The organism is Burkholderia pulmonis (genome assembly GCF_984667975.1).
The window spans coordinates 1-55,665 of record NZ_OZ480189.1; the positions used below are offsets into that span (position 1 = coordinate 1).

At 61.9% G+C, this 55,665-nt stretch carries 61 protein-coding genes (1 of these 61 only partly in view); 55 read left to right on the forward strand and 6 right to left on the reverse strand.

What is annotated here, in order from left to right; genetic code table 11:
- Positions 1–42 precede the first annotated feature (42 nt).
- The 3 genes from AC5LXK_RS37165 to AC5LXK_RS37175 all read left to right on the forward strand — a co-directional run bounded on the left by AC5LXK_RS37165 (position 43) and on the right by AC5LXK_RS37175 (position 2,202).
- Positions 43–810 carry a ParA family protein gene (locus AC5LXK_RS37165; RefSeq protein ID WP_049036311.1) on the forward strand — a complete coding sequence of 256 codons (768 nt, stop codon included), beginning with the start codon at positions 43–45 and terminating at the stop codon, positions 808–810.
- A gap of 10 nt (positions 811–820) precedes the next feature.
- Positions 821–1,819, forward strand: coding sequence for a ParB/RepB/Spo0J family partition protein (locus AC5LXK_RS37170; RefSeq protein WP_049036300.1), 999 nt, complete (start codon positions 821–823; stop codon positions 1,817–1,819).
- A 71-nt stretch (positions 1,820–1,890) separates the two neighbouring features.
- The gene (locus AC5LXK_RS37175; RefSeq protein ID WP_049036310.1) at positions 1,891–2,202 is read left to right on the forward strand and encodes a TrfB-related DNA-binding protein; all 312 of its coding nucleotides are present in this window, start codon (positions 1,891–1,893) and stop codon (positions 2,200–2,202) included.
- A gap of 404 nt (positions 2,203–2,606) precedes the next feature.
- Here the strand turns inward: AC5LXK_RS37175 and AC5LXK_RS37180 are convergent, their stop codons facing one another.
- Positions 2,607–2,933 carry a hypothetical protein gene (locus AC5LXK_RS37180; protein ID WP_049036298.1) on the reverse strand — a complete coding sequence of 109 codons (327 nt, stop codon included), beginning with the start codon at positions 2,931–2,933 and terminating at the stop codon, positions 2,607–2,609.
- A gap of 378 nt (positions 2,934–3,311) precedes the next feature.
- Here AC5LXK_RS37180 and AC5LXK_RS37185 point away from each other — a divergent pair, with 378 nt between their 5' ends.
- Positions 3,312–3,689 carry a hypothetical protein gene (locus AC5LXK_RS37185; RefSeq protein WP_487249817.1) on the forward strand — a complete coding sequence of 126 codons (378 nt, stop codon included), beginning with the start codon at positions 3,312–3,314 and terminating at the stop codon, positions 3,687–3,689.
- A gap of 49 nt (positions 3,690–3,738) precedes the next feature.
- Positions 3,739–4,689: a PAS domain S-box protein gene (locus AC5LXK_RS37190; RefSeq protein ID WP_122174104.1), complete on the forward strand. Its 951-nt coding sequence runs from the start codon at positions 3,739–3,741 to the stop codon at positions 4,687–4,689.
- A gap of 12 nt (positions 4,690–4,701) precedes the next feature.
- Here AC5LXK_RS37190 and AC5LXK_RS37195 read toward each other — a convergent pair whose 3' ends face one another.
- On the reverse strand, positions 4,702–5,208 hold the full coding sequence (locus AC5LXK_RS37195; protein WP_224755967.1) for a helix-turn-helix domain-containing protein: 507 nt from the start codon (positions 5,206–5,208) through the stop codon (positions 4,702–4,704).
- Between the two features lie 202 nt (positions 5,209–5,410).
- On the opposite strand from AC5LXK_RS37195, the gene AC5LXK_RS37200 reads away from it, so the two are divergent.
- The 46 genes from AC5LXK_RS37200 (at position 5,411) to AC5LXK_RS37425 (ending at position 51,296) form a co-directional block, all read left to right on the forward strand.
- Complete coding sequence (locus tag AC5LXK_RS37200) at positions 5,411–5,761, forward strand: hypothetical protein (RefSeq protein ID WP_137962472.1); 351 nt, start codon at positions 5,411–5,413, stop codon at positions 5,759–5,761.
- A 119-nt stretch (positions 5,762–5,880) separates the two neighbouring features.
- The gene (locus AC5LXK_RS37205; protein WP_122174110.1) at positions 5,881–6,435 is read left to right on the forward strand and encodes a lytic transglycosylase domain-containing protein; all 555 of its coding nucleotides are present in this window, start codon (positions 5,881–5,883) and stop codon (positions 6,433–6,435) included.
- A gap of 9 nt (positions 6,436–6,444) precedes the next feature.
- On the forward strand, positions 6,445–7,275 hold the full coding sequence (locus AC5LXK_RS37210) for a TcpQ domain-containing protein (protein ID WP_122174113.1): 831 nt from the start codon (positions 6,445–6,447) through the stop codon (positions 7,273–7,275).
- A complete protein-coding gene (locus AC5LXK_RS37215) occupies positions 7,259–7,837 on the forward strand; it encodes a toxin co-regulated pilus biosynthesis Q family protein (protein WP_137910196.1) in 579 nt (192 codons plus the stop codon). The genes AC5LXK_RS37210 and AC5LXK_RS37215 overlap by 17 nt, the downstream gene beginning before the upstream one ends.
- A 183-nt stretch (positions 7,838–8,020) precedes the next feature.
- On the forward strand, positions 8,021–9,487 hold the full coding sequence (locus tag AC5LXK_RS37220) for a type II secretion system protein GspD (protein ID WP_163013131.1): 1,467 nt from the start codon (positions 8,021–8,023) through the stop codon (positions 9,485–9,487).
- Between the two features lie 8 nt (positions 9,488–9,495).
- Entirely contained in the window at positions 9,496–10,098 is a 603-nt protein-coding gene (gene pilP / locus AC5LXK_RS37225; protein ID WP_122174119.1) for a type IV pilus biogenesis protein PilP, read from the forward strand.
- Positions 10,099–10,100: 2 nt separating this feature from the next.
- Positions 10,101–11,351, forward strand: coding sequence for a type 4b pilus protein PilO2 (pilO2, locus tag AC5LXK_RS37230; RefSeq protein ID WP_122174121.1), 1,251 nt, complete (start codon positions 10,101–10,103; stop codon positions 11,349–11,351).
- Entirely contained in the window at positions 11,282–13,039 is a 1,758-nt protein-coding gene (locus AC5LXK_RS37235; protein WP_137910197.1) for an ATPase, T2SS/T4P/T4SS family, read from the forward strand. Before pilO2 ends, AC5LXK_RS37235 begins: the two co-directional genes overlap by 70 nt.
- Complete coding sequence (locus AC5LXK_RS37240) at positions 13,036–14,136, forward strand: type II secretion system F family protein (RefSeq protein WP_122174125.1); 1,101 nt, start codon at positions 13,036–13,038, stop codon at positions 14,134–14,136. Before AC5LXK_RS37235 ends, AC5LXK_RS37240 begins: the two co-directional genes overlap by 4 nt.
- A 52-nt stretch (positions 14,137–14,188) precedes the next feature.
- Positions 14,189–14,683, forward strand: a complete 495-nt coding sequence (locus tag AC5LXK_RS37245; RefSeq protein ID WP_122174156.1) for a type 4 pilus major pilin — start codon at positions 14,189–14,191, stop codon at positions 14,681–14,683.
- A 70-nt stretch (positions 14,684–14,753) separates the two neighbouring features.
- Positions 14,754–15,782 carry an ATPase, T2SS/T4P/T4SS family gene (locus tag AC5LXK_RS37250; RefSeq protein ID WP_163013132.1) on the forward strand — a complete coding sequence of 343 codons (1,029 nt, stop codon included), beginning with the start codon at positions 14,754–14,756 and terminating at the stop codon, positions 15,780–15,782.
- A complete protein-coding gene (locus AC5LXK_RS37255) occupies positions 15,783–16,253 on the forward strand; it encodes a hypothetical protein (RefSeq protein ID WP_122174130.1) in 471 nt (156 codons plus the stop codon).
- Entirely contained in the window at positions 16,250–16,564 is a 315-nt protein-coding gene (locus tag AC5LXK_RS37260; protein ID WP_137910198.1) for a hypothetical protein, read from the forward strand. The genes AC5LXK_RS37255 and AC5LXK_RS37260 overlap by 4 nt, the downstream gene beginning before the upstream one ends.
- A gap of 3 nt (positions 16,565–16,567) precedes the next feature.
- Positions 16,568–17,869 (forward strand): shufflon system plasmid conjugative transfer pilus tip adhesin PilV, encoded by a 1,302-nt coding sequence (pilV, locus tag AC5LXK_RS37265; protein ID WP_122174134.1) that lies wholly within the window; start codon positions 16,568–16,570, stop codon positions 17,867–17,869.
- Between the two features lie 18 nt (positions 17,870–17,887).
- The gene (locus AC5LXK_RS37270; protein WP_137910199.1) at positions 17,888–18,712 is read left to right on the forward strand and encodes a hypothetical protein; all 825 of its coding nucleotides are present in this window, start codon (positions 17,888–17,890) and stop codon (positions 18,710–18,712) included.
- Positions 18,713–18,800: 88 nt separating this feature from the next.
- A complete protein-coding gene (locus AC5LXK_RS37275) occupies positions 18,801–19,958 on the forward strand; it encodes a CAP domain-containing protein (protein WP_122174136.1) in 1,158 nt (385 codons plus the stop codon).
- Between the two features lie 11 nt (positions 19,959–19,969).
- A complete protein-coding gene (locus AC5LXK_RS37280) occupies positions 19,970–20,278 on the forward strand; it encodes a DUF3717 domain-containing protein (protein ID WP_137910200.1) in 309 nt (102 codons plus the stop codon).
- Positions 20,275–20,901: a hypothetical protein gene (locus tag AC5LXK_RS37285; RefSeq protein WP_137910201.1), complete on the forward strand. Its 627-nt coding sequence runs from the start codon at positions 20,275–20,277 to the stop codon at positions 20,899–20,901. Before AC5LXK_RS37280 ends, AC5LXK_RS37285 begins: the two co-directional genes overlap by 4 nt.
- 2 nt (positions 20,902–20,903) lie before the next feature.
- Positions 20,904–21,611 (forward strand): lytic transglycosylase domain-containing protein, encoded by a 708-nt coding sequence (locus AC5LXK_RS37290; RefSeq protein WP_122174142.1) that lies wholly within the window; start codon positions 20,904–20,906, stop codon positions 21,609–21,611.
- Positions 21,608–21,931: a hypothetical protein gene (locus AC5LXK_RS37295; RefSeq protein WP_122174144.1), complete on the forward strand. Its 324-nt coding sequence runs from the start codon at positions 21,608–21,610 to the stop codon at positions 21,929–21,931. Before AC5LXK_RS37290 ends, AC5LXK_RS37295 begins: the two co-directional genes overlap by 4 nt.
- 6 nt (positions 21,932–21,937) lie before the next feature.
- Entirely contained in the window at positions 21,938–22,387 is a 450-nt protein-coding gene (locus tag AC5LXK_RS37300) for a VirB3 family type IV secretion system protein (protein WP_122174146.1), read from the forward strand.
- A 52-nt stretch (positions 22,388–22,439) separates the two neighbouring features.
- Positions 22,440–24,851 (forward strand): VirB4 family type IV secretion/conjugal transfer ATPase, encoded by a 2,412-nt coding sequence (locus tag AC5LXK_RS37305; RefSeq protein ID WP_226230403.1) that lies wholly within the window; start codon positions 22,440–22,442, stop codon positions 24,849–24,851.
- Positions 24,848–25,273 carry a hypothetical protein gene (locus tag AC5LXK_RS37310; RefSeq protein ID WP_137910202.1) on the forward strand — a complete coding sequence of 142 codons (426 nt, stop codon included), beginning with the start codon at positions 24,848–24,850 and terminating at the stop codon, positions 25,271–25,273. Before AC5LXK_RS37305 ends, AC5LXK_RS37310 begins: the two co-directional genes overlap by 4 nt.
- A gap of 43 nt (positions 25,274–25,316) precedes the next feature.
- Positions 25,317–25,988, forward strand: coding sequence for a TrbJ/VirB5 family protein (locus AC5LXK_RS37315; RefSeq protein ID WP_224755968.1), 672 nt, complete (start codon positions 25,317–25,319; stop codon positions 25,986–25,988).
- 29 nt (positions 25,989–26,017) lie between these two features.
- Complete coding sequence (locus AC5LXK_RS37320) at positions 26,018–26,956, forward strand: TrbL/VirB6 family protein (protein WP_122174083.1); 939 nt, start codon at positions 26,018–26,020, stop codon at positions 26,954–26,956.
- A 17-nt stretch (positions 26,957–26,973) separates the two neighbouring features.
- A complete protein-coding gene (locus tag AC5LXK_RS37325; RefSeq protein WP_122174086.1) occupies positions 26,974–27,333 on the forward strand; it encodes a hypothetical protein in 360 nt (119 codons plus the stop codon).
- Between the two features lie 153 nt (positions 27,334–27,486).
- Positions 27,487–28,395, forward strand: coding sequence for a VirB8 family type IV secretion system protein (locus AC5LXK_RS37330; protein ID WP_163013130.1), 909 nt, complete (start codon positions 27,487–27,489; stop codon positions 28,393–28,395).
- Positions 28,395–29,264: a TrbG/VirB9 family P-type conjugative transfer protein gene (locus AC5LXK_RS37335; protein ID WP_122174090.1), complete on the forward strand. Its 870-nt coding sequence runs from the start codon at positions 28,395–28,397 to the stop codon at positions 29,262–29,264. The genes AC5LXK_RS37330 and AC5LXK_RS37335 overlap by 1 nt, the downstream gene beginning before the upstream one ends.
- Positions 29,257–30,555 carry a type IV secretion system protein VirB10 gene (gene virB10, locus AC5LXK_RS37340; RefSeq protein ID WP_224755970.1) on the forward strand — a complete coding sequence of 433 codons (1,299 nt, stop codon included), beginning with the start codon at positions 29,257–29,259 and terminating at the stop codon, positions 30,553–30,555. The genes AC5LXK_RS37335 and virB10 overlap by 8 nt, the downstream gene beginning before the upstream one ends.
- A complete protein-coding gene (locus AC5LXK_RS37345) occupies positions 30,503–31,675 on the forward strand; it encodes an ATPase, T2SS/T4P/T4SS family (protein ID WP_256103088.1) in 1,173 nt (390 codons plus the stop codon). Before virB10 ends, AC5LXK_RS37345 begins: the two co-directional genes overlap by 53 nt.
- The gene (locus tag AC5LXK_RS37350) at positions 31,672–32,193 is read left to right on the forward strand and encodes a hypothetical protein (protein WP_049036540.1); all 522 of its coding nucleotides are present in this window, start codon (positions 31,672–31,674) and stop codon (positions 32,191–32,193) included. The genes AC5LXK_RS37345 and AC5LXK_RS37350 overlap by 4 nt, the downstream gene beginning before the upstream one ends.
- Positions 32,193–32,855: a hypothetical protein gene (locus tag AC5LXK_RS37355; RefSeq protein WP_049036537.1), complete on the forward strand. Its 663-nt coding sequence runs from the start codon at positions 32,193–32,195 to the stop codon at positions 32,853–32,855. The genes AC5LXK_RS37350 and AC5LXK_RS37355 overlap by 1 nt, the downstream gene beginning before the upstream one ends.
- Positions 32,855–33,265 carry a hypothetical protein gene (locus AC5LXK_RS37360; protein WP_137910203.1) on the forward strand — a complete coding sequence of 137 codons (411 nt, stop codon included), beginning with the start codon at positions 32,855–32,857 and terminating at the stop codon, positions 33,263–33,265. Before AC5LXK_RS37355 ends, AC5LXK_RS37360 begins: the two co-directional genes overlap by 1 nt.
- The gene (locus tag AC5LXK_RS37365) at positions 33,262–33,912 is read left to right on the forward strand and encodes a phospholipase D family nuclease (protein WP_063851222.1); all 651 of its coding nucleotides are present in this window, start codon (positions 33,262–33,264) and stop codon (positions 33,910–33,912) included. The genes AC5LXK_RS37360 and AC5LXK_RS37365 overlap by 4 nt, the downstream gene beginning before the upstream one ends.
- A gap of 76 nt (positions 33,913–33,988) precedes the next feature.
- Positions 33,989–36,208 carry a type IV secretory system conjugative DNA transfer family protein gene (locus AC5LXK_RS37370; protein WP_053092626.1) on the forward strand — a complete coding sequence of 740 codons (2,220 nt, stop codon included), beginning with the start codon at positions 33,989–33,991 and terminating at the stop codon, positions 36,206–36,208.
- Positions 36,201–40,844 carry a DUF5710 domain-containing protein gene (locus tag AC5LXK_RS37375; protein ID WP_049036535.1) on the forward strand — a complete coding sequence of 1,548 codons (4,644 nt, stop codon included), beginning with the start codon at positions 36,201–36,203 and terminating at the stop codon, positions 40,842–40,844. Before AC5LXK_RS37370 ends, AC5LXK_RS37375 begins: the two co-directional genes overlap by 8 nt.
- Positions 40,841–41,257, forward strand: a complete 417-nt coding sequence (locus tag AC5LXK_RS37380) for a hypothetical protein (RefSeq protein WP_049036533.1) — start codon at positions 40,841–40,843, stop codon at positions 41,255–41,257. The genes AC5LXK_RS37375 and AC5LXK_RS37380 overlap by 4 nt, the downstream gene beginning before the upstream one ends.
- 2 nt (positions 41,258–41,259) lie before the next feature.
- On the forward strand, positions 41,260–42,021 hold the full coding sequence (gene stbB, locus AC5LXK_RS37385) for a StbB family protein (protein ID WP_049036532.1): 762 nt from the start codon (positions 41,260–41,262) through the stop codon (positions 42,019–42,021).
- Positions 42,018–42,569 carry a hypothetical protein gene (locus AC5LXK_RS37390; RefSeq protein ID WP_137910205.1) on the forward strand — a complete coding sequence of 184 codons (552 nt, stop codon included), beginning with the start codon at positions 42,018–42,020 and terminating at the stop codon, positions 42,567–42,569. The genes stbB and AC5LXK_RS37390 overlap by 4 nt, the downstream gene beginning before the upstream one ends.
- Positions 42,467–43,819: a DUF1173 domain-containing protein gene (locus AC5LXK_RS37395; protein WP_176290400.1), complete on the forward strand. Its 1,353-nt coding sequence runs from the start codon at positions 42,467–42,469 to the stop codon at positions 43,817–43,819. The genes AC5LXK_RS37390 and AC5LXK_RS37395 overlap by 103 nt, the downstream gene beginning before the upstream one ends.
- Positions 43,816–44,340, forward strand: a complete 525-nt coding sequence (locus tag AC5LXK_RS37400) for a PH domain-containing protein (RefSeq protein WP_049036527.1) — start codon at positions 43,816–43,818, stop codon at positions 44,338–44,340. Before AC5LXK_RS37395 ends, AC5LXK_RS37400 begins: the two co-directional genes overlap by 4 nt.
- A gap of 87 nt (positions 44,341–44,427) precedes the next feature.
- Entirely contained in the window at positions 44,428–45,159 is a 732-nt protein-coding gene (locus AC5LXK_RS37405; protein WP_049036524.1) for a hypothetical protein, read from the forward strand.
- A 15-nt stretch (positions 45,160–45,174) separates the two neighbouring features.
- A complete protein-coding gene (locus AC5LXK_RS37410) occupies positions 45,175–45,579 on the forward strand; it encodes a plasmid mobilization protein (RefSeq protein ID WP_122174096.1) in 405 nt (134 codons plus the stop codon).
- A gap of 2 nt (positions 45,580–45,581) precedes the next feature.
- The gene (locus tag AC5LXK_RS37415; RefSeq protein WP_049036522.1) at positions 45,582–48,296 is read left to right on the forward strand and encodes an LPD7 domain-containing protein; all 2,715 of its coding nucleotides are present in this window, start codon (positions 45,582–45,584) and stop codon (positions 48,294–48,296) included.
- 694 nt (positions 48,297–48,990) lie between these two features.
- On the forward strand, positions 48,991–49,815 hold the full coding sequence (locus tag AC5LXK_RS37420; protein WP_224755978.1) for a Crp/Fnr family transcriptional regulator: 825 nt from the start codon (positions 48,991–48,993) through the stop codon (positions 49,813–49,815).
- A gap of 815 nt (positions 49,816–50,630) precedes the next feature.
- On the forward strand, positions 50,631–51,296 hold the full coding sequence (locus AC5LXK_RS37425; protein ID WP_122174098.1) for a hypothetical protein: 666 nt from the start codon (positions 50,631–50,633) through the stop codon (positions 51,294–51,296).
- A gap of 105 nt (positions 51,297–51,401) precedes the next feature.
- Here the strand turns inward: AC5LXK_RS37425 and AC5LXK_RS37430 are convergent, their stop codons facing one another.
- Positions 51,402–53,435 carry a ParB/RepB/Spo0J family partition protein gene (locus AC5LXK_RS37430; protein ID WP_049036547.1) on the reverse strand — a complete coding sequence of 678 codons (2,034 nt, stop codon included), beginning with the start codon at positions 53,433–53,435 and terminating at the stop codon, positions 51,402–51,404.
- Between the two features lie 120 nt (positions 53,436–53,555).
- On the opposite strand from AC5LXK_RS37430, the gene AC5LXK_RS37435 reads away from it, so the two are divergent.
- The 4 genes from AC5LXK_RS37435 to AC5LXK_RS37450 all read left to right on the forward strand — a co-directional run bounded on the left by AC5LXK_RS37435 (position 53,556) and on the right by AC5LXK_RS37450 (position 55,154).
- On the forward strand, positions 53,556–54,026 hold the full coding sequence (locus AC5LXK_RS37435; RefSeq protein WP_232036352.1) for an antirestriction protein: 471 nt from the start codon (positions 53,556–53,558) through the stop codon (positions 54,024–54,026).
- A 12-nt stretch (positions 54,027–54,038) separates the two neighbouring features.
- Positions 54,039–54,230 (forward strand): hypothetical protein, encoded by a 192-nt coding sequence (locus tag AC5LXK_RS37440; RefSeq protein WP_089464342.1) that lies wholly within the window; start codon positions 54,039–54,041, stop codon positions 54,228–54,230.
- Between the two features lie 55 nt (positions 54,231–54,285).
- On the forward strand, positions 54,286–54,498 hold the full coding sequence (locus AC5LXK_RS37445) for a DUF3717 domain-containing protein (RefSeq protein WP_049036517.1): 213 nt from the start codon (positions 54,286–54,288) through the stop codon (positions 54,496–54,498).
- 383 nt (positions 54,499–54,881) lie between these two features.
- Positions 54,882–55,154 carry a helix-turn-helix domain-containing protein gene (locus AC5LXK_RS37450; RefSeq protein WP_089464343.1) on the forward strand — a complete coding sequence of 91 codons (273 nt, stop codon included), beginning with the start codon at positions 54,882–54,884 and terminating at the stop codon, positions 55,152–55,154.
- A 66-nt stretch (positions 55,155–55,220) separates the two neighbouring features.
- Here the strand turns inward: AC5LXK_RS37450 and AC5LXK_RS37455 are convergent, their stop codons facing one another.
- The 3 genes in view from AC5LXK_RS37455 to AC5LXK_RS37465 are tightly spaced (at most 55 nt apart) and all read right to left on the reverse strand, a layout consistent with a single transcriptional unit that may run on beyond the window.
- Positions 55,221–55,406 (reverse strand): DUF6900 domain-containing protein, encoded by a 186-nt coding sequence (locus AC5LXK_RS37455; protein WP_049036515.1) that lies wholly within the window; start codon positions 55,404–55,406, stop codon positions 55,221–55,223.
- Entirely contained in the window at positions 55,403–55,582 is a 180-nt protein-coding gene (locus AC5LXK_RS37460; protein WP_049036514.1) for a hypothetical protein, read from the reverse strand. Before AC5LXK_RS37460 ends, AC5LXK_RS37455 begins: the two co-directional genes overlap by 4 nt.
- A gap of 55 nt (positions 55,583–55,637) precedes the next feature.
- Positions 55,638–55,665: the 3' portion of a hypothetical protein gene (locus AC5LXK_RS37465; protein WP_049036512.1), read on the reverse strand. The gene runs 479 nt beyond the window's last position; only the last 28 of its 507 coding nucleotides appear in the window; the start codon falls outside the window, past its right edge — the gene reads right to left on this strand; it ends in the stop codon at positions 55,638–55,640.

Sequence of the window (55,665 nt, forward strand, 5' to 3'; positions counted from 1 at the left end):
ATGCGAGCAAATCACGCAATCAAGAAGCTGGTGCAAGCTCTCATGCAGACCGTGACCGTTGGCAATCAGAAAGGCGGTGTCGGTAAAAGCACGTTCAGTGTCCATCTGGCATTTCGCGCGGCCGAACTTGGCTATCGCGTTCTGCTGATAGACATCGATGAGGGCGACATTTCCGAAGTGTTCGCGGAGATAGAGGAAGGTGACGACACCGACTATTTGAAAGCGAGCCATCTTTTCACTGGCGCGATCGACGGTCGCCGTCCGAGGCAAGTGCACGAGCGGATCGCTCTGATCGAGGCCGATGTTGACGTTCTGGACGTAGATGACATGCCGCTCGAAGTTATCGAGCAGCCGCGCGCATCACTCGCAAAGCTGGCCGCCGACTACGATCTGTGCATTATCGATACTCCTCCGAATTTGCAGCGCCGCATGCTTGGCGCACTTGCAGCGTCGGATGCGATCGTATCGCCGTTCAACATTTCGCCATTTTCATTCGCGCGCATGCCGAAGCTGCAAGCCACGATCGCCGGCGTAAAGGCGCAGTACAACCCGGAACTACGCCACCTCGGCTTTCTGCCAAACATGGTCAACAGCAAGTCGGTGAATGAAGTAGAGGCGTTACCGGAGCTACGCGAGGCATACGGCGATCTTATCTTTGATGAAGCGATTATTGCTCGCGCGTGCGTTGCTACTGCGCTGGCGCAGGGGCGTGCGGTATGGCATCAGGCTCGTAGCGGGAACCAACGTGCCGCGGGGAAGGAAATGCGGCAAGCATGCGACGCAGTACTGTCGCGCCTTGGATTGAATTAAGGGGAATGTCGTGAGCGCATTCGGAAACAAGATCAGTAAGTTATCAGACATTCAGAAGCAGGGCGCTGCGGCCGCTTTGCCAGGCGAGCGGATCGAAGAGGTCGATCCGGAGTTGGTCGATTGCGAGAAGCAGATCCGCAGTATGGACAATCCGGGCTTCACGGTGGAGTCGTTGACTGAACTTGGCAATGACATGAAGCGTGATGGTCAGCATGAGCCGGCGGTGCTGCGTAAGAACCCCAAGCAGGCCGGGCGCTACCTCATGGTGGCGGGTGAGCGACGTTGGCGCGGGTGCAAGATCGCAGGCATCAAGCTCAAGGCCGTCGTGCGGGACATGGATGATGAGCAGGCGCGCCGAGTGCAGCGCGCGGAGAACATCCAGCGCGAGAATCTGACCCAACTCGAAATAGCTGTTGCACTGCGAGATGATAAAGCCCGACTTGGCACGCTAGAGAAAGTTGCGGCGGAGTGGAACAAGGGGCTGAACTGGGTAGCCGAGCGCATCAAGTTTCTTGAGGTCGTGGAGGCGGGTGGGCATGCGAGCCAAGCTGTCGCAGAGGGGGTCACTGCCGACATCACCACGATCAATGACCTGCATCGCCTTGAAAAGGTCGACCCGGCAGCCGCACAAGCGGTGGTTGAACAGGCGAAAACCGATTCGGGCGCGAATGTGCGGAAAGCGATTCGAGGCAAGCTGAAAGACGCGAAGCCAAGCACGAAGGCGGGAAGCGAGGTTAATTCTCGCATGCGAGAATCCTCGAGTGCCGATGACGCGAAAGAGAAGGCGAAGAAGCCTAAAGCGGCAACAGATGCTGTTGTGATCGTGGCTGATGCGGTGTCGCAGGTGCAGGCATTGCGCGATCAAATTGGCGTGTTGGCGAAAGTATTCCAGGAGCGACGCGATGTTTTTGGCGTGATGCCCCCTGATGTCGAGAAAAGTATCTTCCAGGCGCGGGCTGAGCTTGATCGCACGCATCACGCGCTGACGAAATTGGCCGCATCCAAATAAACCTAATATCTACGATCGGCAGGTAGATCGTAGATATTGCATAAGGGATCTACATGCAACCGTTGGCCGATATGTACCGCTTACCCGAAGAGGATTTTATAAGAGTGGCGGATCAAACTCGGATGAAGGAGCGCAGCCTACAGGTCGCGCGTGAGGTTTTGGTGGAGGGCCGAGGACTGTCCGAGGTCGGAGAGCGGCACGGAATGAAGCGACAGCAAGTGCTGGCTATTCGGAACCGCTTTTTCGCCGAATATCTACAGTCGTCAATGTTTCCCCCAAAGTGGGTTAGGGCGACAGTATGTGCCCCGCAAGACTTGCTCGAGAAGTTCATGGTCGAGGTCGAGCAAGAGCGGATCAAGTATTTTTCGCAGAAAGAGGGCTAGTGTAGTCGCGAAGCGTTCGCTTCGTTTCTCGCATGCGAGAAATTGAATGGTGCGCTGTGATTGGCCGATACCTAGGAATAATTTCTACGAGACGATCCGTTACCGTCACGCAGGCAAGGCTCTGCGTTTAGGCGCTTGAGGAACAGATCCCAAAGCGGCGTGGGAACACTCGTTGGCTGACTGCGAAAACAGCGCCGCACATCGTTCACGTGTATCAGAGTAAGGCGTAATCGATGGATTTCCCACAGCAGCGTGCGGACCGCTGGTGTGGGGTTCTCATCATAGATCTGCCGTAATTCAGCAGCCGTAAGCGGCGTGCGTTCCGGGCGACTGTAGTTCTGCATGCTGGATCACGGAGAGGTAGGAAGTGCTTGAGAGCAATCGGCGTTTGTCGGCTGGCCAGTTCAGTTTGCATACCTACCGATTGCATCGTGCCGACTTTTCCAGAGCGTGCAGATTGCGTCCAGTCTGTTCTCGAAGGCGCCGATCTCGTGCGTTTCCGAATCAGTCCGAGCGTCATAGTATGACGTTATGGTCACACGCCATTTGCCGCCCATCGTCAATTCGTAGATGCCGACACATTCAACTGCGCTAGCGTCGGGCGATGCGCGATCGCACCGACGCATCAGGCGACCGGTCCTGCCGTCCTGGCCGGCGGCTGCATCGCTTTCGATGAAGTAAGTGCCGTCGTCGAGCAAGACGTCGCCGTCTTTGTGGGTCCGTGAAGTCATCGAGTAAGCCGCTCCGTTGTGCTAGTCGTTGACGGCTACCGATCGACGTTTGTCGTCGTGTGCCGGCCAAAACACCTGTATAAATATACAGTGTATGACGGCGGGCATGTGCGCGCAAATCCGCCGCCAAATTGTGCCGACAGCTGATGTGGTCCGATAAGGCCGCTCGCGGTCGGCTAAGATTGGCGTGGCTCGGCACGATGGGGCGGATTCGGCGCGTGCCAGGCGTCAACGAACGACGACTTATTCGGAGCAATGCAGCGTCCGGCCTAAAGTTCGCGTACCTTTGCGCCGTTATGCGATTTGCATGTTATGCGGCTAAGGTGTGCGGGGTGAGCGTCTTATCAAGTTTGAATAATTAATCAATAAAGGTGTTAGATGACTGGCTTCGGGGTTGAGGACTTCTTTTTGTTGCGTACGGGGACAGCGTGCCCTGTCTGGACGTTAACTGACGACAGTAACATCATTGGTCTCGGTGGTAATCCTCGTGTGACGAGTATTGCCGCAGAGCTTGATCGCGAGCAAGCTGCGCAGGTGCGCGCCTTCGGCGGTGAAGTTACGAAAACATCATGCAGGATCACGATCTCAGGGGAACCGCTGGTGTTCTACCTGGTGGGGAAGAGGATTACTGATCGAATCTGGCGAGGGGTCGCTTCTGTTGACCCGGGCCTTGTCCCGAATGGATCGATGATCTCTGCATGGGAAGAGCGAGAGGCCAGTAACGTCGTGAGGTTCCCGGTACGTCGCGCAAGCTAGGGGTGATCTCGGTCTGGCAATGTAGGTGGTGACAAGCTGTGGGTGTGCAATGAGTGAGAAGACCATATTTGCGGGGCTCAAGAATCACTTTGGGACCCCAACGCCAATTTGGCGATATTCCAATCATGATCGTGTGTTGACGCTGTCCGCGGCCGGTGACGAGTTCGGTCCGACGATCCCTATCCAGGTGATTGGTCGCGAAGCCGAGCGGATTCGCGGCTTGACGGGCGCAACCTCGATGGTGACGCTGAACGTTCAGATCTATGGTGAGCACGTCGACTTATACCTCATCGGGAAAAAAATCCACACTGGTGAATGGGCGGGGGTCGCCGCTTCGCTATGGGATCCCGAGTCGGTCGCAAATATCACGATGCGCGCAATGGCCTTTTCGGAGGGGCTGGTATCAGAGACCAATGCGATTGTGGTCGTGTTGGACAAGAGCGGCATGATTCAGCGATTTAACCGGCGGGCAGAGGAGTACACGGGGTATCGAGAGGAGGACGTGATGGGCGAGAGCGCGCACGATCTCTTCATGTCTGCGTCCGCCGCTCATGAGTCGCGGACCAACATATCCCGCTTCTTTGAGCAGGGCAGCATCCACGATGTTCGTCGAATGATCAACACGGTTGGCGGGGCGCGGCCGTTCTTGTTTCGAAATCGATTTGTTCCGTCGCTGCAAAGCGGCGAGCCGGAGTTAATTCTATGCTCGGGCGCAGAACTTATCGAAGAAACTGGGACGGACGTGGCCGGAGATGCTGGTCATGAAGCCGCAGTGGCCAACGGTGCTTACTTGCGCGCTTTAACAGCCCGGATTGTGGACTGGGCTGCTTTGACAAACGGTGCGTCAATGTTGCTGGCCTCAATGGAGGGAGGCGCAATTGATCCACGGATTGTATTGCAGGCACAGCGGCTCGCTGCTCGTGCAGTCCAAGATGCGTATGAGTTGCACGATGCGATCAGTGGCGGGTTCGCCATGGATGACCGAACGGGCTTTCGGTAATCGGAATCTACTTCAGTCGGTTTGGTCAGCGGGCGCGTCAGGGGATGGCGGCGGCAGAGGCTTAACGTGCGTGGTGCGTGATTTCCCCCCATGGATCTGGCGCGCTGCGACCAAGCCAGCAGCAAAGTGTCGTACTGCGTCAAGCTCGCGCTCATTGAGCTCGGCAAGCCAGTCGGGTATAGGGGACGTCCCTTCCATGGAGCCCTTGCCCATCGCAAGCCATACGGGGCTAACTCCGTAGAGCAACGCAAGCGCGACAGTGAAGGCCGAGCCGGTGCCCTTTGTCTCCAAGGCTCCCAGGTTGCTTTGCGAGATGCCGACACGTGCCTCGACCTGCTTCTGCGAAAAGCCCTTTCTCCGCCGTGCAGCGAGAAGGCGTTCTCCGAAGGGAGTCCGGCCCTGGCCCTGATTAGAATTATCCATCGGCGTAAGATAGCCCATCGAAATACCCCAATTATGGTTGATCAGCAACCTTTTATGAGGTATTTTTATGACTATTGTTGAGCGATCTGTAATCAAGATTGTAGATCGTTGTCGCAACTGACTTGGTGGTCGGGGTGACACATCTCAACATGCTCAAGATACAGGCGGCGCACGGAGTTTTGTTGCTTGAAGGTCGAATCGTTGTTGCTATGTCAGATGAATGCGAGTAGGATAAAAGTTATAAACTTTCCTGCAAGTTTGTATACTTTACAACGAGTGGCGATCTTCTAGCGGAGTCATGGCGATACTTTCCCTTTTACACCTCAGAAGGAAGAGGGGAAGGATGCCAGGCATATCACTGCAAGAACTGGCTTTCGCATACCGCACAGGGGAGAAATGTGAAATCTGGGTTGTTGAAATCGTTGAAGAGGGCCGGCCGCTGTGGATAGTGCAGGTCTTCCTCTTCGAGCAAGAGAAACTGTTCACCCTTCAGGGGCAACGCGGTAAGCAACGCACATGGCGTGACTTTGACCGAGTGATGGGAGTTTTAAAAGAAGCCTGTCCCAAGTTGTCCGAAATAAAGGTGAAGTTTGCAGCTGAGGCCGAATCGGCTCAGGACGGCGGACACCAGGGAGAAGAGGGGAAGTAGCGCTGGAGGCAGAGTAGTAACGGTCGGTAAGGGTGCGTCAACACCGTTACCGACCTAACCAGGTTAGTTGCGATCCAACCACGGGGCTTTGATAGAGCTTGCCGAGATGAGGAATAACCATGGCTTTCGGTATTGTACGTGATCGGTCGCGTGCTGCCATCCTTTGGGGCTGCGTGTTTGCCCTGAATTCGTTACTGATAGTAACGGCGCGCGCCGATTGTATTGACGCCGCTGCTGCTTACCAGCATCTGAACCCGCATCTTGTCAGAGCGATTGCCTCTGTCGAGTCGGGTTTCAATCCGTCCGCGCGCAACGTTAATCGCAACGGGTCCGAAGATATCGGGCTCATGCAGATCAACTCTAGTTGGCTGCCGACGCTCGCTCGCTACGGCATCGATCGTACGGCGTTGCTCGACGCGTGCACGAACGCTTACGTTGGCGCGTGGATCCTCTCGCAAAACATCTCCCGCCTCGGGCTGACCTGGAACGCTGTTGGTGCATACAACGCGGCGTCGCCGCACAAGCGCGTCCAGTACGCCCGACGCGTCTATCGCGAACTCTTCCGAATCACACCTGGCGTGACGGCAACGCAGCCGGTCGTTCCTGTTTCGATACCGGAAGCGATGGCAGCGGTCTATGAAACGAGCCGCTTGGCGGTAGCCGGGGCGGAATAGGGACATCCGATGAAATCACTCACGTCGGCCGGTCATTGTGTGTTTATTAGTATTGCTAAACACATGGGCGCGTCGCGCGATGCCACGACGCATTTGGCAGGCGCCAGCCGGCGTAATTACCGTACCTCGTGCCGCGCTATCCCGACTCCCCTCACTTTAGGGCATGGCGGCGGCTTTGCCGGACGCGGTGGTTTTGCGTCAGGCGTTTTCTACACCGCGCGCTACTTGCGCTTTCTGAAGGTTGCGATCGCCAGTCGTTACCGATATCCCGGAGATTCGATGAAACGGCCACGATTTTCGCGCATGCCGTTCGCTGGCGGTGTTGCCGCGTTCGCCATGATTGTCCTGTCCGGCTGTGCTGCTGGAGTTGATGGTTCGGCAGATTGGGCGCCGGTTGCGCGTCAGACCACCGGGCGCTATCAACGAGTGTGCACGCTTCCGCCGGCCACAACGCAGCCGCGCGCGCCGACTTCTACCGCGCTTGCTGCCGCCATCGCTCCGAACGCGCCGGGCTTCGATCTGCGCTCGGACGACAAGACGTTGTCTGTTTCGCTCGCCCGCTGGGCCAGTATGACTGGCGTGACGATGCGCTGGATGACGTCGCTGCAGGTGCCGGTGACCGCCGACAGTCATGTCGCGGGTGATCTGGCAGCCGCGATGAAGTCGATCTTGGCCGCCGTTTCCGATGCGGGCTATCCACTCACGATTTTGCAGGTGGCTGACGGCAAGACCTGGATCGTCACAGACGCGAACGATCTGAACGGCAAGCCGCTGTTCGGAGCCGCGTCGACGAATCTGGCCCAGGTGCCGAAGGGGGCGAGCGATGCACGCGCACATTAATGGCACGTTGCGAGGCATGCTCGTGATCGGTGCCGCACTCGCGACGAGTGCGACGGCGATCGCGGGTGACCAACTGGCAACGTCGAACTCGCCGGCAATACATCTCGCACCGTACCTGCCGCGCTACAACCCACCGGCACCCGCGGCGTCGGCCAGTCCCTCATTGACGGTTGCTGCGGTTCCGCCGCTGTCGTCTGGTTCGCCTGCCACGCTTATCGCGCAGAACGCGGCGAGCAATGTCGCGCCAGCCGCTTCGCTGTCGCCGTCCGAAACGGTTGTGGAGGCGCCAGTCGTCGATGCGCCGCCCAAGCCGCTCCACCACCTGACCGGCGGAGTGTCGCTCGAATCTCAACTGCGTGAGTGGGCGAAATCGGACGGGTGGTCGCTGTCCTGGAACGTGGGCCCTGACTGGATCGTGCCGAACGACGCGGATTACGCCGGTGATTTTCCGGAGGCCGCGACGAAGGTCCTCGAGGACTTGGCAGCCAATGGCGCTGACGTTCGAGGCGATGGCTATTTGGATAACCGGACATTCGTGGTCCACGAAGCGGGGAACGACTAAATGCGAGCTTCCTTCCTGCATCCCGCATTCGCCTTGGCGCCGGCACTGGCCTTGACGCTGACCGCATGCGCGATTCGCGACATTCGTAACGAACAGCAAGCAGTGACCGATCAGGCTCGTGCTCAGATCGCTCAAGCGCCGACGAGTCGCCCCGTCGTCAAGATGCATAAGCGCGCGTGGCTGATGGGTGAACAGATCGTAGCAGGAAAGCCGCAGCCGGCAATTTACGACAAGGCGGTGTCCTATACGTATCCGGCCGGTTCGCTTGCGGAGGTTGCTCAGTGGATCACGCGCACGACGGGCGTGCGCACCGAGATCGATTCGTCTGCCACCAGCTCGGCGTCGGTGCCAACGTCGTTTTCGGCGCCGACTGGCGGTGCGATGTCGTCGCCGCTGCCGCCGGGCGTGCCTGGCATCCCCGCTGGCCAACCGATCCTGCCGACAGCAGTGGGCGCGGTTAACCTCGACTCGGCGCGCGTGCTGACCTACAAGGGCACGTTCAAGGGGTTCCTCGATCAGCAGCAGGCTCGCTTCGGTGTCTGGCATCGCTATCGCGATGGCGTGATCACATTCTTCAAGCGCGAAACTCGCGTGTTCCCGTTGCCGGCACTCTCGGAAACGTCGGGAATGGAAAGCTCGATCACGACCAGCTCGAATTCGTCGAACGGCGCGAGCGGATCGAGCGGAAGCGGTAATTCGGGCGGTACGTCTGGCGGGAATTCGCAGCTCTCTACGCTGAAAGTCACGATCGCACCGTGGAAGCAATTGCAGACGACTGCCTCGGCGATCGCCGGTAGCGGCGCGACGGTGACGGCGGATCCCGACCTCGGGGTGCTGGTCGTGACGGGCACGCCCGCGCAATGCGACGCGGTCGACGGCTGGATGAAATCGCTGACCGCGATGTACAGCAAGACGATCGCGGTGGACATCCACCTGTATTCGGTTCAGACGGACCATGACGAGAACTATGGCCTGGATCTCGCGCTCGGCTACAAGAGCGCGACCGGCCACACGTCGGTCGGTATCACCGGCGCGGCGGTCCCCGCGATCAGCGGTGGCGGCTCGGGCATGAGCTTCGGCGCAAACATCCTGTCTGGCCCGTTCTCGGGCACCAAGGGGGCAGTCAAGGCGCTGTCGAGTCTCGGTAACGTCACCACGCTGCTGTCGAACGCGGGCGTCACGCAAAACGGCAAGAAGGTCACGCTGCAGGACGGCGAGCAGATCCCGTATCTGCCGCAGACGCAAAGCACGCTCGCCGCAAACGTCGGGTCATCGTCGTCCGCGACTGGCCAGTTCCAGCCGGTCGGGTTTACCGGTCAGTTTCTGCCCAAACTCGTCAACGGCACGATCGTGATGGATTTTTCGCTCACGTTGAGTCGCTTGATCGAGATGGTGTCGTTGCCGGCCGGCTGCAATTCGAACAGCACGCAGTCGTGCTTGCAGATGCCCCATCTGAAGAATTACGACCTGCAGCAGATCGTGCCGCTGAAACCCGGCGAATCGCTCGTGCTGGTTGGCATGCAGCGTTCGGACAACAGCACGCAGGACAACGGCGTGGGTTCGCCCTTCAATCCCATCCTGGGCGGCGGCGTCGACGCGCGCCAGCAGCGCACGCTGCTGGCGATCGTGATCACCGCGCGACTGCTGTGAGGCCTCGAATGAATATCCGACTGCGTACCCATCCGTCACCCGTGCGCGTGCCCGTGCTGGCGGGCTCACTGCTTGCGTTCGCGTTGCTGCTCGCAGTCCATCCGCGCGCGAACGGTGCGCCGGCGCTCCCAGTTCCCGCGGGCGCGGCACCGGCGTCGCAAGCCAGCAGCACTGTAGCTGTCGCAATTCCTGCATCGGCACCTGCAGCCGTGGCGAGCACGACCGACAGCGACGAGCTCGCTGCGCTCCAGTCGCGCCTTTCAGTGCTGCGCGTCAAAAAAGAGATCGCCGAGGTCGAGGCGGCGATCGACAAGGCGAAAAATCCGGCGTCGAGCGGCATGCCTCTCGCGCTGAACAACCCGCTACCGGCCACGGCCTCGCCCATTCCTGGTACGCCGCCGATCGGCATTCGGACGTCGGCAATCAGCGACATGACGTTGGCCGGCACGGGTTCGTATGACGGCCGCTCGATGGCGACGCTGGTGATCAGTGGTGTTGCGCGTGATGTGCGAGTCGGCGACACGCTCGATGATGGCTGGAAAGTTGCACGCATCGAGGGCAACGGCGTTCAGCTGGCGCGCGGTGGCCGTGTGCGGTGGGTGAGGTTCTGACCATGCTCACGATCGTGACGCTCCCCGAATCGACCGCGCGCTACGCGCTCGGCCTCACATGGGAGCACGAGCCTGTCAAACCGAAACCTGCCGCGCTGCGTGAACGCGCTCGACGGCTCGGCCGCTTTGGCGTCGTGCGTCACACGGCGACCGGCGTCTACCAGGCCGGCTACGGCGAACTGCCGCCAGGCACAAAGGGAGTGGGCCGCATCCGGGCACTCGCAAGCCTTGCGGCCGAGCAGTATCCGTCGCCGTGGATGGGTGTGTTCAAGCTGACCGACGACGCCTACTGGTTGATTGCCGTTCGCGACGGCGAAATCGTTCCTGGTGGCGATCATTTCGGCGATCGCGGCGATGTAATCGCCGCGCGCGATGCGCTGCGGGCGCAAGAAAGCTGGCACGAACACGATGGGACGGTCGCGCACCTCGCGGAAATCGTCGGGCTCGCGACGCCTGAGCGCGGATTACGCGACCTGCAGGCATCGGTGCCGCAGATCGTCTGGGTGCTATCTGCGGTGTTGGCAATCGCAGTGGTTGGCGTCGGGGGCGCTTTGTGGTTGGCGCATCAACAGGAGGAGCAGCGTCTCGCCGAATTGCAGCGGCAAGCAGACGCCCGACGTGCGAAGCGCGAGGCCGACGCGGCGATTCCGCCGTGGACGAAGCTGCCGGCGCCTTCGGCACTGCTGAGTGCCTGCGCGAGCGCGTGGCATGCTCAAGCACTCGCACGCGACGGGTGGACGATCGCGAACTGGCGCTGCGAGCAGCAGGGCGAGATGCTCGCGCTGACGGTGAGCTGGACGCGTGCTGGCGGTACTGCACTTGACGCGCCAGGTGTGCTGACGGATCCCGATCATTCGCAGGAGTCGCTGACGCAAGCGATGACCTGGTCGCCGTCGTCGGCGCCAGCCGTACTTGCCGATCTCGCACGCCGCACGATTCTGACGTTTTCGCAAACGCGTGCCGTCCCGCTCACGCTGGATCCGCCGCCGAAGCCCGACGCGAATGGCAACACGCGCGACGTCGATGTGCTGCCGTGGCAAACACGTGGTGTCGCTTTTACTTTCGTGGCACCGCCTTGGATGCGATACAGCGCAGATCTCGATGCGACACCCGGCTTGCGGCTTGCCGCGGTCGTGTACGACGTTATCAAGGGCGAGTGGAGTGCACAGGGCACGCTGTATGCGTGGACGAAGTTGCCGGCCGCTCCCGCAGTCGCGCGACCATTGCCGGTACCGGCGGGAGCGAAGGCATGAAGTCGCCGCGGACGCTGATCGTTTCGGATGCGATGGCGCTGGTTGCGCCTGACGCCTCTGCGTCGTCTCCAGTAAGCATGGTGCCGGTGATCGGCGCGCGCCCCGATCGAATCGACGTGCCGGAGCATCTGCAGTCGAGTGTCGTTGTTGCGATGTCGGACAACGCAGGTGATGCTGACGTCAAGGCGATGATCTACATCGACCATCGCGTCAAGAGTTCGGCGGCCGTGAGGACGTGGTTGAAGCGCCTCGATGAGCTGAAGATCGGTTACGCCGTCGACTCGGTCACGGTCGATGCACTTGAGCGGCTGCGTGGTCAGCATGCGATTGCGCGGCGCGACGATCCGATGCAGGCCACGCAGGCTAGGGCGCTGTTGCTGTTGTCACTGGCCGCAGCCGCTGGCGCCAGCGACATACATATTTTGGTGCGTCGTCGGCATACGGACGTGCAGGTGCGGATCCACGGCGATCTGCACACGTCAGACGCGTTCTCGATGCACGCTGACGAAGGTCGGCGGCTGATCGGCGCGATTTATCAGGGGCTCGCGACGAACAAGCCGCCCGAGCTGAAGCCGCTGGACTTCCAGGACGCACAGATCGATGGTGAGACGCTCGTGGGTACGGCGCTGTCGACAGTTCGGATTATTCGCGGGCCGTCCGTGCCGATTACACACGGCGGCGGATTCCTCGTGGCCCGGTTGCAACGTCGTCCGGACGCGGTGCCGAACAAGTCGCGTCGGGATGCGATCCGGGAGTTGCGGCTCAGAGCGCCGACTCGTCCCGAACAACCGGAGAACGATCCCGCGTGGAAAGGGTTCGCGCCCGCGCAGGTCGAACGGATGCGGCGCATCTCGCACCGCCCTAACGGACTGGTGGGATTGACGGGGCCGGTGGGTAGCGGCAAGACGCAGGCGATTTTCCATATGGAGCGCTATATCGCCCAGCGCTTTCCGGAACGTCGTCAGATCGCGATGGAAGATCCGCCCGAGTTCGAGAAGGAATGGGACGTTCAGTTGGTCGTTGGGGTGCACTCCTTCATGGATCTGCTGCGCGAGACGCTGCGCATGGATCCGAACATGCTGCTGGTTAGCGAGCTGCGTGCGCCGGAGGAAGCACATACGGCACTTGAGGCAGCGCTGACAGGCCGTCTTGTGCTGACCACGCTGCACGTCATCGACCCGTACTACTTCTTCGAGCGCCTCGAGGACATGGACCCGGAACGGTTGTCGCGCCGCAATACGTGCAACCCGGAGAAGGTGATCGCCGTGATCGGCATGCGGCTGCTGCCGCGGCTGTGCGAACACTGCCGCGTGCCGCTCGTCGACGCCGCGGACGATGCCGTGCCCGACGAAGTGCTGCGCGCGCTCAATACCTGGGGCGACACGCTGAACGTCCATGTGCGCGGGCCCGGTTGCGAGCACTGCGATGGACTGGGGACAGTCGGGCGGGTGGTCGCCGCTGAAATCATCGAAACGGATGTCGCGTTGATGTCGGACCTGCGGACGTTGCCGCTCGATGAGGTGAAGCGCCGGCACCGCGCTCGACCGGATACGGATTACTCGATGCTGGCGTATGCGGTCGCGAACGTGCTGGCCGGTCGCGTCGATCCGAATGCGGCGCAGTCTCAGCTTAGCGTTGATGCCCGAAACGACGAACGCCTGCCGACCTTCGAGGAGCTTGCACCGTGAACGGATTTTCGCTGCCGTTGTTCGGCTCGTTGTTCAACCGCCGCCGTCAGCGTGAAAAGGCACTGTCGTGGGCGCTGCGGCTTCGGATTTATGAGGACGCGATCCAGTTGCTGCCACAAGGACGGACGCCCACACAGGTGCTGATGTTGATTCGCCAGAGCCTTTTGCGTCGCAAGAAGCGGGCAGCGGCCCAGCAGATCCACCGCGTGTATCTGGCGCTCGAGGACGGGGCGTCGTTCGCGCAGGCGCTGGGCCATGGTTTGCCTGATATGGAGCGCAGCGTATTGGAGATCGGTGAGCGGTCGAGCGCGGGCGGCCTCCCGAAGGCCATGCAGCAAATCATCGACACGCGCGCGCGGATTCTCCGAATTCAGTCGGTCGCGTGGTCGAGCATCATCGATCCGATTGTGTACATGGTTTGTATGTACGGATTTTTCTATGTCGTCGGTGAGCAAGTGATGCCGTCGATCGAACTGATTTTGCCGCGAGAGAAGTGGACGGGATGGACGGCCTTGCTCGGCTGGTTTGGTGATCTCGGACAAGGCTACGCGCCGGTGATCGCGGCAGTGCTGGCGACGGTGTTCGCCACGGCGACCGTCCAGGCGTTGCCACGCTGGATTGCACGCATGCGTGTTTGGGTCGAGGAAGCGTACTTTGTTTTTACGGTGTACCGCGAGTTCGAGGGCACGCGGTGGTTGCTGAATTTGGTCACGCAGGTCAAGGGTGGCGTGCCGCAGGCCGATGCGATCGCGCAGCAGATTCGTCGTGCGTCGCCCTGGCTTGCATCACGGCTGCGGCCGGTGTACCGGGCGCTGGTCGAAGGGCATCCGTTGGGCGATTCCCTGCGGCGCTCGGGACTCGGCTTTCCATCCCTCGATTTGATCGAGCGGATCGCGACGCTGGACGGCGCGGAAGGTGGCGCCGACGCATTGGAGAGCCTCGCGCATACGCATGCTGAGGTCCTGGAAAAGCGCATGCGCCGGATCTCGAAGACGATCGGTGGAATTTGTTTGTTCGTGATTTTCGTGGTGATCGGCCTTGTGCAGCTCGCCAGTAACGGTTTGATCGGGAACATGGCCGGCTCGATCGGAATGTAGGCACGGCGGTCATCAATTTTGGGTATCGCAAGCGTAGCGTAGGAGAAAGGACATGGGTGACTTACTGGCAACCTGGTACGGCAAGCTGTTGGTGCTGTTGAGTATGGCGGCCGCCGCTGGCGTGATCTATGCCGCGTCGGGTGGCAACAAGGTTTCGTCGCAGGTGAGCGACATCACGTTGCTGCAAGGGGCGGCAAGGCAGCAGCTGGGCGAAACGCCCAATGGATACGCGAATTTCACTACGGGGAATGCCGCGTACCTGATTCAGAACAGCATCGTGCCGCCTGGGATGGTACGCAACGGGAACCTGGTTAACAAATGGGCCGGCGCCATCACGCTGGCACCTACGAACAACAACGGTCAAGGCGTGATCACCTTGGCAGGCATCAACAATCAGAAGGACTGCTCGCAACTGGTGACGACGTTGCGCGACTACGACACGCTCGTGATCGGCGGGACGACGTTTACACGAAATGCTTTGCCGGATGGCGTTAATGCTGCTCAGGTGTGCAGCAACAACACCACGATCCAGATCACGTTCAGCTGATGGAAGCACGGCGGCCTTGCGCGGTGCGAGCGGCGCAAGGCCTGTCGATAGATGTCATAGGAGAGTAACGATGCTGTCGAATGAATATGCGTTTGGGAAAGCTGAGCCGCGCGAGTGGACCGAAGGGGCTGGAGACGGCTCGCTCGCGGCGCTGAGTTTTTCGGACCTGTATCTCGAAGCGGGCGACAGCGCGTGGTTCAAGACCTACGCAAATGACCCGGTTCGGCATGAAATCGGCTTCGAGCAACGCGATGCGATCGCAGTGCTGAAACAGCACATCGAGACGACGGTCACGAAGAACGATTTCCGTCTGAAGTGGGACGGGCTGTCGATGCGAGGCGCGCGGTTCGAGACGATCGCAGGACCGCTGTACGTGCTGCGCCGCCATGCGCCGGCTGCACTCGCGTTCGACACGCTTGGCTACGGTGATCGAATTGAACGCGCGTTGTTGTCGCCCTCGATGCGCGGTCGTGTCGTCCTGATCTCGGGCGGTACGTCGAGTGGCAAGACGGTTGGTGCGACGTCGCTGACCGTCGAATGGATGAAACGGTACGGCGGGGTGGGCTACACGATCGAGAACCCGATCGAAGTGGAAATCGAGGGCGTGTACCGCGGTGAAGACGCAACCGGCACGCTGTATCAGAAGGAAGTGGATGAGGACACTGAGTTCGGTCCGGAAATCCGTAGGCGTCAGCGTGGCGCGCCGAACTTGATCATGGTTGGCGAGCTACGTACGGCCGATGCCGTTGTACAGGCATTGCTCGCGGCGGCGTCCGGCGTGCTGGTGATTGCGACGTATCACGCTGCCGATCAGATTACCGGGCTGCAGCGTCTCGCGAGCATGGTGCGCGACGCCGGCGCAGATGCGGGTTTGTTTGCGCAAGGGATTGGCGCGGTGATTCACCAGAGCCTGCTTTTGACGGAGCGCGACGGCGCAATGCAGCGGAAGTTGCATGTGACGCCGCTGATCGTGGCAGGGTCGCGCAACGAAAAGGGCATTCGATCGCAACTGCACGGAACGGATTTCCGTCAGCTGTCAACGGAGATTGATCGGCATACGCGCCTGTTGAATAACGCATCGCTGGATGTGGAGTTCTAAATGGGCTACGCGCTGCTCCCGCTCGTGGTGTTGATGTTGGCGTTGAGCCTGATCGCAGGCGAGCAGCGCGCGGTCGGGCGTGTTGCCGGAGCGGACGCGCGCGCGGACAGCAGGGCCGAGACGCGTGCGCTGCAGGCAGAAGTATTTGCGGCAGCGTGTGTAGCAAGCGCGCAGGCGCAGCCTGGTTTGGTGAGCGACGCGCTGGTCGTGACATGGCCGTCCGGATTGACCGCGCTGCCTGGCGCGAACTGCGTGACGCGCGCGGACGGTGCGGGGCGGTTGGTGTTCGCGGGCGTACCGACGTTGCCGGGTGCGGCGGGCGTGCTAATGGAGCGCCTCAACAATCCGGCGTTCTGGTATGCGGTGCCGGCGAGCGGTACAGCGAAGGCGCTGATCGGTGGGCAGACGATCAACGTACCGACGACGTTCGTGGCCGGCACGCTGCTCTATCAAGGGAGGGTGACGCCGTGACCGGGAATCTGGATAGGGAGTCTGCCGAACCGGTACCGACGCGGGTCGAACAGGTTGTCATGGTCATTGCGCGGCTGGTGGTTGGCGTGATCGTGATGATCTTCGTCTATCAATGGGCGTTTGAACCGGCGATAGCGGAGATTCTGAAGATGCCCGCCGATGCGGTCGGGTCGCGCATCGCCGCTGCGCTCGGCCTGGCGATGGTGGCCGTGTTTGGTGCGGTTCAGCTGTTCGAGGTGATTGGATGGCTGATCTACGGTGCATTCGAGTGCTACGCCGCGCTTCGCGCGCGCGGCGGGCAACAGGAGTAAGCGATGGGCGAAATGCTCGGCAGTCTGGCCGGTACGTTGATGTGGCTCATGATGGCTTCGGTGCTGTTCGCGTGGCTGCAGCGGTCTGCGGATTCAATTCAGGTCGCCGGCGCGGCGAACCAGGCGCAGGTCATGGGTGCGGCGCTGGGCCGCTACGTGAAGGATCACGGTGCGGACTTGGCTGCGGTCGCGACGCCGACGCAGCCGGCCAACGTGACGGTTTCCGACCTGCAGGCTGGCGGCTATCTGCCGTCCGGCATGAGCACGGCGAACGTGTTTCGACAGCAGTGGGCGGCGCAGGTGCTGCAGCCGCAACCGGGCAAGCTGCAGACGATGCTGTTCACGACGGGTGGCACGGCGATCCCGCCGCAGAAGCTGGTGCCGCTCGCGTCGCAATCGAGCGGTCGCGGCAATCTCGGTGGCTTTGTGCCGTACGCGAATCAGGCCGGCGACGCGACGATGCAGCCAACCGTTGCGATCGGCGCAGGCGGGTCATTCCGCCAGTCGCTCACGGGGTACGCGAATCCGGGCAGTGGCCATCTCGCGATGATGGTCGGAGTGGGCGATGCGCCGAGCGACAACGGCTACCTGTATCGGGTCGACATGAAGCCGGGTCGGCCGGATCTCAATGCGATGCAGACGGACCTGAGCATGACAGATACGACCGGAGCGCAGCACAGCATCAATGGTGCCGACGTCGTCAACGCAAACACATTTCGGCTCGCAAATGGCGCAGGGATGAACGGGGACCAAGGCGGTTCGCTCGAGCTGGGTGACATGAGCGGCACCCATCCAGGTCAGGTGCCCTATGTCGATTTCCATTACGGCGGTAAGGGTGCGCAGGATTTCAACATGCGCCTGATGAATGACGGCGACAACCACTTGATGGTCAGTGGCGCCAACGGTAAAGGGTCGCTGGGCGTGCAGGGCACGTTGCAGGCCGGAAATATCGCCGTCGCGTCGACAGCGTGCTCTCCGAACGGAGCGATCGCCGCGAATAGCGATGGGTCGGGGCAGATTCTCTCTTGCCAGTTCGGAACGTGGATGCCGATCGGCGGCCGCTGGCTGCGGTATGGGTATTACACGGTGTGGGATGCCACGTGGGTGCCCCAACCGACGTGTCCGAACGGCGGATCAATGCAGATTCAAGTCACCCCGCAAAACTTCAGGGTGAATGAGACCAGCGTCGTGAATGCAGGACCTGCGACGTGGACAGGCAATGGGTGGCAGGTTCACCTGACTGATGGTGTCGGAAATGGGATTCCCGGAGCGCAGGGGATTGCCGCAACGTACTGCGCGTACTGACGATCGAGGAATTGAACCATGTCACGCAACAACAGCAACGCAGCTTGCCGCGAAGTGAATCGCGGATTTGGGCGGTTCGGATGGCCGTTGCTCGCGCTGTTCACGATCTCGATCGCAGCGACGCTGTCGATTCAAAACGCTCGTGCTACGCCCGTAACCTGCTCGCCCGGCTACCAGGACAACACGTGCCTGACACCGATCTATCACGATCCGATCCCTGCGCCGCAATGTGCGCAGGGACCTGGATGGGTCACAACGGGGAGTGCGGTTTGGCAGGGTTCGCACTGGAGTCAGCCGCAGTGCAGCTATCAGGCGCCGCCGAGCTGTCCGGCTGGCATGTTGCAGACGGCAGCGCCGACCTGGACGGGGTCGCAATGGACGCAGCCCGGTTGCCAGTCTGTTCCGCCGCCTGCTGTCGATCCGATCGCCCAATGCGCGCAAGCCATCGCGCAGCGGCAAGGTGGGTACGGCATCACTGATGCGAACGCTGCGACGGACGCACCGGTGCTCGAGGCAAACAACACCCTTCGCTGGCATTACTGGACTGCCAATAACTACAGCGATTGGAAAATCACATGGAACGGCGTGTATGCGCCGCCGAAGCAAAACGGGAATCTGTTCTCGTTCACGACGAACGGACAGTTCGTCGTGGTGAAGGGGGCACGTCTCGATTATGGGCTCGACTCGGGTTCCGGTATGGAAGTGCAGAACTTTGTGGCTGCTGTCTGCGAAGCCGATCCGAATACAGGGGCTGTCATCGGCGTCCACGAGGCGATAGGTTTTGCACGGTGTGGCGGGAAAACACCCGAGAGCTGGTCCGGCCCGTGTAGTGGGGGGCATTAAGCGAATGGGAAGTGCAGCGCGCTCGACGCGTTTAAGGCAAGGCAGAGCATCTTAATCGTTGTGTAAAACATTTATCCGAGGGGCATTCATGAATACCGAAAAGAACGTCATCAAGCTGGCCGTGATCTCTGTTGCTGTAGCCATTGCGTTGTCCGCATGCGGGGGCGGTGGTGGTGACGGTGGAAGCAATGGTTCGAACGCAGGAGCCACGCAACCGTCGACGCCGGCAGTGCCGCCGACACCTGGAAGCTCGACGTCCGTGCCGCCTCAAACCAGCGTGCCTGCCCCGACGTATGCCAGCGATTCGCCCAGCGCGACGATTTTTTCGAAGTTGAACGCCTATCGTCAGGCATTGGGTGTTGGCTTGATGAAACAGGACGCGGATCTGGATAAGGCGGCGATCGCTCACGCCAACTATGGTTTGCAAAACGTTCCGAGCCGCGCGATTTCTGCGCTGGGTCACGACGAAAACGCGTCGCTTCCGGGCTATACCGGTGCGTCGCCGGTTCAGCGTGCGCAGGTGGCCGGCGCGCCGTCGACTGAATGGGTCGGCGAAGTGGCCTTCAGCGGCTATGGGCCGGTCGTGCAAACGACTGGCGCAGATTGCGCGAATACCTGGCTTAACAGCGTCTATCACCTGCAAGGCGTGACCGCAAACTCGGAAAGCATGGGTGTCGGTGTCGCTACGACGGTAACGACGCCGCCGGCCGGGCAGCAACCGGCGATGTGGTCATTTTGCGTTCTCGACATGGGGACGACGACGGGTGTTCCGGCCGCACCGAATCTCAGTGTGCCGACGCAAACGAACTCGATTCCTTCGAGCGGTGGACAGCAATTCGCGACGAACCTGATCGTTCACGCGCCGTACATTGACGAGGCCGGTGTGGCGACGGCACTGACGCTTGGGGAAGTCCCGAATCCGGCACCGGATCTGGGGGCGCCTGGCCGACCCATCATGGTCCGCGTGAACGCGGCCGCCGGGAACACGCTGACGGTTTCGAACTTCCAGCTTGTCGACAACACCGGCGCAGCAGTGTCTGCTCGCATCCTCGTTCCGCAAGGCGCGGTGGCGGGGTCGACCGCTTCTGTTACGGCTGACCCGAACAATGGACTTTCGCCCGGCGTTGCTTTTCTGCTGCCGCTTGCGCAGCTGAAGGCCAATACGAAGTACACGGTGACGTTTGCCGGCGCACGCGACGGCTCGCCGATCTCGACGTCCTGGTCGTTCACTACCGGCGCGCAATAAGGAGCGATGTGATGCCACGGCCCTCTCGATCCGATCAGGCACGAGCTCCGGCTCATGCCAAAGAAGCATCGGCCGATACCCCGATTACGCTGCTGCAAGTCGAAGCTGCGATCAATCGGCTGCGTCGACGCCCGCTCGAGGTCAGCACAGCCGGTCACGCCTTCGACCTGCATGAGCATCAGCGCAAGCAGCTCGAGGAACTGTACCGGGACATGATCTCGACTCGCCGTCATGTGGTGCCGCTCATGCAGGTGCCGGCATCGGCGCGAGGTTTCTTCCATGCATGGCCTGATGCCTCGGACGCCGGAGCGCGGACATGAAGAAATTTCGACTGAAGCGTGTGGTCCTGCTTGCTGCGATCGCGGTCGTCACGCTGGTGCCAGCGCGCGTGGCGCTCGCAGATGGCTGGGGGTGTCAGGTGTTGATTTGCCTGTCGGATCCGCGCGGGCCGGAATCGGAGAAAGAGTGCGTGCCGCCGATCGAGAAGCTGTGGGACGCACTGCGCCATGGCAACCCGTTTCCGACCTGCGACCTGGTGGCGTCACTCGCGAGCCTGCCGGCGGAACTCGTCGACGCGTTTGAACCGGGAACACTCGAAAGCTATGGCAAAGGGTCGTCGGCGTCGAATACGTGGGCAAGCGGTGGCTATTGCCGAAAGGATCTGGTGGGTTGGGGGGGCCACGAGCAGAGCGAACTCGTATGTAAGGCTTCTGGTGCGATCAACGTGATGATCAACGGCCAGCTGCATACGCGAGTGTGGTGGGGCGTAAATGGCGGTGGGCTGATCGGGAACATCCAGGGCGGCCCGCACACCATCACGGAAAACTACGTGGGCCCGACGCCGTATCCGGCGTATGACCCGACAAAGGCCGGTGCCGAGTTCCTGAAGGAATACCAGCAACGCAACGACCAGGGATTTTTTGGCGGCGGTGGGAGGCACTGACGATGATTGCGATCGATCTTCCTGTACTCGCGTCGACGTGTGCGCCAGCCGTTCACCCGGTGACGCTCTCAGCTGTCGTACGCAACGAATCCGGCGCGAATCCGTTTGCGATCGGTGTGGTTGGCGGACGTCTCGTGCGCCAGCCGCGCACGCAGGCCGAAGCCGAAGCGACGGCCGCAGCACTCGAGCGAGCTGGCTGGAATTACAGCGTCGGCCTGGCGCAGGTGAATCGCGCGAACTTTGCTCGCTATGGGCTGGTTGGCGGCGCTGCATTCGATCCATGCGCAAACCTGCGTGCAGGCAGCGAGATCCTGGCCGACTGTTACCGGCGCGCGTCGATCGCGGCAGGTCCCGGGCAACGGGCGTTGCGCCACGCGTTGTCCTGCTACTACAGCGGCAACATTCAGCGCGGATTCAAGATCGAGAAGGATGGCACGAGCTACGTGCAGCGCGTGGTCGCGCAGGCGTCGCCGCAGACGCAGCAGAGCGACGCCGGGAAGCTGACGCGGGAACCTACATCGGGTAACACGGCAACGTCGGCCGATGCGCCGGCCGCTGCGGTGCCGGCGATCGCGGTTGTACCGGACGGGGCGCCCGCGCGGCGCGTAAAGCGTGTGACGAAGGGCGATGCGGCAGCCGGCGCACCTTCGAAAGGTTCAGGTTGGGATGTATTTGGGGATTTTGGAGCGACAAAGGAGAACCGGGAATGAACTATCTGAAGAAATTGTTTGCGCCGCTCGACCAGCGGTGCGTGCGCGAAACGCTGGTTGCGATCGCTTTGACCGGCGTTGCTGTCAGCGCCCAGGCGGGTGGCCTCGACACGGGGAAGCAGGGGCTGTCGACCTTGCAGATCTGGTTGTACGCGTGCGCTGCGATCGTCGCTGCCCTCTACCTGATCAAGGAAGGGATCGCAGCGTTTAAAGCAGGCGGCGACTGGGTGCACGATTTCGGGATGTCGTGTGTCAAGGTGTTTGTCTGCGGCGGAGCCGTGGTGCTGGCTGGTTGGCTCTTCTCGGCCGGTGGGAGCTGATCGGCGATGAGCACCGAGAAGACCTTGTATCCGTCTTACGCGGGGTTGAACCGGACCGCGATGCAGTGGGGTATCCCGCTGCTGCCCGGACTGGCCGTGTTCGTCGCGAGCATGTTCTTTTCGCTCGCGGGCGCGGCCTTCATGGGGCCGGGCGGATTCGTGCTCGGTCTGCCGGGCGTGCCGATCATCATGTATTTCAAGCACGTCTGCGCGACTGATGACCAGGCACTGCGGATCACGTGGTTCGAACTCATGTGTGTGCTACGTCGCAAGAATGCGTCGCTGTTTGGCAAGACGTACACGCTCGCGCCGATGCGTTACGGGCGTTCGTACCGGCAGATCCGCGAGCAGCTAGCGCGACCGCTTTCGCTTGAGTTGCAAGAGCGATTCATCGCGCGCTTCAAGGCCGAGCTCGAGGAAGAACGTCTGGCGACGGAAGCGGAGGGTGTGCTGTGATGAAAACGTCGATGAATTGGGGCGGCTTGAGCATAAGACCAGAGGGGGAATCGTGCTGACGAGCGAACTGATGAAAAATCAGCCGGCTATCGAGGATCTGATGCCGAAGATCGGCCGGCCGATCTCGGAGATTGTCACGAGCTACGAAGACGATCGCGCGGCGATCGTCGTGCGCCTGCCGGGTATCCCGTTCGAGTCGGTGCCGACCGCCGAGATCGAATCGCATTTCGAAGCGCTGAACCGCTTTCTGGCGGCGCTGGTGATGGACAAGGGAAATCGTCTGGGCATGTGGTGCACGTTCACGCGCCGACGCGTGACGTTCGACGACGAATACGGATTCACGTCGCGCTTCATGCAGCGCCTCTCCGACAAATATCTGAAGCGATTTCAGAACGGCAACTATTTCGAGAACGCGTTCTATATCACCTTCATCCTGAAGGGCGAAGACCTGCACGAGCTGATCCCGGAAATGCACGAGATGGCCGAGACGATCGACAAGGCGTTGGCGATCTACGATCCGACCTTCCTGCGCGTGGTCGAGCGGCACGGCGTTATGTTCAGCGAACCGCTCGCGTTCTTTGCCGAACTGATGAACGGTGTCGAGGAGCCGATTCCGGTGACGGCGTCGACAGGACGCGAAATCATCCCGTCGGCGATGCACCACTTCCACTACGACGTGCTGGAGATTCGGGCCGCGCACAAGACGCGATATTGCATGTGCTACGACCTGAAGGATCTGCCGCAGATGGGATGGGGCCATCTGAACCCGATGTTGACGCTTCCGGTTGAATTCACGCTCACGATCTCGTTTATCGGGATGGGGAACTACGAAGCGCTGTCAAAAATTGCCGACCAGGCGAACAAACTCAGTTCGGTGGAGGACAAGGCAGTGCACCAGCGTGAGGAGCTGGAGCATGCGCAGGCGTTGATCGCCGGGCGCGATCTTGCGTTTGGTGAATACCATGCAGCACTCGTCGTGTATGGGGACACCGCCAAGAAGGCAATCGACAACGGCGCGTTCGCGTCCAGCAAGTCGTTGAACGAGTGTGGCCTGCGTTGGATCAAGGCGACGCTGTCGGCGCCGATTACGTTCATGAGCCAGCTGCCGGGCGCGAAGCACAAGCCGCGGCCGATGCCGAAATCGACACGCAATCTCGCATCGACGTTCAGCCTGCACAACTATTCGACGGGCAAGGCGCGCGGCAATCCGATCGGCGACGGAACGGCCGTGATTCCGCTGCAGACCGAATCGAAGGGGCTGTATAGCTTCAACTTCCACGTCACGAAAAACGACGAGAACAACACCGGCGAAAAGATCGCTGGCCACACGGTGGCAATTGGCGACACCGGGGAAGGCAAGACCACGCTGCAGGAGATGCTGGTTGGCTTCCTGGAGCGCTTCAACACGAAGATGTTTGCCCTCGACATGGATCGCAGCATGCAGATCTTTATCGAGGAGCTCGGTGGTGTTTATTTCCCGCTGCGTGCGGGCGAGCGTACTGGCCTTGCCCCGTTCGCGTTGCCGAAGACGGCACGCAACCTCGAATTCCTGTACGACCTGGTTGGCGCGTGCGGTCGCGACGAACACGGTCGGCTGAGTGTCGAGGACACCCGCGCGATCAAGCTGGGCGTCGACGCAGTCTATTCGCTCACGAACGTTCGCGATCGCCGCTTCTCGCGCCTGCTCGAAAGCATTCCGGACATGGGCGAGGGTTGTCTGCGTCGTCGGCTCGGTATCTGGTGCGAATCGGAAGGCGGGCGCTTTGCCTGGGCACTCGACAACGCGTCGGACACTGAGATCGACATGGCGCAGTTCCATCGGATCGGGTTCGACGTCACGGACTTCCTGAGGAAGGATTACGCCCCGACCGAGCCGGTGCTTGCGTTCCTGCTGTATTTGAAGAGCCTGATGCAGGTGCGCGGCGGCTTGCTTGCGACGATCATCGAGGAGTTTTGGTTGCCGCTGTCGTACCCGACGACCCAGAAGATGATCGAGCGCAGCCTGCGCGTCGGCCGGCGCGCCGACGAGTTCGTGATTCTCGTATCGCAGACGCCTGACGAAGTGCTCAAGAGCCCGATTTGCGGCGCCATCATGCAGCTCACGGCGACGAAAATCTTCCTGCCGAACCCGAGCGCGACGCGTGCGAGCTACGGTGAACTTATGACCGACCGTGAATTCACCGAATTCAAGCGTATCTGCACGAAGGGCTCGCATACCTTCCTGATCAAGCAGGGCAACCAGTCGGCGTTCGCGACGCTCGATCTGCGCGGTTTCTCCGACGAACTGTCCGTGCTGTCGGCGAACCTCGAGAACGTCGCCATCTGGGAGGAGGCGAGCCTGGAGGCTGACGGCGATCCCGAACTGCGAATGGAGCTCTTCCAAGCACGCCGGAAGGGTAAGCGTGATCGCAAACCCATGTCAGCGGATATCGGGCGAACGTCTCCGGCAGGAGTCACGGTATGAAAATCGATCGTATTCGACCCTTTCGTGCGGCTGTGTGGATGTTGCCGGTTATCGGCGCATGTTGGGTGGGCGCAGCGCACGGGAGCGGGATTGATTCGACGACTTCGTCGTCGATCATTGGGGCGACTGGTCTGAAAAGCTGTCGGCATGTTTCTGTTCCGACACTGGTGGATATCTACGCACGGCAGGTCCTTGCTGACAACCATCTGTTGAACCTTATTTCGCTGGAGCGGGAACGTGTTCGAACGTCACACGAGGTGAGATTGGCCGTGTCTTGTACGGCCGCTTCACCGACCGGCGTTGATCATCAGTCGTGTATGCAAGTCGTCGGATCGCTGCGCCGGTTGAGGTGCGAGGATGCACTTCGACGGGTTCAACAATGGATTCAACAGATCGATCGGCTGTCGATGCCGGGCTTTTGATGATGCGGGATAGGCCGACACGGGGTCGGCGAGGAGAACCAGCATGAACACGATGCGAATTACGAAGGTAGCCAGGGCGGTTGTGATGGTCGGTGCATTGCTCGGCGCTGCGCCGTCGATTGCGCTGGCGCAGACAGGGCCCGGAATTCCGACGTTTGACCTAGCGGGCGTCGCGCAGGCGATCGCCACCGTCAAACAACTGAAAATGCAGTATGACCAGGTTGTGAATCAGATCAACATGATCAAGGGCAATCGCGGCCTCGGGCTGATTTTCAACAACCCGGCGCTGCGCAACTATTTGCCTGATAACTGGAAGTCGATTTACGACCTGGCGAACGCCGGGCGGCTGAACGGCATTTCGGGCGTGGCCGACGAAATCATGCGGCAGGAAGGTATGACGGTGAACGCATCGATGGCGCCGGGCGTCTCGCGCTACATCACGACGCTTGCGACCAACAAGGCGATTACGCAGAAGGCGTACGACGCTGTGATCGAGCGCCTGCAGAACATTCAGTCCCTGATGCAGCAGTCGGATACGACGCAGGATCCCGCGGCGAAGGCCGATCTCGCGAACCGATTTGCCGCCGAGAACGCGCAGATCCAGTCCGAACAGACGCGCTTGAATCTCGTTCAGCAGCTGCAGGCTGTCGAAGAGAAGCTTGCTGCACGTCAGGCGAATCAGGCGGTCATGAGCAAGATGACCGCGGACGAATGAGCGGCGGCTAACTTCTATAGGTGGCGATCATGGCAATCGACGTTTTTACTACGATGGAGCAGGGGTTCGACGAATCCATCCTGCAAACCATCAACAGCGGCTCGTCGCAGATCATCTCGATGATCTCGCCTCTTGTCTCGGCCGGCTTTGGCATCTACGTGCTGCTTGTGATGGTTTCGTACATGCGCGGGCAGGAGGAGATGCCGATCGTCGATTTCCTCCTGAAAGCCTGCGGCTGGCTGGTCGTGCTCGTATGTGGGATGAACATCCAGTACTACAGCCAGTATGTCGTGCCGTTCTTCAATGGATTCGGGGACGATATCGCGAAGGCTATCACGCACGGTAACTCCGGCATGTCGGCACTCGACAACCTGTTGAATCTATATGTAACGGCGATACAGAACGGCTTCAAGCAGATGAATCCGGGCATCTTCGAGGTCGGGGTGTGGATCGAACTCATCTCGCTTTCGTTCGCGCTGTTGTTTGTTGGAACGATTTTCCTGGGTATCGCGTGCGCGTTCATCATTCTCGCGAAGTTTGCGCTGGGCCTGCTGCTCGCGCTTGGGCCGATGTTCATCGCGTGCGCACTGTTTCCGCCGACGCGTCGATTCTTTGATGCGTGGGTCGGGCAGTGTGTGAACTACGGCATTTTGGTTGCGTTGTTCGCTGCGGCCGGCGCCGTCGAGGTCAACTACGCGACAAGCCATCTTCCCAAGAGCTTCACCGCGAGCGATTACATGCTGACTTGGGTGACGATCGCGAAGATCTGGGCGAGCGGCATCGTGTTCATCATCGTGTCGCTGAATCTGCCGTCGCTTGCCTCGCAGCTGGCTGGGGGCGTCGGCATCTCATCGATGGTCGGGAATTTGAGTGGCGCCGCGCGCGGCGTGGCGGCTGCGGCGAAGAAATTGGGCGGCCTGGGTGGCGGTGGCCGCTCGGGTGGCTCAATCGGCGCGGCAAAAGCATAGAACAACTGGAGGGCAAGATGAAACAACACGTTTTCGGATTGGTCGTGGTGTTGGCCGCAGCGGCCGCGGTGACGGGCTGTCAGCCCCGACAGGGAGAGGAATTCGTCGGTCGGTGGAAGCAGTTGCATCCGGATGAACGATACGGCGCCGATCTCGTGATCGAACGCGGTCAAGATGGATTCATCGTCACCAGCTGCCGGTTCGACACAAAAAATCAGTGTGACTTGACTGCTGCTTCGAGTCGCGTTCCGGCGACGCTCGTGAGCGGCATGCTGCAGATCAATATGGGTATTGGCGCTATCAGTATCAGCTATGACCCGAAAACGCAGCATGTGCAATTCCGGCGTGACGAGAACGTTCGGGTGGAAGCTAAGTGATACGGAGTCGGTCATGCGTCAATGGATAGCCCGTCTGCTGATTGTCGTGTCTGCCGGCGTACTGGGTGGCTGTGCGTCGTCGCACGAGCTGCCGTCGCCAAAAGGTGCGTGGGAGCCGGTGAACTGCGTGCCGGCCGTGGAAGGAGAAAGTTAATGTTTGGATTGAAACGTTCATCGGCTGGCACCGGTGCGACACCTCGCGGACTCGCGCGAATCGTGGGTGGCGGGGTGCGCAAGCCGTCGCCGGCGCGACAGGCAACCGCGCCTGTCGGCGCGCCGGCGCGTACTAGCGAAGAAGAGGCTAAGCAGGCGCAATCCAGCTTGTCGGCCGAGGCGCGCTGGTATCTGGATCGAGCGCTGGAATTCGAGCAATCGAAACAGGAAGAACGCGCGAAGCTGACGCAGTTCGCGATTCGGGTTGCGATTGGTGGAGGTGTGCTCGGTTTGGCGGGTTTTTTAGGTGGTGCCACCTTAGTACAACTAAAGAGGCCAAGTCCACCGGCGTTGATCCGTACCAATGACACGAACGGAACGACGAACGTGATCGGAGTCGTGCGCGACGGCGAAATGCCGTTCGGGCAAATCCAGGACCGTGCGGATCTGCGCCGGTACGTGACGATGCGCGAGGGTTACGACTGGGAAACGCTTCAGGATATGTACGACACCGTCAAGTTGATGTCGGCGGACAAGGAAAAGGAGATCTACGTCGCTTTCTACGACCGCCCCGACTCACCACAGAAAGTGCTGAAGAACCAGTTTCGGATCGTCGCGAAGGTGGGGGCGATCACGTTCGTCGGGTCGACTGCTCAGGTGTTTTTCTCGAAAACGCTAATCCCGCTGGCGACCGTTCAGAACCCGAGGAACGCGTTGAACGAGCCGAAGAGCGAGTACTGGGTGGCGACGATTTCATACCGCCACGACAACTTGCCTGAATCGGGCGAGGAGCTCGAGCGGGATCCGACCGGCTTTCGCGTCACGAGCTACACGGTCGATCGGGACTGGACGCGCACGGACTCGACGCCGGCGATACCGCCGCTGCCGGGTCAGAAGGGAGGTGCATGATGAGCGGCCAAATTCTCGGCGGGAGACATGCCGCATGTCGGTCGGCGCGCAGCCCCCTGCTTGTGGTGGCGACGCTCGCGGCTGCATTCGTGAGCTCGTCGGCCTGGTCCGCCATCACGCCGGGCCCTTGTGCATCGGACGAACACGTGCGCTGCGCCGAGTACGACGCGACGACCGCGTACCGGATTCCTTACCGGATTGGTGAGGCCTTTGTGGTCCAGTTCGAGGCGGACGAGATCGTCGACGACAAGAGCGGAGGGCTCGGTTCCGGGGAATCGGAGGGGTGGTCGGTTGGCGGTAAGGCGAATTGGTTCATGTTCAAGCCGAGCAAGAAGAAGCCGAACACGAACGTGCTGATCGTAACCAACAAGCGGCGCTACGTATTCCAGTTCGATGCCGCTGCCCGCAACGAGGCGGCGATCTGGTCGTTGTCATTCGATTACCCGGACACGCGCGCGAAGGCGGAGCAGGCCGCGAAGGCAAAGGCCGATAAGGCGCTGGCGATCGAGCAGGCGGGTGCGGACACATCCGAACGGCGCAACGACGATTACGACATGAAGGGCGATGTGGCCATCGCGCCAACAGCGGTTTGGGACGACGGCCGATTTACGTATTTCCAGTACGACACGTCGCGCAGGGTGCCGGAGATCTACGAGATCCAGGCAGACGGCACGGAAGCGGCACCCAAGCGGCATGTTGATGGCGACACGATCGTGATCGAGGGTATGGCGACCGGGTTCGTGCTGCGTCTGGGCAAGACGGTGATGGCTGTCCGCAACAACGCGTATTCGCCTGATGGGTCGTTCAACCGGACAGGCACGACGGTGCCCGGCTGGGTGCGTATTACGAAGGATGGCAATCATGGTTGACGCGCACGAAGACTCTGGCATGGACCCGGATGTCAATGCGATGAGCGACGTGAGCACGTCATCGGCGCCGGAGACGGCCAGCACCCGGAAGAGGCCGGAGCCAGAAGTCGTGCCGCCGGCCGGTATGGACCCACGCGGCATTCCGGGGCTGGCACGAGGCAAGCGAAACACGAGCGTGCGCGGCGTCGGGATCATCTTCGTGATCGTTGTGATCGTGATCGTGATCGCGGTTAGCGTCGCGATTTTTGCGAAGCGCTTTGGTGACGCGTATCTAGAACACAAGCGTTCCAAGCGCGATGCCCCGGTTCAGACAGTTGTGGCCGATCCTGATTTTCAAGGCAACAAGAATCACGTCGAAGCGGCGCAAGCGGCTAGCGCGGCAGAGGCGGCGTCAGCCGCGGCCGCGGCATTGCCCGAGCCGTCAGGTGCACGCGGGACACAGAACGCTGGCAATGGCGCGACGGCAACAACCGGCACGACGACGGCCACAACGTCAACCGGCGGCCCGGTCGCTGCATCTGCGCCAGGTGACCCCCGCCTGTCGGGCGACGTGCTCGTGAAATTCGGCAAGTCGGATGATGGGCTCGCTGCATTGACGCAGGCATCGGCCGCCGCTTCAGCCGCGAACGCTCCTGTGCGCCAGTACGCGCGTGATGGCCTGGATGACAGCCTCGCGCCCTCGCGTCTCGCGCCGGTCAAGGCCAGTTTCCTGCCGAACCTCAGTTTGCTGCTCAAGCGAGGCTCAATGATCCCGTGCGGGCAGTTCACCGAGATCGTGTCCACACATCCTGGAATCGCCACCTGCCACGTGTCAGAAGACGTTTATTCGGCCGATGGGAAGACGCTGCTGCTCGAGCGCGGTAGCGAAGCGACCGGCGAGCAGCGCAAGGCGATGCTGGAGGGCCAGGGAAGCATTTTCGTGGTGTGGACCCGCATCGATACGCCATCGGGTGTGACGGTCGATCTCGATTCGCCGGCGACGAACGCGCTCGGTGCGACAGGCATTGATGCGGACGTCGATACGCACTTCTGGCTGCGTTTCCGGGGCGCACTGATGTTGTCGGTGATCGGCGACGTTGGCCAGGCGCTGTCGAATCTGGCCCAGAGCGGCAACGGTAATCGGATCCAGTTCTCGAACACGACGTCGCAGAGCCAGCAGCTGGCGGCCGACACGCTGAAAAACACGATCAACATTCCACCGACCGCAACGTCGCGCCACGGGTCGACAGTGAACATCTTTGTCGCGCGCGACGTCGATTTCGGGAGCGTCTATGAACTTGTCAAGCGTTGAGCCCTACGACAGCAGCGTCACGGTCCGCAATCTGATGGAGTCGGCGGGCATCGCCGAACTACGGGCACTGACGGGCAACACCGAGATCGCGATCAACCGGCCGGGTGAAGGCTGGACTGAGACGCGCAACGGTTGGCAACAGCACGAATTACCGGGGGCGTCGCTCGACGCGCTGATGAAGCTCGCCAATGCGCTTGCGATCTACAACAAGGTAACGCCACCGCTGTCGGTCGACGATCCGGAAAAGCCGGTGCGATTGCCGAACGGTGAGCGCGGCCAGATTGTGATCCCGCCCGCGTGCGAGCCGAACACGGTATCGATGACGATCCGGATCCCGAGCGCCACGCGTTTGTCGGTGGGCGATCTGACGCGTGGAAATTTCCTGAACGACTTCCGGATCGTCGGGACACAGGACGCATCGTTCCTGTCGGCGAATCCGAACGCGCCGTCGTTTGGCGATTTGAGCATGAACAGTTCGTCGGACGTGGTCGATTCGAGGCGTCAACTCGCGGCGCCGGCGGCCGTTGTGCTGCAGCGGTTCGAGCTGGACATGCTTGACGCGCTCGCGCAGCGCGATATGGGTCAATTCTTGACGCTGGCGATGCTGCACCGGATGAACGTCGTGCTGGTGGGTGGCGTCGGCTCGGGCAAAACCACCCTGATGAAAGCGCTGGCCGACATCGTGCCGTCCACGACGCGGGTCGCGACGATCGAAGACACGCACGAAGTGCCGTTGCCGAATCAGCCGAATCACGTGCACCTGTTCTTCAGCGAATCGCTGCCTGCGCGCCGGATCGTGAAGGCGACGCTGCGGATGAAATTCGACCGCGTGTACCTGGCCGAGTTGCGCGGCGATGAAACGTGGGACTACCTCGTGCTGCTCAACACCGGGCACCAGGGTGGTATCACGACCGTGCATGCGAACGACGCAATTTCGGCGTTGGCACGGATCGCGACGCTGGTGAAGCAAAGCCCGGTCGGCCAGACGCTGACGTGGGAATTCATCCTGCGCGAGGTCAAGAGCACGATCGACGTAGTGCTGTTCATGGAGAACAAGTGCCTGAAGGAAGTGTATTTCGATCCGGTCGGCAAGTGGAAATTACTGCGAGGTCTGGCATGAGCGAACAAGAAATCAAGTGGACGAATTTGCATCCCGTGCTGTGTGCGCCGCCGACGCAGGCCGAGCTCGATGCGGAACGCCGCCGCGCACTGAGGTGGTGGTTCAGTGCATGCGGCGTGGTCGCTGCGATCGAACTTTGCGTGCTAAGTCGCGTCCTCTGGGGCCAGACGTCGAGCGTGCTCGGTGGGTTTGTCATGTTTCTGCTGGTGGTATTCGCGATACCGATTCTGAGCGATGCCTCTCCGTGGTCCACCAACACCGCGTGGTCGCCGATGGCGGCCGACGACCTGCCGGTTCTGAGAGATGTGTTTGCGCGCGACGCATTGGATGCCGAATCGGTTGAGCAATACCGCCAGCAAGTCGCAGCGCTTGGCCGACCGCTGGTGCGGCGCGATCTACGTCTCATTGCCGAGCATCGCCAGGCGGTACGCACTTGGATCGCGCAAGAAGCGAGCGCGAGAGATCTCGCGGCGTTCAGCGAACCAGGTGAGATGTCTCGTGAAGCTGGAGGTGCGTAATGAGGAAGAACATTCTGAAATGGTGGTCCGGTCTGCAGCAGAACCAGTCACGACAGGCCGCCCGCGATGCATGGCGCGCATCGTTCAACGTGACCGACGAAACGCAGTGGGCCGTCTACATGAACGGTGTGCGTGCGGGGCATGTCACCGAACAGATGATTCGGCGTATCGAGCACCTGCTGCAGGACGACAAACGGTTGCGCTACTGGCATCTCGGTCGCGTCGGTGAAGGGCTGTCCACCGTGCTCAACGTGATGAGCGAGCTGGTTCGCTTCCTGGCCGTCGGATTCGCAACGGTGTCCGGTCTCGTCGTGTTTGCTGCGCTGTGTTCGTCGACGGAAGTCGCCCGATGGCTGCAGCTGGCGGCCGCGCAGCCGGCCGACACCGCCAGGACACTGAGTACTGCGGCCACCGGTATCAGCCTCGTGATGATGGCAGCGACGATCGCCTACTTGATGGGACGCATCAATGAGGCGTCTCCCGACCCTGACCCATATCGCGATGCCTGGATTGACCGGGTGAGGATCGCCGCTCAGATCGTGACGCTCGGCGCTCTCTCGTGCGAGCTGCCGGTGGCGAATGGCCGTTTGATCCGCCTACCGCACGGCGGGGTCTTTCTGCGTCGTGGAAACGAGGTGTTGCATGGAATGGGAGACGCGTGATGCCGAATATCTCTCGACTTCGGCATAACGAAGAAGCGGCGCTAGCCGAAGTGATAGCGGCTCAACGTCGTTTGGCGCGTCGCTCGCCCGGCGTCACGCTCGATACGCTGCGGCAGGCGAAAGCTCGACTCGACGCGATCCAGGAGGATCTGGTGTTGGCGGGCGAGCTGCCGGGGCTGTTTCTGCGCCGCTACTTCTACCTGATCGATCGGGCGACGGTTGAACGATCGCCAGCCGGGGTGTGTGTTGCGTTCCCGGTGATTCCCGCAGTGGCGGATTTCCGCGATGGGCCGCTCGATGATCGGTTCCTGTTCGACGTCGAGCGCTCGCTCGACGCCGTGTGCGCGGCTGGAGGTGCCGAGCGTCTGAAGACGATGCAGGCGGCGGAACCCGCGGAGGATCGCTCATGAAAGGCGCAATCGTGACCGGTGCGGCCGCCGTGCTGTTGCTCAATGGCCTGCCGGCGTCTGCGCACGTCGTTAGCCTTGAATCGACGGGGTTGTTGAGCGCGGTGTCGAACTCTGTTTCGCACTTTTTCGCGCTGGCCAACACGCGTAGTCCGCAGCCCACTGGGACTTGCGTGGCCGAGGCCGGGTTCTCGCCGGAAGGAACCGGTGCGGCACTGGTGCTGAAAACGATCGCGAGTGCGAAGCGAACCATTCGCGTGTCGGCATACGTGTTTACCTCTCGTGAGGTTGCGCGGGCACTGGCCCAGGCGAAGGCGCGCGGCGTGGATGTCGCGGTGGCTGTCGATGCGCGCGAAAACCTGTCTGGCCCCGCGCGCGGCGCCAGTGCTGTTGCGCTAAGCATGCTGCTGCGCGTCGGCATTCCGGTGCGGACGATCGACGCATTCGCGATTCATCACGACAAGACCGTCACGGTCGACGGTGAAACAGTACAGACCGGCAGTTTCAACTTCAGCGCGGCTGCCGCTCGCAAGAACAGCGAGGACGTGCTGGTGCTGTGGAATTGCCCGGCAATCGCGCAGGCCTATACCGCCCACTGGCAAAGCCGGTGGGTACAGGGCACGCCGTATCGCGCGCGGGGAGAATCCTGATGAGCGGAGCGCACGTGAGGTTGCGAATCGTGGGTGATGTTGGTGTGCGTTGCCAGAGCCTGGCAGGGAGCTTCGTATGAAATCCCTCGTCGGCTGGTTGCTCGTAGTGTTCGGCGGCTTGGCCATGTTAGCCGCCCTCGTTGTTGCCGGTCAGTACGCCGGCGCGAAGCTGTTTGTGCAACTGCAGGATCTGCCGGCGTCGATCGTCGGCGTGTGGACTTTGCTCGATTACTGGGAGGCTTACGGGCACATCGGCAAGGTGCGGCTTGCACTTTTGCCTGCATCGTTTGTGGCTGCGCTCGTTCCGTTGCTGCCGCTTGTCGTCGTGGCTCTGTCGTTCGCGATCAAGCGACCCAAGCGGGAACTGCACGGTAGTGCACGTTTTGCCAAGCGCAATGAGATTCGCAAGGCTGGGCTGCTGGACGAAGCCGAGGGGCGGGTCAAAAAGGGGCGTCGCCACTATCCGTCGATTATCGTCGGCCGGCTGCCGAGCGGCAAACCGGGTAGACCAGACTACAGCCCGCGTTATCTGACGTTCATCGGTCAGCAGTTCGTGATGCTGGCGGCACCGACGCGCAGTGGTAAGGGCGTTGCCGTTGTGATCCCGAATTTGCTCACCTATCCGGACTCGATCATCGTGCTCGACATCAAGGGCGAGAACTACGACGTGACGTCCCAGTATCGCAAGAACTGCGGACAGGCTGTTTATCGGTGGGCGCCGTTCGATGAGAGCGGTTTTACGCACGCGTGGAACCCGCTTGTGAAGATTGCGAAACTTCCTCCGCATATCCGAATCGGCCGCCTGCAGATGATCGCGGCGCGTCTGTACCACTCGCCAGATGCACGCAACAAATTCTTCTACGACAGCGCGGCTGATCTGTTTTTGGGCGTCGCACTGTACCTGATGGAGACCAAGAAAGAGGAAGCCTGGACGTTCGGCGAGGTCTTGCGCGAAGCGGTACCGATTCGCCCGGACGTGACGCTGCGCGCGCACGTGATCGACATGATGGAGCGCGATCGAGATGGCGAGCCGCTGTCGGGGGATTGCCTGGGTGCGCTTGCGCGCCTGTTATCGGCCCCGGACGAGACGATGGGCAATATCTCGAAGACCTTCATGGCGGGCCTGACACTGTTCGCGAACCCGATCGTTGATGCGGCGACGAGCCGATGCGATTTTGATGTTGCCGACGTGCGACGCGTGCCGATGTCGATTTACCTGGTGCTGCCGGCCGCGAAGTTGTCGATCGCTGGTCTGCTCGCCAACTTGTTTTTCACGCAGTGGATCGAGGACAACCTCGACGAATTGCCAGAAGCGAACCCGGAGCTGAAGTATCAGTGTCTGGGCATTCTCGACGAGGCCCCGGCGGTCGGCAAGATCGAGATACTCGACAAGGCGAACGCCTTCATCGCGGGCTACAGCATCCGTCTGCTGACGATCCTGCAATCGAAGTCACAGGGCGAAGCGCCTGACGCATACGGTGTACATGGGATGCGGACGCTGGTGACCAACCATGCGCTGAAAGTTATCTACCCGCCTCGCGATACGCATGATTCTAAGGAAATGTCCGAGACGCTTGGCTACCTGACCGAGAAAGCGAAGTCGACGAGCCGAACGCGTGGGCGCAGCTCCTCATCGGGCGAGAACACATCGGACCAGAAGCGCAACCTGATGTACGCCCAGGAGCTTGAAATCATGCCGCAGTCCGAGGAAATGATTCTCGGTGTGGGGCTGCCGATTCATTGTGAGAAGGCGTTCTATTACGAAGACCGTCTGTTCATCGACCGTCTGCGCTCGGTGTGTTCGTTGCTGGGCGAAGTGGGTGACAAGAAGCTGCCGACCGAGGCCGAGTTGACCGAGGCTCGGGTATCGGGGCAGCTGCGCTACCAGGGCATCGAAATTATCAAGATCGCTGAGATCCACGCCAAGCGTTCGGCGCGGATCGCCGCGGCAGTGCGCGCGTCGCGCCAAGCGGGCGCATCGCCCATCACCGCGAAGGAACGGCTCGCGCTCGACCAGGCGGTGCCGTCCGGGTTTTCGTTGCAGAAGGTGCGCGAACAGATGCTCGACAGTCTGTTCGCGATCGGTGAGCCGATCGATGACGATCTGCGGCGAATGTTTGCGGATGCCATCGCAGGGAACACCGGCATTGCACTCGGCATGGGGTTGGTCGGACCGGATTCCACCGCGAGCGAAGCTCCGGCGGGTCACGCAGCGGATTCAGGACGGCAGGGCAACGTAACGGAACACGCGCCGGCAGGCGCACCGACGACGACGGAGGCGTATCACCATGAGTAACGAATGGCAAGGTAACAAGCGCGATGCCATCTTGCGCGAATTCGAGGCCGCCACACGCGAGCACGGCTTGATCCTGAATGGCCCGGCGGAGGCGGACGGAGAGTTTCATCGCGTGTCTGTCGAGGGCGACAAGCCCGGCAAGCAAAGTGGTTCGTACAGGCTCTTTCTCGACGGCGCTCCGCGCGGGTTTATCCAGAACTACCGCGAAGGTGGTGGGCTGAATTGGCGGCCGAGCGATGCAGCCAAGTTTACGTTGACGGCCGAAGAGCGATCGGCCGACGCGCAACGCCAGCGCGACCGTGCGGCCGAGCGTGCGGCGAAGCACGACGAGCGTGCGGCATGGGTGGCGGAAGAATGGCGCAGATTGCCTATCGCCTCAGATGATCATGCGTATCTGGCTCGCAAGGGCGTGGTCAATCATGGGTTGAAGCACGATCGGCATGGCAATCTCGTGATGCCGCTTGTCGATATCGACGGCAGGCTCTGGAGCGTGCAGCGCATCAGTCCCGATGGCAACAAGCTTTTTACCAAGGACGGCCGCACGCTCGCGTGCTTCAGTCCAGTGGGAGCGGACGATCCGCAGAAGCCGATCGTGATTGCCGAAGGGTACGCGACGTCGGCAAGCCTGTACGAGATTACGGGTCTGCCGGTGGTCTGCGCGCTGAACGCCGGGAACCTGCAGCCGGTGGCGGAGGCTTTCCGCCAGAAATATCCCGACCGGCCGATCCTGATCGCGGGCGATAACGACCATCTGAAAGAATCGTCCGGCAAGCCGAACGTCGGTAAGGACGCGTCGTTTGCGACGGCTGAGGTTGTTGGTGGCCACGTGCTGCTGCCGGCATTTGCGCCGGATGATGGCGGTACCGACTGGAACGATCTGGCAGCCTCGCGCGGGCGCGACGCGGTGCGCGAGCAGGTCGAGGCGCTGCTGACGACGCTGTCGATTGCGATGCCGGCAGCGCCGGATCTGTCGGTGCGCCCCTCCCCGTTCGAGCCGGCCGGGGCCGCGGCGTCGCGCGTGCCGGATGGTCGCACGTACCTTGTCGTCCCTTACAAGGAACGTGAAGATGCGAATGCATTGGGTGCGAAGTGGGATCGCGCGCGCAAGCAGTGGTATGTGCCGCGCGATGTTGACCTTGCGGCATTTGATCGGTGGCCACGCGCAGATGTGACCGTTCCCGCCGGCGAGCCAAACCAGGCACCGGTGACGTCGGCAGTAGCGGTGCCGCAGGCCAGCGAACCGAGCGTGACCGCCGAACCAGCATCAACGGCGCCGGCGCAACGGGTTCAGCCAAATCAGCCGCAGCCGCCGCGAGATGAGCAACTGGGCCGAGCATTTCGGGCCGCGCTGCAGTCCATCGCCGCCTCAACGAACGTGCGCGGTGACGAAGTCACGCGCACGATCGCGCTGGATACGAAGGTCGAGGCGGTGTATCACGACGCCTGGCGGCGCACCGGTTCGGCCGGCGCGGGCGATCGCGCGGTGGGCGAGATGATTCGCACGAGGCAGGGTTTTGCCGCCGAGCCGATGCCGGCACAGGCGGCCGCCGCATTCGAGAAGATCCGCACCGAGTTCGGATTGGCGGTGCCGGCACCTGAGCCGGGCACGGAGCCGGCCGCGCAAGTAACTCCTGCGTCTACGCCGGCATCCAGCGAAGCGGCGATCGAGGATCAGCCTGCAGCGCCAGAGTCGACATATGTCATGCCGGATTGGGCGGCCGAGCAGATGCAGTTCTGGCGAAATTTGTCGGATAGTCGTGGTTTGACGGAGCGCATCGAGCGGGAATTCGCTGTCGGAAAAACGCTCCGCGAGGTCGAACGTGCGTTGGGCGACGACATCGTGTTCGTGTCGGCCGAAGAGCGTGGCGTCATGTTGAGCAATGTGCGCTTGTCGCTAGGCATTCCGTCCCGTATGTCCGAAGAGGGGGCGCAGGAATTTATTGCGTGGAAGCAGGCGTACGACGCACGGCAGGCGGAACGCCAGGGCGTGCCGAACAATGTCGATTCGGTTCGCGAGCCGTCGACGGGTGATGCCCAGAACAGCGACGCGACGATGTGGGACGTGGCCGACGATACCGCCGCTGTCATTGGATCGAACACCGGGCCGCGTCAGGAACATGACGAGCAAGCAGTGTCGACCGTACTCGTCGCCCCGGCGATCGGTCAGCCGATCGGGCAAACACGGCTGGATCATGTGCGTCGCGAACAGGCGGCCGCCGACAATGATCTGCCGCTGTCGATGGAAGAGCCTGTGCACCATAACGACATCCGTGTAGGCACTACGGAACTGTTCGACCGGCTTGGCATACAGCACGATCCGCGCCTGCCGCTTGCGATGGCGGTATCTGATGTGCAGTGGCGCATCCGTAATGCGTTGACCGGCCGCGAAGCGCCGCTCGATAGCGAAACACGTGCGCAGACGGTTGAGTGGCTGAAGTGGCTGGGCGAGAACCGTGATCCGGGCGTGCGCAATAGCGCATTGCGTGTCGCGCTCGCGCTCGGCCGGCATGACGATCTGTTCGGCGATGCGGCGCAACCCAATCCGTTTGAAAGCACGAACCTCGCGAGTGCCTACCACATGGGGCGCGCGCGCGAAGTGCTCGGGGCGGAGCGTGCGACTCCGGATCTCGCCGCGAATCGGCAGCGCTTCGAGCCAATGTTCGAGATGCTGAATGTGAACGGTGAGCCGGGTCGGTCGCTCGTCGACGTGCTGGAACAGATCCAGCGACGCGTGGAGGTCGGCGCGGAGCGCTGGCCACTCGATGAGATCGCCCGCGAGCAACTCAGTGCCTGGGTCACGTGGGCGCACCGCACGGCCCGCGACCCAGCGGTGCTCGATGCAGCACTGTTGGTCGCGCACACGATGGGGCAATACGACAACGCCAAATTCGTGAACGACGTGCCGTTCCGGGATGCGGCGCTGCTGGATGCGTACTGGAATGGCTGGGAAAGCGTCAAGTGGACGAAGGACGGGGGCTGGACGACGGACCCTGCGAGTAGGGGTGAACAACGGCCGATGCCGGCCCTGAGCGAACGACCGGAGCCGCGTTGGAGCGGTCCCGACGTGACGGCGAGCAATGGTCTGGCGGTTGCCGATTCGCAGCGCGCTCCGGTGCAGACGGTCGGCGATACACAGGTCGCAGGCGACACGGTGTCGCCGAAACCGTCTGCGAACGAACCCAGCGCTAAGAATCCCGCGAACCAACCAACCAAACCGGTCGGTGAGCGTGTCGCTCCGGCAGATCTCGAACGCGTGCGCCAGGTTCGCAGTGCTGAAGGGGATGCGGCACGCGCAACGCTCGATGAGGCGCGTGTGCAGCAGCGGTCGGTCGCGGATGAGGCGGCTCGCAAGACAGAAGAACTGACGAGCCGCCTGAAAGCGAAGCCGTTCGGCACGCCGGCCGGGGCGGCAGACGCACCGCAAACCCGTCCTGCACGCAATCGCGAACCGAACGAAATTGAGATCGGTGAGGGGGTTGAGCGAAAACCGATATTGACGTCGACCGGCTACGACGTGCCGTCCTCGATCGCGGAACGCTATGTCGTGAAGGATGGACAGTTCTGGAAGCCGAACGTCAGGGATCCGGGGGCGCCGGGCAACGACGTACCGCACTTTGAGGACAAGGGGGTACGGCTCACGTCACACGCTAACGATCGCGGCACGCTTGCCGACATGATTGCGATCGTGCAGGCGAAAAATTTTACGTCGATCACGCTCAAGGGCGATCCGGATTTCCGGCGCAATGGGTGGCTCGAGGCGAAGCTTGCTGGTGGCATCGAGGTCAAGGGGTACAAGCCGTCAGACAGCGATCATGCGCTGCTTGAAGCGGCCCGGCGCGAGCAGGCACGCCAGCGCGATGCATTGACGATTCGCAAGGGCGATTCACCTGCACCTGCAGTCGAGAAGGTGGCACCGAGTGATTCGTTGGCGGCCACGCCGGTGGCCAAGGCAGTAAATCAACGGGCGGATGCGGCAACCACTGCGCCAGACGCCGCACCGAAGACCGAAGCAAAGCCGGTCGACACGATGTCGGGCGAGCTGCTCGAACACGGGAGTGCCCGGTATCAGCACAAGCCGGACGCGTCTCATTCGTACTTCGTGCGGTATCGAGACGAAGCGGGTGACGAGCGCACGGTCTGGGGCGTCGATCTCAAACGGGCAATGAACGATTCCGGCGCGCAGGTCGGCGATACCGTGTCGCTGAAGAATTTGGGTGAGACGCCTGTCGTGGTCCAGGAGCCGGTGCGCGACGCGGCGGGCAAGGTGATCCGCCTGGAGTCGAAAGAGGCGCTTCGAAACGCGTGGGAAGTGACGCGTTTGGACCCGGTTGAACCCGACCGTACCCCCGCCCCCATGCCGCAGACGGTTGGCCAGTTGCGCGAGCAGTTCGAGAAGTCGCTCGCGGGATACCCATCGCGTACCCGCGAGGAAATGCTGAACCGTTTCGATACAAGCCTGAAGGTGGCGCTCGAGGTCGAGCGCAAGGTGGCGAGCGGTGAGCTGAAGGCGGGCGAGGCAGGGGGCGCGATTGACGCGGGTTTTGCGGACTTGAAAAAGCAATGGAGCGCACCTGCGCCGAAACAAGCGCCGGCACATGCACCCGGTATGAAGCAAGCACCGAAGGTGGGGCTGTGAGCACGATGCGTCGCCGTCATTTTCCCCACTTGCCGCACAACGCGGCGTTCTTTGCGCGCGCGCGCGTGACGGTGCCCGGCTGGCTTCGTCTGCATACGTCACGTCGCGCGCGATGGATCGACGTGTGCCAGCTGGCGGATGCGATGACCGACCCGTTCGTGGCGGCGCTTGCATCGCGGCTGCCGCATCTGTCGTCGGACATCGAAGCGCGCGTGTCGATTTCGCTCGGTGCGACGTTCACGATGTTCCGTGGCGAGGCGCATGTTCTTGATACGAGTTTGCGGGTGCTTGACCAACCGGTTTGGCGCTTGTCGACCACCGGCGCGTTCGTGTGCGAGGCCGCGAAGGGCGAGCCCGTTCTGTTGGTATATACGCCGCCTGTTCGGCGCGGCGACCTGGACGAAAGAGGATAACGATGACCCCGAGTATTGCGGTAGTGAACTGTTCCGGCAACGTTGGCAAGACGATGGTTACGCGCGAGCTGCTTGCGCCGCGTCTGCCCGACTTGAGCGTGATGCAGGTGGAATCGATTAACGCAGATGAAGCGGCGGTGGCCGTTGGCGGGCGTGATAAATCGGGTCCGGAGACCATGATCGCAGCACAGTTCGACGTGCTGCACGAAGCGCTGATGCTTGGGCAGGCGCTGATCGTGGACATTGGCGCGTCGAATGTCGAGGAATACCTGAAGCGTCTTGACGAGTCCGCCGGCGCGCACGAGGACTACGGATTCTTCGTGGTGCCGGTTGTGCCGGCACGCAAGCAGCTGCATGACACGTTCAAGACGATCGAGTTGCTGGCCGACCTGGGCGTCGAGCCCGACCGGATCAGGGTTGTGTTCAACCAGGTCGAAGCGCTGCGTAACGAATCCGATGAGGCGGCGATTGCTCGCGCGTTCGGCCCGCTGATCGATATCTATCGCGTGAATCGCAGTTTCCGGCTCGATATGGCCGCCGCGATCCCGAAGAGCGACGCATTTCCAATCGCGGCCGAACTCGGTACGACCCTGCACGCGATTAACCAGGACGATACGGACTACAAGCTCGGACTCGCGCAATTGACCGATCGGGCCGAAGCGGTGCGCCGCACGCGCTTGATTAGCCTGAAGCGTAAGTCGCAGTCGATCGCACCCAAACTCGATGCGGCATTCGCGGCTATTTCATCCGGGAGCTTTGCATGAATGCCCCGCTTCCAGGCGGCTTGAACGCCGTCAAGATCGCGACTGATCACGCATCACGTCAACCTCCTGGTGAAGCAGTCGGCAAGGATGGCATGTTGTCGCTCGACGGCGTGAAGCAAACGCTGCTCGCGCTGTCGGCGAGTCCCGAGTTGCGTGAGGCTGCGGTGGCCGATCTGGTGATCGATCTGGCAAAGGTCGTTGACAGCCTCAATCATGTCGAGAAGCTGATTCGTGCGACCGACGAGCAGCTGACCGGCCGGCTGGAAGAAATTCGCCAGGCCGCCGAGCAGTTCGTGGCGGAGGCGGTTCGGCACGAAGCTTCGTTCAAGGGCGAACTTGCGGTGAAGGCGGCGCAGCTGGCGCGACGTGAAGCGACCGAGGCGGTAGCGGCGGAGCTGATCAAGCTGCAGCAGATGATCGCGCTGCAGAATCGGCCGCGCACGTCGTGGCGCACGATCGGCATGACGGTCGCGCTGACGGCCGCCGTCACGATCATGCTGGTCGGCACTGCGATCACCAGTTTTCGTCACGTGATAGGAGGCCCATGATGCATGCATACCGTTTCGGTTCCGCACAGGTCGCGGCTGATGCCAGCGATCTGCAGCGCCATCTCGCCACCGCATACAAGGGTAAGCAACGGCCGCTCTGCGCCTGTCAGCCGGACGGCGTGCCGATGTACATCGCAAAGCTGGAGGATCACTACGTCATCAAGCGCATGCCGGACAGCGGCGCGAAGCACGCACCAGAGTGCCCGTCCTACGAGCCGCCGGCGGAATTGTCCGGCCGTGGTGCCGTGCTCGGCCAGGCCGTCCAGGACGACGGCGAGGCGACGAACCTGCGGCTGGATTTCAGCTTGACGAAATCCAGCGGCAAGAGCGCGCCCGAGGCGACCGGGCGCGAGAGCGACTCGGTGCGCACGGACGGCGCGAAGCTGACGCTGCGCGGGCTGCTGCACTACCTGTGGGACGAAGCCGGGTTGAATCGCTGGTCACCGGCGATGGAGAACAAGCGTAGCTGGGCGCTGGTTCGGCGCGAGCTGCTGTCGGCGGTGCTTGGCAAGACCGCAAAGAAAGCACCGCTCGGCCAGCAGATGTTCATTCCGGAGACCTGGTCACTCGATCGTGATGCCGATCTGACTGCGCGACGTATCACTGCGATGGCGGCGCTCGCGAAGGTCGGCAAGACGCGACCGATGATGATCGCGATCGGCGAGGTGAAGGAGATTACGCCGACACGCGCCGGCGCGAAGCTGGTTGCGAAACACCTGGCGAATTTCCCGTTCATGCTTGACGGGGATCTGCATCGGCGCTTCATGAAACGGTTCGCGAATGCGATCGCGCTGTGGGATGGCGTGGAGGGTGCACACCTGATTTTCATCGCGACGTTCGGGCTCGAATCGACGGGCCTCGCAACGGTATCGACCCTGTCGGCGATGGTCGTGACGGACCGCTGGATTCCGTTCGAAGACATGTACGACAAGGCGTTGCTCGACGCGCTGACGAGTGGTCGACGACGCTTCGTGAAGAGCTTGCGCTACAACCTGGCGGAGAACCAGACGCTCGCGTGTGCGGTGCTGACCGATTGCGACGTGCCGACTGCGCTGTATGTGCTGACACCTGGCGCGCCGGCTGAATCCAGCGAGACACTCGAGGCGGTGATTGCGGAGAGCGCGGTGCCTGCATGGGTATGGGATGCGGACGATCCGATGCAGCCGCTGCCATCGCCGAAGGGGGCGATCAAGGCTTTGCCGTCGCCGGCGACAGAAGGAATAGCGAGTGATGTGGGGGCGACGTCATGAAGCCGACGTTTGACCCGTCGAGGTCGCCTGCGGTGTCGCCGCCGTGGTTCGAGGCGTCACCAGTCTGGACGGTGAATCTCCCGCTGATCGTGAATTGGGCGATCGCCGAGGTTGTCCTGTTGCTGCTGGTCGCCGGCGCCGCAGCGGTGACGAATTTTTGGTGGGTGTTTGCGCTCGTGCTGTTCGTGCCGATCGGCGCCGTCCTGCAGGCGATCGCACAAACGCGCGCGACACGCTTCGTGATCGACGCATCACGTGTGACCGTCACGCGTGGGCTCGTGATGCGGGAAACGATCAGCGTCGAGCTCGCGCGCGTGCAGAACATACAGGCGCTTGCTCTGTGGTGGCAGGAGCGCATGGGTTTCGGCAGCCTGCGCTTCGAGACGAGCGACATGTATCACCCGGTGTGGGTGCTGCATGGCATCCCCGATGCCGTTGTATGGCGCGACTACCTGACCAGGTACACGGTGGCGCTGCGCGAGGCACGTGGGATACGCGATGTGAACATCGGGCGGCTTTGAGCGGACGGAGAGCTGTGCATGCCGCGAGACATTGCGGAATCGAACAACACTTGCCCGGATCCGGGCAAGCTTTTCCGAGGATCAACCATGACTACCGATAAGAGCTGCGCTGATGTGCTGACGGACTTGGATCCGAACAAGACGAGCGCCGAGCAGGGCCTGTATCGCAAGTTCGACGTGCGCCGTATCGACGGTAGCGACCAGCCTGGCGGCAAGCACCACGATAGCGAGTATTTCGTACTCGACCTGAAGCATGACCTGCACGCGCGGGCAGCGCTCCGGGCGTATGCAGCCGTGTGCGCAATGACGCATCCGCATCTTTCTGCTGACCTTATTGCGCGCTACGGGCTCGGATCTGTCGCGCAGCATGAAGCAGTGCCGGCCGACAATTTCAATGACGATACAAACAGCCTGATCCGCTCGATCCTGTGGCTGCTTGAAATGGACGCTGCTGGTTTTCTTGTGTCGCACGTATTCGTCGAACACGGTCGCAAACTGCTGGACGCGGCGGCTGGGAGACTTGCCGCCCTGCCACCGCACAATCCGGGGCCGACGCAGCCGAGGCAGTTTGTTGCACAGTCAGTCGCGAAAGCTGACGAGCTCCTCGCCCCGCTAACGGCGCAAGCAGCACTCGCGGCGATCGAAACCTTCGAGATCGTCGGCGAAAACAATCTGTCGCGCGAGCCGAACAGCGAAGATCGCTTCATCCTGACTGAGTTCATCGCGCATGTGTTCGACGGCTACGCTGTCCAGCAGCCGGCGGACGACGACAGCCGGCGCATGCCGTCCGGCGGTTGTGACGATATTGCATCAACCTGATTGCTACTGACAGCGATGAGCAACGATGATCTGAAGGCCGTGTCGGAAGCGCCGCCGAAACGAGGTCGACGCCCGGCAAAGGATGCGTTGGGATCGCCGATCAGCACGCGTCTCACCGACGCGGAGCGCAAGGTATTCGCGGAGAAGGTGGCCGCCTCGGGCCTCAGTCAATCCGAATTTTTGCGCGAATGTGTGCTGACGAACCGCACGCAGATCGTGGCTCGTCCGCCGGCAAGTGTCGATCGCAAGCGGGTCGTGTTCGTGGTCAACAAGACGGGCAACAACCTGAATCAGCTGGCGCACGTCGCGAATCATGCGCGGCTCGCAGGAACCCTGCGTGAAGATTTGTTCGATGCGTTGATGGACGAGCTGCAGCTGATCACGCAGTTGTTGAAAGCTCATCTGCAGCGGGTGGACTGACTATGCTGATCCGTGTTTCGGGCCATCACGACGGCGTCAAGCAATATCTCGAAGACGGGCGCAAGGTTGGACGCGAGTTCAGCCGCGACGAGATGGATGAGCGCGTGGTGCTCGATGGCGATCTCGATCTGACGGAATCGGTCTATCGGATGATCGACGCGGCACCGAATGTCGATCGCTACCTGACGATCACCCTGAGCTTCAAGGAAGACCATATCGATCGCGAGACGCTCGATGCGGTCGTGCGCGATTTCAAGGCGTTCGTGTTTGCCGCCTATCGACCGGATGAACTGAATTTTTATGCGGAGGCGCACCTGCCGCGCGTGAAAAGCTACGTCGACGAGAAGACCGGGACGCTGGTCGAGCGCAAGCCGCACATTCACGTCGTGATCCCGAAGTTGAACTTGATCTCGGGGCAGAGTGCGCGCCCGTTTGGCTTCGACAAGCTGAACCTCGACTACTTCGATGCAATCCAGGAGCACTTGAACGCGAAGTACGGGCTGGCTAGCCCGAAGGATAACCGCCGCACGGAATTCAGCGACGCGTCCGAGATGCTGAGTCGGTACCGCGGCGACCTGTTTCGAGCGGATAGCCGGCAACTCAAGGAGCGAATCCTCGACGGGATGCTTGACCGGCGCGTCGAGCGTATCGATGACTTCATGGCGCTACTCGCCGAGCACGGCGCAGTCCGCGTGCGCAACGTCGGACGTGAGGACGCGTATCCGAACGTGAAGCCGGCCGGCGCCGAGAAGGGCGTGAACCTAAAGGATTACGTGTTCTCGCGCGAGTTCATCGAACTGCCGACCGACGAGAAGCTCCTGCAGCTGGCGGCCGACGCGGCCGAGCACTACATCGAACGGCAGCCTGCGCGAGCGACACCCGAAGACATCCAGGCGCGCCTGGACGAATGGATGGCCGAGCGCGCGCGGGAAGTGAAATATCTCAATAGCGGCAACACGCTTCAATGGCAGCGTTATCAGCAGTCGTCGTCGGGTGATCGTCGCCTGATGCTCGACGCGCTGGAGCGCGGTTTCTATGCACAGCACCTGAAGGAGTTTCATGATGACACCAGCGGATTCGGACGACTCGAGCCCGACGACATCGACCGGACATTCGATACCCCATTCAACAGCGACGACGGATGGGGTAGTCCCGACGTCGGGCCGACCTTCGACGGACCCGGCGGCCCCGGATTCGATCCCGGACCGTCCGGTGCCGATCCAGCCCCCGCCTTTGATGCCGACGAGTTTGGCGCTTGGTCAGGTGAACCGGAGTTTGTGGCCGAACCCGTCGACGCTGTGCGAGCGCTGTCCGGCGGCGATCTGGTCGGCGTCGACGAAGGACGCCCAGTGCTTCTGCCAGATCCTGCGCACGAACACGTGGACGACGCTGGCGCCGTATCCACGTATCGCCTGCGACGGGTTCGCGATCGCGATCGAGAAATTGCGCCAGAAAGAAGCCGCACAGGCCGGGTAGCGGACAGTGCGATCTCGCAGGCCGCGCGCGACGCGCGTGAAGCACGCCGGCAGCGCGCGGGTAAGGGCGAATTCGCGGAGATACGGCAGCAGCTGAATGCCGACCGACTTCTGGCCGAGCTGTCGCACTCGCACGGCGTGTTGCCGCAGAAATACGTGGTCACGGTCGGCAGCGACGGCGGTGCCCGGATCCGTGCCGGCCGGCGCAATCTGAACGTGTCCGACTTCCTCACGAAAGAGTTGAATCTGTCGTGGAACGAGGCCGCGCCGCTGCTGCGAGAAAGCTACGCACGTCAGCGAGCGGGCGAGCCGATTCCGCGCACGCGCGAATTGCCGCGCACCGTGCTATGGCGCGAGTTCGCGGCGGAGCGCGACGCGCACGCACGGGCTCGTCGCGCGGCTTGGGCGGCCCAGAAGGATCACGAGCACGCACGACGTGCGGCGATCGCCGGCGAGCTCGCCGAGCGCCGCACGCAGATTCGATACGCGTCGCAGATGCGCCAGCCCGAGCGGCGCCAGGCACTCGCGGCCGCGCGCCTAACGCGTGCCGCGGCCGATACGGCGCTTGCCGCGCAGATCCGCCTCGAGCGCGACGTCTTGAAGGCGCGGTACGGCGCTGCGACCGCACCGACGTTCACCGGCTGGCTGCAGCAGCGCGCGCAGGGTGGCGACGAGCGCGCGCTCGCCGAGCTGCGCCGCACGGGCAAGCCCAGCCATGCGGACCCGACGTCGACCAATACGCCGGTCAATACGATTCGGCCTGGCACGCCGGCTGTGCATGAGGACAACGCAATCCTGTTTCATGGACCGGAGCTGTCGTTGTCGGTCGACGAGGGCGGCAGCGTCAGCTATCGCCGCGATGGTCAGACGCTCGTTGTGGATCGTGGTGACGCCGTCGACGTGCTGCAGGTCGATCGCGCGGCGATCGAGACAGGCCTGCGGCTCGCGCAGATGAAGTTCGGCCGCACGCTCGAGCTCGACGGCAATGAAGTTTTTCGGCAAGCGGCGATCGAGGTGGCGGCCGCAGCCGGCTTGTCGGTGCAGTTCGGCGACACGCAGCTGAATCGTGCGTTGGCGGACGCGCGCTCGTCGCGGGTCGATCGGCAACTGGCCGACGTGCGTGAATCGCTCGGCGTGCGCGATGACGTGTCGCGTCCGGCGGCGCCAGCGCAGCCGGCACCTGCGACAGCGCCGCAACCTGGTCCGGCGACCGACCCGAAGCCGCGAGGGCCACGGGTATGACGATGCAAAATCAGTACAACAAGGGAGTATGGATGCGCCAAGTCTGGCAAAACGCGATGGTGAACGCGTGCAACCGCGAAATACTCACCGGAATACCTTCCGGTGCGGTCGGTGAAACGGTAGAATCGGAAAAATTTTTGTCACGAACCGTCGTAGAGGAGCGCTTAGCGCACGAAAAAACGGCCGCACAAAAGAAAACCCCCTGCTGGAAACAGGGGGCTTGTCTTGATGACGCTCTTACAGCCAACCGGAGAAGAGGCCATCCCGTAGGAAGGATGACCAGATTCTACCCAGAACCGGTCGGCTGTCAAGCGTCATCTGTGCAAACTCGTCTTTTTAAAATGAGAACCAGATGATGCGATTGACCGAGCGCGGGGCATGGCCCCGCTATGCGCGGGGCGCCGCGAGATCCCTCGCGCCCGCACCTTTCGGTGCGACCCCAAATAAGCTTTCCTCGCGGTTCGTGGCGATAATCCCGAGCCGTCGAACCTTCCCGCCCACCGGCGGGATGCACCGGCCGCCGGCCGGACTGGAGCGCGGATCCGCTTAAGGCCGCGCCGTGGATTTCTCCTTCGCCGCATCGCTGCCGCCTGATCCATCCGATCAGGCTGGCGTGGCCGCGTCCGTCGACGCCACGTCCGAACAGGATCTGTTCGGTGGCATCCTCGCGGCCGCGCGTGGCGCGCACGCAGGGTTGCGAGCGCAGGGCGCCGGCCTGAAGGGTGCACCGAAGCCGGCGGCGGCGTTGCCGGAGCGGGTCTGGCCGGAAGACATCCCGCACCCGGCGCCGGCGAGCGCGCCGAAGTTGCTGCGCGAACTGAAGATGCGGCTCGGCCGCTACCTCGACACGCCGCAGGCGTGGTTGCCGCGCTTGAACATCGCGAACGGCAGTGCGCGCCAGCAGCGCAGCGAGCGGCGCATCGCGTGTGTGCAGCTGATGCGCGCGCTGATCAAGTTCTGCGATCTCGTGACGCTACGCGTGGCGGTGCCCGGCAAGGACGGTTGGATCGACTTCACGCTGCCGTACCTGGCCGAGCAAGCGGGCCTGTCGCTGCGCCGTACCGAGCGCGCACTGCATGATCTGATCCGCGCCCGGCTGGTCAAGAGCCGTCCGCAGTGTGAGGTGCAGGAAAGCGAGCAGGGCGTGCGCTACCGCGGCTTCGCCGCAATCAAATACCTGACGCCGGCGATCTTCGAGCAGTTCGGCCTCGGCAAGTGGTTGACGCACGAGCGCACGCGCGCGCACCTGCGCGCGCAGCGCCGGCGGGACGCGCAACGCAAACGCGATCGCAAGGCCAGCGTCGCGGCCGTACAGCACGGCGAGCAGCTGGCAGAACAACTCAAGAATATCCAGTCACGCGTCAAGCAGCGTGCGCTGGCCACCGATGTCGGCCGCCAGGCCGAGCTCGAGCGCGCGATTCATCTGCGCATGGGCGAGCTGAAGATGCAGCACCCGGATTGGGATCGCGATCGCTGCTACCGGGTCGCGCGACAGCAGTTGGCGCCACCCGGCGACTAGGCAAACCTCCACCCATAGACAGTCACCTATCGCGCAAGCGAGGGTGGCGCTCGTCCGCGCACAGAATTTCGAGCGATTTCCGCCGTGGTCGCGCGCGATTTTCCCTCGCCGCGCCCGGTTTTGCCGCACCGCTGCGGCCGCGCGTGCAGGTGTGTGTGGATAACTCATATTAATTGTCGGGTCGAATCGCATTTAAGTGTCGGGACTTAACCAGAAGCTTTCTCTGACTACCCCATATCGACCGGCGGCTATGCCGCCGCGTCACGCGGGCTTCGCCCGCTTGCATGGATCAACCCCTCGAACCACAACCTACACCCTCCGGCAGGCACTAAGCCGCTGACGGCCTAAGGCCGCCACCGGCTAAGTGCGCGACAAAAGATTTCGGGCCGCGTCCAAGGCCGCACCCCGAAATCAGCGCGCGCTGTGAGCGCCTGATTGCCCGCACATCTTCTCGTACCACCACCGCCCCATTGTCTACAGAGAGGGGGGCGATCCGCGCGTCCTGGTTCACTGTCGCGCCGTTACCACGGCGCGTCCGCTGTCCCGCGGGCGAAGCCCGCCGGGTTTCCAAAGGGGCTTTGCCCCTTTGGGCACGGATATGTGGGCGGAAACGTTAGTTTCCGTCTACATATCTATCGTGCCTGCGGACGCCGCCCTTCGGTTGGGGTGGTTTCAAAACCTAACATCCCCCGTCCCACACTGTCGATTTGCTACTCATTCCGCCGACACCCTCCGGAATACGAAGCTTTTCAAACGTTGACTAACGTTTTGCTGTGGTTCTACGATCTGAGGATCACCCCTCACGGTTGATTCACATGACCACCCTCACGCTTTCTCAAGACCTGCTCGGCCTTGCCACCGGAACAGATCACCGCTCCAAGATGGCGCGATTTCGCGAGATGTTCGATCAGGTCCGCGTCGCGCTCGATGCGGGCGTGCGTCATCTCGCTATCCGCGATGTGCTGGCGAGGCATGGCCTCGAACTGAGTGTGACGACGCTCGATGTGATGATTTCGCGGGTGCGCCGTGAACGGGCGATTCCGCTGCCGCGCGATGCACGGCAGGGCGCGGCCCGGCCCACATCGTCGGGGCCAGCACCGACACCGCCTGCCGCCTCTGCGACGCCAGCAACCGTGGAAATGGAATCGACCGCCCCGGCGCAAACGGGCGTGGTCGAGCCTGCGCGGTCGGTGCCGCCACCTCAAACGCTTGAGGAGATGGCCGTCGCCCACCTCAAGCCGAAGGTGTCGCTACCGGACGACTGGCGCACCGGAGCGCTGACCTACGAACAGCGCAAAACGTTGACGCCAGTGCAGCGCCAGGAACGCGAACGCGCCATGCAGGCAAGGTTCTTGGCAAACCCATTGGCGGGATGGAAACCGGGTCAACCGCTTCCGCCGCTGACGCCGGATCCAAGCGCCGCGCGTGATGGGGAAGTGGGGAGCGCCACGCCTGACGATTCCGAAACAGGTACGGCGTAGGCGTCGGGCAGTAGGTAGCGCAAAAAAGCCGCACCGGCCATGATGGCGCGGGCGGCTCGGTCGTGGTGAGGCTTCGCCCGGATCGTGTCCGGGCGGCAGCGCTACTTACGCGGTTTCGGCTTCTTCATCTTCCGGCGGCATTTCATCGTCGTCGCCTTCTACGTCGTCGTCATCGTCGGTTGCTTGCCAGATTTCCGGATGCTCGCGGTTGCGCAGCACCTCGGGCAACCATCCGGTTTCCGATACCGCGCGTTCGGCCGCGCCGACCAGTTCGGCCTTTTTCAGCTTTTCGAGCGACGCGGCCGTTTCCGTCGTGGTGGCTTCCTTCACCACGTCAAGAATGCGTGCCTTCGGCACGTGCTGGAAGTAGCTCGCCCCGGTCGCCTTCCAGTACGACCGGTAATCGACGTTCAGCACATCAGCCAAGCGGTTGACGACGTGCGGGGCGTCGCCGTGGCTCACGCCGTCCACCGTGGCCGCGACGCAGAACGCGAACAGGTCGCGCAACGTGTCGCCGGTCTGTGCCATCAACCAGCCGAACAGGTCGCCGTTCGCTTCCTTCGTGATACGTGCACGCCAGAATTCGGAGCGCTCGTCGTAGGCGATCCATGCCGGGCTATTCGTCATGTCATCCGCAACGTTCACCAGCTTCTTCGATGACGATTCAGATTGGATGCTGAGCATGCCGAGCGTACCGCGTCCGAAATGACCGGGCAAAACGTCCGGCACCATCCGGGCCAGCAGCGTGACCAGCGCGATTTCCGGGCGGCGGCTCAGTTCAAGTCGCACGATGGCGGTGCGGTGCGCCGTTAAGCGAGCGCACAGGCTTTCGCTGTGCAGCGGCTTGACCTGTTCGGGGGCCTGCGCCGCCCGTCGCAGTGCGCCGGGCGCTTGTGCGCCGAGCGCCTGACCGGCTGCCTTCATGTCGGCATGCTTCACCAAGCCGACCTGAACGAACAAATCGCCACTTTGCGATACCGCGATGTACACGCCGGACACGGCTTTCTGTTCGGCCGTCCATTCGCTGGCACGTTCATCGAACGCTTCGAGCGCTTCCTCGGCCGCTTGATGTTCGGCTTCGAGTGCGTCGGCGTCGATCGACTCGTCGTCGCTGTCGTAGGCGGCTTCGAGCGCTTCGCTCGCGCGGGTCACGCGCGCATCGAGTGCGTCACGTTCCGCTTGCTCGTCGGCGCTCAAAGCACGCGTTCCAGCGCTCAGGCGCGTACACGCATAGATGGTTTCGTAGTTGGTTTTCAGGTCGGCTTCCACCCATGACCAACCCTCGGCGCGCAGCGCATCGGCCGCCTCATCCAGCTTCGCGCGAACCAGACCGTTCAGGATGTCCGGGCTTACCAGATAGCCGCCGCCCGTGTCCGAAAACAGGTCACGGCGCACCTCGCCACCCGCTGCCTCGTATGCCTCGACGCCGACAAACCGGGCCAGCGCGTTTTCGCTCGACACTTCCTCGCGCGTGATGATTTCGCGCAGCTTCGCCGGTGCCTGCATCCATGCCGGGCCATCCTGTACTTCGGCCCAGATGCGCTCTTGTTCGGCTGGATCGGGGCAGAGCGCGAGCGCTTGCAACTGGCCGAGTTCAATCTCGTCCTGGCGGAACGCTTCGAAAAGCTTCGGCGACACGTGCGCCAGTTTCAACCGCCGTTGCACCGTCAGCACGGAAACAGAAAACACCTCGGCAATGTGTTCGGGCGTGCGCCCGTCTGCGTGCAAGTCACGGATGCCTTCGCACACGTCCGCAAGGTGCATGTCTTCGCGCGCCGTGTTCTCCATCAGCGACATAAGCCGCGCCTCAGCATCCGTCACGATCACGACGTTGATCGGCGCGTCGGCCGACGCTTCGCGGCGCTCGACCAGCAGCCCATAACCGGCCTTGCGGCGACGGCCCGCACAAACGCCGTAGCTCACCTTATTACCTTGCTTGGCCTTCACTTCGTGAACGATGAGGTTCTGCATGATGCCGCCCGCGCTCTTGATCGACTGGGCCATGCCTTCGATGTTCTGCGGCTCGCCGCGCCGCACGTTGAACGGTGAATCGATCAGCGCCGAAAACGGCACGGTGGTTGCTGCACGGCTACCGACGATCAGGTCGACTACGGCTTGCTGTTTCTGCTTTGCACTCACTGTCGTTACTCCCGAATTCGGCCAAGCGGGATGCTCGGCCATGGTTTAAATATATGCCTTAAAGGCATTATAGTCAACAAAAAAATCTTGAATATAATGCCTTTAAGGCATATACTATTTTTGTGGCCGGGCATCCCGCTTGGCCGAATCCGGGAGTTATCCATGTCTCAAGCTGAAGCACTGCAAACCGACGCACCGATTCAATCCTCGCTCGTCATCGAGGAGCACCGTCTGCGGTTCTTGCCGAAGCATTTCGGCCCGTCGTACCTGCGTGGCGAAAACCTGCTCTATGCGTGGGCGCGCCGACTGTCGCCGGAATACTCGGGCGGTCACTGGCTGTTCTTCGAGCTGGATAACGGCGGGTTTTATGCCGCGCCTGCGAATGAAGGTGAGCTGTACGTCTGCTTCAATGAGAACAGCTACGAGGGGCACATGGGGGCGGAAGCATTCGGGATCGTCGTCACGTTGTACGTGCTGTGCCGACTGTCGCACGACGACCGCACTGGGCGATTCACGAATGCCTATCATGCGCTGCGCCGCTTCGCCGTGCAGCATCCCGAACAGCGCGAAATCTTCCGCGCAATCGACTAAGGGGACCGCGCCATGCAACAGCAACGTTTCAAGGTCGTCGTAAAGTGCCGTGAATTTCCTGTCACGGTTGATTGTTTCGTGCCTGCCCTGTCGGTTACGCACGCGGGCGTGGTGGCCGATGAATGCGCCACGCGTCACGGGCTGTCCGGCGTCGAGGTGATCGATGTCCAGCGCGACGAACAGCCGCGCGCCGACGTGAACTGATAACGTGACGCTCTAACGACAAGGCGCTCCGGCTGCAAGGCCGGGGCGAGCACGTATGGAATTCACCCTGAATGATTTGGAATCCGCGATCAACCATTGGCGCGAGCGTTACCCGTCCGACGACGGCATGACGGTGTGCCGACAGGCCCGCATTCTGGTCGCACCGTACACGTTGATGTTTCTGGAGAAACGCGAACGGGTCGCGGCGTCCGAATTGACGGCCGATCAGATCGACGCGGTGCGCGGCGCATTGGCCGCGCTGCGGTAATGCCGATGGGATAATAGGGGCATAGCCGCCCCTTATCTCTCGCTGTGCTGTGCGCTTGCCGCGATGGTCGGCCGGACCTCCCTTCTTGCAAGCTAGGGGCGTCAGGCACGAGCACGCTTCGCGCGCGCCGCGCGCCCGGATTGAGGGACACGGGGACCCGCGCCGGCATTGTCCGGCGTGGGGAGAGGCCCGACCCGTAGCGAAGCGAAGGGTCAATCCGGTGAGGCGTTGACGGACCGATGGCGGGGTTGTCAAGCCAGGTATGCGATCGCAGTGCGATCGCAGTGCGATCGCATACCTGGCGTGATTCCTCCGGCGCGAAGCGCTGGGGGCTGGATGCTCAGTGGCATCCGATCCAACGCGTTTGACATGCAGAGAAACCTATGACGACCTACACTATTGAAATTCGGCGTGAATGCTTGCAGCCGGCGCGATTCTGGGCCCAGCCAAAAGGAATCGAAGTAAAGGAGATACTCCGGCGAACGGGTATGACACCGCAAGATGCTTCGGAATACTTGGGAATATCCACTAACAGCAATGGACGCACTGTGCGCAAGTGGATGTCCGAAGAAGCACCGATTCCGTATTCGGCCTGGGCGCTCCTGTGCGATGCGGCTGGCATCGACCCATTTTGGCGTGCGGATCCAGACAAGTGATAGACGGCCGCTCGATGCGGCCGTCTATCACTTTGCGGGCACCGGCGACGCCGGCGCAGTAGTTGATTAATCGCGCGGCTTGAGGCGGATTTTTCTCCCTGCCTCGTATGCTGCCGCTAACGCCTCGCGCACGGTCCAAACCGCGACGCTATGGAAGTCAAGGCGATCGGATTTCTGCTCCTGCAGGGTCGAGATAAAAAGATGCTCGCGCGCGATCGCCTCGAGTAGCGTTTCGAATTCTGCGTGGGTCATCGCGCGGTCCTCCGTACATCTTGACCGAGTTCGAACGCCTCGCGCAGCGCGTTCAATAGCTCGGCGACGCTCACGGTAAGCGTGTCATCGGAGCGAGGCGCCGGGCTGTCCAGGCGCGACGCGAAGTGATGATCGAGTACGGCACACATCAGGTGCTGGATATAGAAAAGTTGCATGGTGTTTGCCTTGTTCGGATGCCGGCCGCGGTGAGCGGCCGGCCGTTCAATCGGGTCAGTGGAATCGCACGGCGCCGTCATGC

Excerpts from the sequence above, each read along its gene's own strand:
- AC5LXK_RS37315 (WP_224755968.1), top strand. The coding sequence starts at position 25,317 with ATGAACACGATGCGAATTACGAAGGTAGCCAGGGCGGTTGTGATGGTC.
- AC5LXK_RS37280 (WP_137910200.1), top strand. The coding sequence starts at position 19,970 with ATGCCACGGCCCTCTCGATCCGATCAGGCACGAGCTCCGGCTCATGCC.
- AC5LXK_RS37215 (WP_137910196.1), top strand. The coding sequence starts at position 7,259 with ATGCACGCGCACATTAATGGCACGTTGCGAGGCATGCTCGTGATCGGT.
- AC5LXK_RS37405 (WP_049036524.1), top strand. The coding sequence starts at position 44,428 with ATGACTACCGATAAGAGCTGCGCTGATGTGCTGACGGACTTGGATCCG.
- AC5LXK_RS37365 (WP_063851222.1), top strand. The coding sequence starts at position 33,262 with ATGAAAGGCGCAATCGTGACCGGTGCGGCCGCCGTGCTGTTGCTCAAT.
- AC5LXK_RS37185 (WP_487249817.1), top strand. The coding sequence starts at position 3,312 with ATGACTGGCTTCGGGGTTGAGGACTTCTTTTTGTTGCGTACGGGGACA.
- AC5LXK_RS37255 (WP_122174130.1), top strand. The coding sequence starts at position 15,783 with ATGGGCTACGCGCTGCTCCCGCTCGTGGTGTTGATGTTGGCGTTGAGC.
- AC5LXK_RS37375 (WP_049036535.1), top strand. The coding sequence starts at position 36,201 with ATGAGTAACGAATGGCAAGGTAACAAGCGCGATGCCATCTTGCGCGAA.
- AC5LXK_RS37460 (WP_049036514.1), bottom strand. The coding sequence starts at position 55,582 with ATGCAACTTTTCTATATCCAGCACCTGATGTGTGCCGTACTCGATCAT.
- AC5LXK_RS37270 (WP_137910199.1), top strand. The coding sequence starts at position 17,888 with ATGTCACGCAACAACAGCAACGCAGCTTGCCGCGAAGTGAATCGCGGA.
- pilP (WP_122174119.1), top strand. The coding sequence starts at position 9,496 with ATGAATATCCGACTGCGTACCCATCCGTCACCCGTGCGCGTGCCCGTG.
- AC5LXK_RS37445 (WP_049036517.1), top strand. The coding sequence starts at position 54,286 with ATGGAATTCACCCTGAATGATTTGGAATCCGCGATCAACCATTGGCGC.
- AC5LXK_RS37200 (WP_137962472.1), top strand. The coding sequence starts at position 5,411 with ATGGCGATACTTTCCCTTTTACACCTCAGAAGGAAGAGGGGAAGGATG.
- AC5LXK_RS37245 (WP_122174156.1), top strand. The coding sequence starts at position 14,189 with ATGGGTGACTTACTGGCAACCTGGTACGGCAAGCTGTTGGTGCTGTTG.
- AC5LXK_RS37165 (WP_049036311.1), top strand. The coding sequence starts at position 43 with ATGCAGACCGTGACCGTTGGCAATCAGAAAGGCGGTGTCGGTAAAAGC.
- AC5LXK_RS37190 (WP_122174104.1), top strand. The coding sequence starts at position 3,739 with ATGAGTGAGAAGACCATATTTGCGGGGCTCAAGAATCACTTTGGGACC.
- AC5LXK_RS37350 (WP_049036540.1), top strand. The coding sequence starts at position 31,672 with ATGAGCGAACAAGAAATCAAGTGGACGAATTTGCATCCCGTGCTGTGT.
- AC5LXK_RS37440 (WP_089464342.1), top strand. The coding sequence starts at position 54,039 with ATGCAACAGCAACGTTTCAAGGTCGTCGTAAAGTGCCGTGAATTTCCT.
- AC5LXK_RS37320 (WP_122174083.1), top strand. The coding sequence starts at position 26,018 with ATGGCAATCGACGTTTTTACTACGATGGAGCAGGGGTTCGACGAATCC.
- AC5LXK_RS37285 (WP_137910201.1), top strand. The coding sequence starts at position 20,275 with ATGAAGAAATTTCGACTGAAGCGTGTGGTCCTGCTTGCTGCGATCGCG.
- AC5LXK_RS37455 (WP_049036515.1), bottom strand. The coding sequence starts at position 55,406 with ATGACCCACGCAGAATTCGAAACGCTACTCGAGGCGATCGCGCGCGAG.
- pilV (WP_122174134.1), top strand. The coding sequence starts at position 16,568 with ATGGGCGAAATGCTCGGCAGTCTGGCCGGTACGTTGATGTGGCTCATG.
- AC5LXK_RS37310 (WP_137910202.1), top strand. The coding sequence starts at position 24,848 with ATGAAAATCGATCGTATTCGACCCTTTCGTGCGGCTGTGTGGATGTTG.
- pilO2 (WP_122174121.1), top strand. The coding sequence starts at position 10,101 with ATGCTCACGATCGTGACGCTCCCCGAATCGACCGCGCGCTACGCGCTC.
- AC5LXK_RS37370 (WP_053092626.1), top strand. The coding sequence starts at position 33,989 with ATGAAATCCCTCGTCGGCTGGTTGCTCGTAGTGTTCGGCGGCTTGGCC.
- AC5LXK_RS37175 (WP_049036310.1), top strand. The coding sequence starts at position 1,891 with ATGTACCGCTTACCCGAAGAGGATTTTATAAGAGTGGCGGATCAAACT.
- AC5LXK_RS37220 (WP_163013131.1), top strand. The coding sequence starts at position 8,021 with ATGGGTGAACAGATCGTAGCAGGAAAGCCGCAGCCGGCAATTTACGAC.
- AC5LXK_RS37400 (WP_049036527.1), top strand. The coding sequence starts at position 43,816 with ATGAAGCCGACGTTTGACCCGTCGAGGTCGCCTGCGGTGTCGCCGCCG.
- AC5LXK_RS37330 (WP_163013130.1), top strand. The coding sequence starts at position 27,487 with ATGTTTGGATTGAAACGTTCATCGGCTGGCACCGGTGCGACACCTCGC.
- AC5LXK_RS37360 (WP_137910203.1), top strand. The coding sequence starts at position 32,855 with ATGCCGAATATCTCTCGACTTCGGCATAACGAAGAAGCGGCGCTAGCC.
- AC5LXK_RS37295 (WP_122174144.1), top strand. The coding sequence starts at position 21,608 with ATGAACTATCTGAAGAAATTGTTTGCGCCGCTCGACCAGCGGTGCGTG.
- AC5LXK_RS37415 (WP_049036522.1), top strand. The coding sequence starts at position 45,582 with ATGCTGATCCGTGTTTCGGGCCATCACGACGGCGTCAAGCAATATCTC.
- AC5LXK_RS37355 (WP_049036537.1), top strand. The coding sequence starts at position 32,193 with ATGAGGAAGAACATTCTGAAATGGTGGTCCGGTCTGCAGCAGAACCAG.
- stbB (WP_049036532.1), top strand. The coding sequence starts at position 41,260 with ATGACCCCGAGTATTGCGGTAGTGAACTGTTCCGGCAACGTTGGCAAG.
- AC5LXK_RS37325 (WP_122174086.1), top strand. The coding sequence starts at position 26,974 with ATGAAACAACACGTTTTCGGATTGGTCGTGGTGTTGGCCGCAGCGGCC.
- AC5LXK_RS37275 (WP_122174136.1), top strand. The coding sequence starts at position 18,801 with ATGAATACCGAAAAGAACGTCATCAAGCTGGCCGTGATCTCTGTTGCT.
- AC5LXK_RS37410 (WP_122174096.1), top strand. The coding sequence starts at position 45,175 with ATGAGCAACGATGATCTGAAGGCCGTGTCGGAAGCGCCGCCGAAACGA.
- AC5LXK_RS37335 (WP_122174090.1), top strand. The coding sequence starts at position 28,395 with ATGAGCGGCCAAATTCTCGGCGGGAGACATGCCGCATGTCGGTCGGCG.
- virB10 (WP_224755970.1), top strand. The coding sequence starts at position 29,257 with ATGGTTGACGCGCACGAAGACTCTGGCATGGACCCGGATGTCAATGCG.
- AC5LXK_RS37390 (WP_137910205.1), top strand. The coding sequence starts at position 42,018 with ATGAATGCCCCGCTTCCAGGCGGCTTGAACGCCGTCAAGATCGCGACT.
- AC5LXK_RS37210 (WP_122174113.1), top strand. The coding sequence starts at position 6,445 with ATGAAATCACTCACGTCGGCCGGTCATTGTGTGTTTATTAGTATTGCT.
- AC5LXK_RS37205 (WP_122174110.1), top strand. The coding sequence starts at position 5,881 with ATGGCTTTCGGTATTGTACGTGATCGGTCGCGTGCTGCCATCCTTTGG.
- AC5LXK_RS37250 (WP_163013132.1), top strand. The coding sequence starts at position 14,754 with ATGCTGTCGAATGAATATGCGTTTGGGAAAGCTGAGCCGCGCGAGTGG.
- AC5LXK_RS37450 (WP_089464343.1), top strand. The coding sequence starts at position 54,882 with ATGACGACCTACACTATTGAAATTCGGCGTGAATGCTTGCAGCCGGCG.
- AC5LXK_RS37180 (WP_049036298.1), bottom strand. The coding sequence starts at position 2,933 with ATGACTTCACGGACCCACAAAGACGGCGACGTCTTGCTCGACGACGGC.
- AC5LXK_RS37300 (WP_122174146.1), top strand. The coding sequence starts at position 21,938 with ATGAGCACCGAGAAGACCTTGTATCCGTCTTACGCGGGGTTGAACCGG.
- AC5LXK_RS37425 (WP_122174098.1), top strand. The coding sequence starts at position 50,631 with ATGACCACCCTCACGCTTTCTCAAGACCTGCTCGGCCTTGCCACCGGA.
- AC5LXK_RS37290 (WP_122174142.1), top strand. The coding sequence starts at position 20,904 with ATGATTGCGATCGATCTTCCTGTACTCGCGTCGACGTGTGCGCCAGCC.